At 45.7% G+C, this 57,671-nt stretch carries 48 protein-coding genes (1 of these 48 cut by a window edge); 12 read left to right on the top strand and 36 right to left on the bottom strand.

All coding sequences use genetic code 11. The features are described from left to right. From M1K58_RS19460 to M1K58_RS19445, 4 genes are all read right to left on the bottom strand, one after another. Positions 1–87: the start of a carbohydrate ABC transporter permease gene (locus tag M1K58_RS19460; RefSeq protein ID WP_256760677.1), read on the bottom strand. The gene continues 777 nt to the left of window position 1, outside the view; the window shows 87 of its 864 coding nt (coding positions 1–87); it begins with the start codon at positions 85–87; its stop codon lies off the left edge, out of view. 66 nt (positions 88–153) lie between these two features. Further along, complete coding sequence (locus M1K58_RS19455) at positions 154–1,134, bottom strand: ABC transporter permease (RefSeq protein WP_256760540.1); 981 nt, start codon at positions 1,132–1,134, stop codon at positions 154–156. Between the two features lie 306 nt (positions 1,135–1,440). After that, positions 1,441–2,097, bottom strand: a complete 657-nt coding sequence (locus tag M1K58_RS19450) for a DUF2642 domain-containing protein (protein ID WP_256760539.1) — start codon at positions 2,095–2,097, stop codon at positions 1,441–1,443. A 27-nt stretch (positions 2,098–2,124) separates the two neighbouring features. Next, the gene (locus M1K58_RS19445) at positions 2,125–3,477 is read right to left on the bottom strand and encodes an arsenic transporter (protein ID WP_256760538.1); all 1,353 of its coding nucleotides are present in this window, start codon (positions 3,475–3,477) and stop codon (positions 2,125–2,127) included. A gap of 574 nt (positions 3,478–4,051) precedes the next feature. Between M1K58_RS19445 and M1K58_RS19440 the strand changes: the two genes are divergently transcribed. Continuing rightward, entirely contained in the window at positions 4,052–4,804 is a 753-nt protein-coding gene (locus tag M1K58_RS19440) for an MBL fold metallo-hydrolase (RefSeq protein WP_372339186.1), read from the top strand. Positions 4,805–4,925: 121 nt separating this feature from the next. On the opposite strand, the gene M1K58_RS19435 is transcribed toward M1K58_RS19440, so the two are convergent. From M1K58_RS19435 to M1K58_RS19410, 6 genes are all read right to left on the bottom strand, one after another. Further along, positions 4,926–5,372 carry an OsmC family protein gene (locus tag M1K58_RS19435; protein ID WP_256760537.1) on the bottom strand — a complete coding sequence of 149 codons (447 nt, stop codon included), beginning with the start codon at positions 5,370–5,372 and terminating at the stop codon, positions 4,926–4,928. Positions 5,373–5,480: 108 nt separating this feature from the next. Continuing rightward, on the bottom strand, positions 5,481–6,668 hold the full coding sequence (locus M1K58_RS19430) for a response regulator transcription factor (protein WP_256760536.1): 1,188 nt from the start codon (positions 6,666–6,668) through the stop codon (positions 5,481–5,483). Between the two features lies 1 nt (position 6,669). Then, the gene (locus M1K58_RS19425; RefSeq protein ID WP_256760535.1) at positions 6,670–8,457 is read right to left on the bottom strand and encodes a sensor histidine kinase; all 1,788 of its coding nucleotides are present in this window, start codon (positions 8,455–8,457) and stop codon (positions 6,670–6,672) included. Between the two features lie 10 nt (positions 8,458–8,467). Beyond that, positions 8,468–9,352: a carbohydrate ABC transporter permease gene (locus M1K58_RS19420; protein WP_256760534.1), complete on the bottom strand. Its 885-nt coding sequence runs from the start codon at positions 9,350–9,352 to the stop codon at positions 8,468–8,470. A gap of 17 nt (positions 9,353–9,369) precedes the next feature. After that, positions 9,370–10,263, bottom strand: coding sequence for a carbohydrate ABC transporter permease (locus M1K58_RS19415; RefSeq protein ID WP_256760533.1), 894 nt, complete (start codon positions 10,261–10,263; stop codon positions 9,370–9,372). A gap of 80 nt (positions 10,264–10,343) precedes the next feature. Beyond that, positions 10,344–11,711: an extracellular solute-binding protein gene (locus tag M1K58_RS19410; RefSeq protein ID WP_256760532.1), complete on the bottom strand. Its 1,368-nt coding sequence runs from the start codon at positions 11,709–11,711 to the stop codon at positions 10,344–10,346. Between the two features lie 366 nt (positions 11,712–12,077). On the opposite strand from M1K58_RS19410, the gene M1K58_RS19405 reads away from it, so the two are divergent. The 4 genes from M1K58_RS19405 (at position 12,078) to M1K58_RS19390 (ending at position 15,246) form a co-directional block, all read left to right on the top strand. Then, positions 12,078–12,932 (top strand): amino acid ABC transporter substrate-binding protein, encoded by an 855-nt coding sequence (locus M1K58_RS19405; RefSeq protein ID WP_256760531.1) that lies wholly within the window; start codon positions 12,078–12,080, stop codon positions 12,930–12,932. A gap of 23 nt (positions 12,933–12,955) precedes the next feature. Then, positions 12,956–13,624, top strand: a complete 669-nt coding sequence (locus tag M1K58_RS19400) for an amino acid ABC transporter permease (protein ID WP_256760530.1) — start codon at positions 12,956–12,958, stop codon at positions 13,622–13,624. Positions 13,625–13,638: 14 nt separating this feature from the next. Further along, positions 13,639–14,394: an amino acid ABC transporter ATP-binding protein gene (locus tag M1K58_RS19395; RefSeq protein WP_256760529.1), complete on the top strand. Its 756-nt coding sequence runs from the start codon at positions 13,639–13,641 to the stop codon at positions 14,392–14,394. A 207-nt stretch (positions 14,395–14,601) separates the two neighbouring features. Further along, entirely contained in the window at positions 14,602–15,246 is a 645-nt protein-coding gene (locus M1K58_RS19390) for a DUF2306 domain-containing protein (protein ID WP_256760528.1), read from the top strand. On the opposite strand, the gene M1K58_RS19385 is transcribed toward M1K58_RS19390, so the two are convergent. Together M1K58_RS19385 and M1K58_RS19380 are read right to left on the bottom strand one after the other, a co-directional pair. Beyond that, positions 15,243–15,839 carry an AAA family ATPase gene (locus M1K58_RS19385; protein ID WP_256760527.1) on the bottom strand — a complete coding sequence of 199 codons (597 nt, stop codon included), beginning with the start codon at positions 15,837–15,839 and terminating at the stop codon, positions 15,243–15,245. The two genes, M1K58_RS19390 and M1K58_RS19385, sit on opposite strands and share 4 nt — an antisense overlap. 135 nt (positions 15,840–15,974) lie before the next feature. After that, entirely contained in the window at positions 15,975–16,553 is a 579-nt protein-coding gene (locus tag M1K58_RS19380) for a DoxX family membrane protein (RefSeq protein ID WP_256760526.1), read from the bottom strand. Between the two features lie 208 nt (positions 16,554–16,761). Between M1K58_RS19380 and M1K58_RS19375 the strand changes: the two genes are divergently transcribed. After that, complete coding sequence (locus M1K58_RS19375; RefSeq protein ID WP_256760525.1) at positions 16,762–18,135, top strand: M14 family zinc carboxypeptidase; 1,374 nt, start codon at positions 16,762–16,764, stop codon at positions 18,133–18,135. 20 nt (positions 18,136–18,155) lie between these two features. Here the strand turns inward: M1K58_RS19375 and M1K58_RS19370 are convergent, their stop codons facing one another. The 11 genes from M1K58_RS19370 to M1K58_RS19320 all read right to left on the bottom strand — a co-directional run bounded on the left by M1K58_RS19370 (position 18,156) and on the right by M1K58_RS19320 (position 34,787). After that, on the bottom strand, positions 18,156–19,547 hold the full coding sequence (locus tag M1K58_RS19370) for a CAP domain-containing protein (RefSeq protein WP_256760524.1): 1,392 nt from the start codon (positions 19,545–19,547) through the stop codon (positions 18,156–18,158). A 315-nt stretch (positions 19,548–19,862) separates the two neighbouring features. Beyond that, a complete protein-coding gene (locus tag M1K58_RS19365) occupies positions 19,863–22,385 on the bottom strand; it encodes a leucine-rich repeat protein (RefSeq protein ID WP_256760523.1) in 2,523 nt (840 codons plus the stop codon). Between the two features lie 350 nt (positions 22,386–22,735). After that, positions 22,736–24,586, bottom strand: a complete 1,851-nt coding sequence (locus tag M1K58_RS19360) for an IucA/IucC family protein (RefSeq protein WP_256760522.1) — start codon at positions 24,584–24,586, stop codon at positions 22,736–22,738. A 10-nt stretch (positions 24,587–24,596) separates the two neighbouring features. Then, positions 24,597–25,793: a type III PLP-dependent enzyme gene (locus M1K58_RS19355; protein WP_256760521.1), complete on the bottom strand. Its 1,197-nt coding sequence runs from the start codon at positions 25,791–25,793 to the stop codon at positions 24,597–24,599. Then, positions 25,790–26,569, bottom strand: coding sequence for an HpcH/HpaI aldolase family protein (locus M1K58_RS19350; RefSeq protein ID WP_256760520.1), 780 nt, complete (start codon positions 26,567–26,569; stop codon positions 25,790–25,792). Before M1K58_RS19350 ends, M1K58_RS19355 begins: the two co-directional genes overlap by 4 nt. Continuing rightward, positions 26,566–28,344, bottom strand: coding sequence for an IucA/IucC family protein (locus tag M1K58_RS19345; RefSeq protein WP_256760519.1), 1,779 nt, complete (start codon positions 28,342–28,344; stop codon positions 26,566–26,568). Before M1K58_RS19345 ends, M1K58_RS19350 begins: the two co-directional genes overlap by 4 nt. Beyond that, positions 28,319–30,016: an IucA/IucC family protein gene (locus tag M1K58_RS19340; protein ID WP_256760518.1), complete on the bottom strand. Its 1,698-nt coding sequence runs from the start codon at positions 30,014–30,016 to the stop codon at positions 28,319–28,321. Before M1K58_RS19340 ends, M1K58_RS19345 begins: the two co-directional genes overlap by 26 nt. After that, positions 29,985–31,418, bottom strand: coding sequence for an MFS transporter (locus tag M1K58_RS19335; RefSeq protein ID WP_256760517.1), 1,434 nt, complete (start codon positions 31,416–31,418; stop codon positions 29,985–29,987). Before M1K58_RS19335 ends, M1K58_RS19340 begins: the two co-directional genes overlap by 32 nt. After that, positions 31,415–32,770, bottom strand: a complete 1,356-nt coding sequence (locus tag M1K58_RS19330; protein WP_256760516.1) for a diaminobutyrate--2-oxoglutarate transaminase — start codon at positions 32,768–32,770, stop codon at positions 31,415–31,417. The genes M1K58_RS19335 and M1K58_RS19330 overlap by 4 nt, the downstream gene beginning before the upstream one ends. A 15-nt stretch (positions 32,771–32,785) precedes the next feature. Continuing rightward, complete coding sequence (locus M1K58_RS19325) at positions 32,786–33,781, bottom strand: ATP-grasp domain-containing protein (protein ID WP_256760515.1); 996 nt, start codon at positions 33,779–33,781, stop codon at positions 32,786–32,788. Between the two features lie 220 nt (positions 33,782–34,001). Next, positions 34,002–34,787, bottom strand: coding sequence for an IucA/IucC family C-terminal-domain containing protein (locus M1K58_RS19320; RefSeq protein WP_256760514.1), 786 nt, complete (start codon positions 34,785–34,787; stop codon positions 34,002–34,004). 258 nt (positions 34,788–35,045) lie between these two features. Between M1K58_RS19320 and M1K58_RS19315 the strand changes: the two genes are divergently transcribed. The 4 genes from M1K58_RS19315 to M1K58_RS19300 all read left to right on the top strand — a co-directional run bounded on the left by M1K58_RS19315 (position 35,046) and on the right by M1K58_RS19300 (position 39,261). Beyond that, positions 35,046–35,732, top strand: coding sequence for a hypothetical protein (locus tag M1K58_RS19315; RefSeq protein WP_256760513.1), 687 nt, complete (start codon positions 35,046–35,048; stop codon positions 35,730–35,732). A gap of 122 nt (positions 35,733–35,854) precedes the next feature. Next, positions 35,855–37,129, top strand: coding sequence for an ABC transporter substrate-binding protein (locus tag M1K58_RS19310; RefSeq protein ID WP_256760512.1), 1,275 nt, complete (start codon positions 35,855–35,857; stop codon positions 37,127–37,129). An 81-nt stretch (positions 37,130–37,210) separates the two neighbouring features. Then, on the top strand, positions 37,211–38,224 hold the full coding sequence (locus M1K58_RS19305; RefSeq protein WP_256760511.1) for a FecCD family ABC transporter permease: 1,014 nt from the start codon (positions 37,211–37,213) through the stop codon (positions 38,222–38,224). Then, entirely contained in the window at positions 38,221–39,261 is a 1,041-nt protein-coding gene (locus tag M1K58_RS19300; RefSeq protein WP_256760510.1) for a FecCD family ABC transporter permease, read from the top strand. Before M1K58_RS19305 ends, M1K58_RS19300 begins: the two co-directional genes overlap by 4 nt. 122 nt (positions 39,262–39,383) lie before the next feature. On the opposite strand, the gene M1K58_RS19295 is transcribed toward M1K58_RS19300, so the two are convergent. From M1K58_RS19295 to M1K58_RS19245, 11 genes are all read right to left on the bottom strand, one after another. After that, positions 39,384–41,054: a DUF4091 domain-containing protein gene (locus M1K58_RS19295; protein WP_256760509.1), complete on the bottom strand. Its 1,671-nt coding sequence runs from the start codon at positions 41,052–41,054 to the stop codon at positions 39,384–39,386. A 22-nt stretch (positions 41,055–41,076) separates the two neighbouring features. Further along, positions 41,077–42,327, bottom strand: a complete 1,251-nt coding sequence (locus M1K58_RS19290) for a Gfo/Idh/MocA family protein (protein ID WP_256760508.1) — start codon at positions 42,325–42,327, stop codon at positions 41,077–41,079. A gap of 38 nt (positions 42,328–42,365) precedes the next feature. After that, complete coding sequence (locus M1K58_RS19285; protein WP_256760507.1) at positions 42,366–43,250, bottom strand: carbohydrate ABC transporter permease; 885 nt, start codon at positions 43,248–43,250, stop codon at positions 42,366–42,368. A gap of 17 nt (positions 43,251–43,267) precedes the next feature. Further along, positions 43,268–44,182 carry an ABC transporter permease gene (locus M1K58_RS19280; RefSeq protein ID WP_256760506.1) on the bottom strand — a complete coding sequence of 305 codons (915 nt, stop codon included), beginning with the start codon at positions 44,180–44,182 and terminating at the stop codon, positions 43,268–43,270. An 81-nt stretch (positions 44,183–44,263) separates the two neighbouring features. Continuing rightward, positions 44,264–46,009 carry an extracellular solute-binding protein gene (locus M1K58_RS19275; RefSeq protein ID WP_256760505.1) on the bottom strand — a complete coding sequence of 582 codons (1,746 nt, stop codon included), beginning with the start codon at positions 46,007–46,009 and terminating at the stop codon, positions 44,264–44,266. 262 nt (positions 46,010–46,271) lie between these two features. After that, positions 46,272–47,951, bottom strand: a complete 1,680-nt coding sequence (locus M1K58_RS19270; protein ID WP_256760504.1) for a response regulator transcription factor — start codon at positions 47,949–47,951, stop codon at positions 46,272–46,274. A gap of 12 nt (positions 47,952–47,963) precedes the next feature. Then, positions 47,964–49,691 carry a sensor histidine kinase gene (locus M1K58_RS19265; protein ID WP_256760503.1) on the bottom strand — a complete coding sequence of 576 codons (1,728 nt, stop codon included), beginning with the start codon at positions 49,689–49,691 and terminating at the stop codon, positions 47,964–47,966. Between the two features lie 237 nt (positions 49,692–49,928). After that, positions 49,929–50,768 (bottom strand): CPBP family intramembrane glutamic endopeptidase, encoded by an 840-nt coding sequence (locus M1K58_RS19260; protein WP_256760502.1) that lies wholly within the window; start codon positions 50,766–50,768, stop codon positions 49,929–49,931. A gap of 18 nt (positions 50,769–50,786) precedes the next feature. After that, positions 50,787–51,359 carry a TetR/AcrR family transcriptional regulator gene (locus tag M1K58_RS19255; RefSeq protein WP_256760501.1) on the bottom strand — a complete coding sequence of 191 codons (573 nt, stop codon included), beginning with the start codon at positions 51,357–51,359 and terminating at the stop codon, positions 50,787–50,789. A gap of 201 nt (positions 51,360–51,560) precedes the next feature. Next, a complete protein-coding gene (locus M1K58_RS19250; protein ID WP_256760500.1) occupies positions 51,561–52,178 on the bottom strand; it encodes an HAD family hydrolase in 618 nt (205 codons plus the stop codon). A 32-nt stretch (positions 52,179–52,210) separates the two neighbouring features. Continuing rightward, positions 52,211–52,993, bottom strand: a complete 783-nt coding sequence (locus M1K58_RS19245) for an alpha/beta fold hydrolase (protein WP_256760499.1) — start codon at positions 52,991–52,993, stop codon at positions 52,211–52,213. Between the two features lie 151 nt (positions 52,994–53,144). Between M1K58_RS19245 and M1K58_RS19240 the strand changes: the two genes are divergently transcribed. Both M1K58_RS19240 and M1K58_RS19235 read left to right on the top strand, forming a co-directional pair. After that, positions 53,145–55,268, top strand: coding sequence for a DNA topoisomerase III (locus M1K58_RS19240; RefSeq protein WP_256760498.1), 2,124 nt, complete (start codon positions 53,145–53,147; stop codon positions 55,266–55,268). A gap of 240 nt (positions 55,269–55,508) precedes the next feature. Then, positions 55,509–55,964, top strand: coding sequence for an AraC family transcriptional regulator (locus M1K58_RS19235; RefSeq protein WP_256760497.1), 456 nt, complete (start codon positions 55,509–55,511; stop codon positions 55,962–55,964). Here the strand turns inward: M1K58_RS19235 and M1K58_RS19230 are convergent. Next, entirely contained in the window at positions 55,951–56,841 is an 891-nt protein-coding gene (locus M1K58_RS19230) for a helix-turn-helix transcriptional regulator (protein WP_256760496.1), read from the bottom strand. The two genes, M1K58_RS19235 and M1K58_RS19230, sit on opposite strands and share 14 nt — an antisense overlap. A gap of 58 nt (positions 56,842–56,899) precedes the next feature. Next, the gene (locus M1K58_RS19225) at positions 56,900–57,646 is read right to left on the bottom strand and encodes a phytanoyl-CoA dioxygenase family protein (RefSeq protein WP_306220588.1); all 747 of its coding nucleotides are present in this window, start codon (positions 57,644–57,646) and stop codon (positions 56,900–56,902) included. Between the last annotated feature and the right edge of the window lie 25 nt (positions 57,647–57,671).

The raw sequence follows: 57,671 nt of genomic DNA, 5'->3' as shown, positions 1-57,671 counted from the left end.
ATTGAATGAAATAACTAAACCATTCCAGAAGGGGTATAGCGCAGAAAAGGATAACAGGATAAGGAATACGTATATACTTACTACCATAATTCGATCGCTATAGCTCAACCGCTTGAAACTCAACGTACTTCAACCCCCAGTATGATTTAAGTTTTACCACAGGCTGTTTCCAGATCTTCGAGCCAAGTAGTTTGCCGTCGTCAGAAGCCCAATACTCACGACTGCCTTGAACAATCCAACGGCAACGGCATATGAATATTTCGCGTTCTGCAAGCCAACCCGGTATACATACGTATCGATAACATCGGAAACCGGTCTAAGTGCGGGATTCTGAGCAAGAATCAAAATATCCTCGAATCCGGCATTCAGGAAGTTACCCATCGCAAGAATCATGAAGATCGTGATGACCGGCATAATTGTCGGTATCGTAATTAAGTAGATCTGCTTGAATTTGCTAGCCCCGTCAATGTCCGCCGCTTCGTACATGTGCGGATCTACGGAAGCGATTGCCGCCAGATATACGATGGAGGCAAACCCGATTTCCTTCCATACGTTCGTTGAAACTAGAATCGCCCAGAAATATTCATTAATAGAAAGAAAGTTGATCGGCTCATTAATTGCCCCCACACTCTCCAGCAAAATATTAACGCTTCCATTTTCCGTCGAGAGCAATGACATGACTAAGCCGCCCACGATAACCCAAGACATAAAGTGAGGCAAATAAGTAATCGTTTGCACAAAACGTTTGAAAGCCATATGACGAACTTCATTCAGCATAAGAGCCAAGATGATCGGTGCCGGAAAGCCTATAAGGAATTTCAGTAGGCTAACAATAATCGTATTTCTCATAATCGTATTGAAAGCCGGCGCATTAAAGAAAGCTTCGAAATGCTTGAAACCTACCCATGGGTTTTCGAAGATATGCGCCCCAGAAAACACGTTATAATCCATGAACGCAGTAAGAACGCCGTACATTGGAATGTAGGAAAATACAAAGACCAACAAAATCCCAGGCCAAACCATCAGCTGAATATCCCATTGCTTAGACAGTTTACTGAAGAAGCCTTTCTCCCTAAACTCGCCCTGCTGCGGCGGAATCGCTGCATACTGCCGTTTTGTCGTTGCTTGCGACATGCTCATCCCCCATAATGAAATGTTCTTATATTTCGTTTTAGACTTTTCTTGAAAGTCCCCTAGCTTCGTTACTTTTATATTCTACCCCCCTAAAATTTACGAAACTATATAACAAAAACCCGATTGTTTACACTTCCCCATGAACAATCTGATCTTAGAGCAGAAACAAAAAAAAAGAGGCTTCATTAGCCTCCACGTTGTGTTTTTAACACCCAAACTTTTTACGATCTACTGTCATAACCTATTTATGTGCATTATTGCATACCTCTTCTACTGAACGACCTTCTATTTAGAAGGTCGTCTTTTTTATATCGGAGTAAATAACGTTTTGATATGCTGTATATTCCAGTACACTTTATCCCCAGTGGCATTCAAGAGTTCAACAACAGGGTTATCCACCTTCTGAAGCAAGCCAATTTTATCAGGTTGATCATCCAGATCGATCATAACCATTTTCCCCTCAAGCCTTTTACATTGTGCTTCAAAGGTTTGACCTACTGTACCTGGGTGTACGGGTGGGAACATACTGCCAGGAAAGGGAGGTGTGGAGTCGATACGATACGGGCTCAACCATTTCACATGGCTCATAGAAATATACAACGATTTATAGATGGGGGAATAGAATACAAAGTAATCATTAATTACACTCGTGATATAGCCATGAATGGGTTTATTACCAGCTACATAGATTTCCACAAATCGTCCTGTTGCATTTTCTAGTGCCTTTCGGAATGTCAGACTTACGGGTCGATAGTCCATGTCAATCTCTTCATCTGAGGGGCTATTCGATTGCAGACTTACTTTGACGTTCTTTACATGCAGTAAAGAGACATACAAATACTTTTGTTGAAAAAATAAAACCAGCATGTCGTGTCCCACATCGATTAGTGTTCCTGAAAAAATACAGCTTCTTGCGATTTCTACATCTACTTGCTGACCTACTAATCGTTGAAGATGACTCATATTAGAACCCTCCCTTTCATGACTGACTTAGAAGATCCAATGCACCCAATACGCTAGGAGAACTAATGTAAAGCACAAGCTGATCGGAATGACACGAAAGGTCACCTTCATATAGTCGCCCCAGGTTATTTTCACCTTACCCTTCTTGACAATATGCATCCACATCAAGGTTGCAAGGGTACCGATGGGTAACAGAAGTGAACCTAAGTCGCTACCGATTACACTTGCCAAGTAGGAGATTTTTAAGGTAAGGGGATCAAGCCCCATATTGGTTAAAGTAAGTGTTCCGACCATTAAAGCGGGATGGTTATTGAAAATGTTAGACAAGATGGACAACAAGACTCCCATCGCAACACTAGCTTGAAGCAAGCCGCCCGTGACAATCGGTTGTATTTGATGGATGAGCCACTGCGTTAATCCGATATTGTTCAAGCCGTAAATAATGACATACATCGAGAATGCAAAGATGAGAATATACCATGGTGTTTTCTTGATCATGTCCCTAGGAGAAACCTTCAAGTAATACCAACGCCATGCTAATAAGAGAGTTGAGCCAATAACCGCCATTAAAGGAACCGGAAAGTGTACGAAGGAAGCTGCGAAAAGACTTAATCGGACTGCAAATACGAAAATAAGAATATTTCTCATGAATTTCGTCGTAATCTTCTTAGGAATAAGCTCGGCGTCACCCTTCAACGGGTGATCTCCCTTCTCCGTCATGAGATGCCAATGTCCTTGCTTGAGAGCGGGTAGTTTATGAGGTAGCACTTTGTAGAAATTAGCAAACAACAAGAGAGAAAGTAGCACTAGCCCTAGAGTCGCTGGAACAAACATCATTGCCGTGTGCATATAGAGGTCCATATGAACAATCTTAAGTGCAATGAGATTGACGATATTACTAACTCCAATTGGAGCGCTGGAGGCAGTTGCTATTAAGGCGCCAGACAATAAATAGGGTATTTTCTGATGGTTTTTAAGCCCTAAACGATGAAGTAGCATTAATAGAATAGGTGTTGTAATTAATATACTGCCGTCATTGTTGACAAAGAGGGTCATTAGGAAGCAGAGAAGGTTCGTGTACCAGAATAGTCGGATTCCGGATCCTTTGGCTTTCGCAGCCAGTTTCTCCGCCGCCCAATGAAAGAATCCAAAGCTTTCTAATACAATGGCCATTACGATGGTTGCCATAATGGTCACGGCTGCTCCGCCTATCGTTTCCGTAATATTCCCTAGATCCGTTAATGAAACACTTCCGCTAAAGAGAACAATAATCGCACCAATCGTTGCTGGGATCGCCTCATTCACATGAGGACGCCAGAATATAAAGGCGACGGTGCACAAAAAGGCAGCAATCGTTGTAATAATCATGATGTCATGCATTTGCCCTACCTCTTCTCAAATTACTTTTTCTCTGATCTACCCCTTCATTTGCTAGCCTTACTGAATCAAATTAGCTATACCGTCATTCCTCCCTCCCTCTTATTTGTTTTGTATTTACATTTGCATTGTATGAATTTGAAGCATAGCTAGTACTACGCAATATCCTCATTTCTCATTATTCCAACGAATTGCTCTCCTTTACACTTAGCTATGAATGACGTTTGCCTGTAGAAGATAGCTACCTATTCGTACAATTCTCTATCAATGGCATATTGCTATGAATGACGTTTGCCTAGCTTTTTTACATCAAAAAAAGAAGAGACTGCCTCGGAAGGTACGTGCAGATTTGAGAGAGGAGATTCGACCGCTCGGATCGGCTTAGCGCAGCATTTCGAGTTTCGGCGAAAACTCCCCTTTCTATTTCCCTAATTTTTCACATTTAATGTATTGACAAATAATTATTTTTATGTTATAATATAATATTTTTCTATTTACATTTTTTAAATATTTCTTACAATAAAGAGTAGAGACCCCGGCCGGGAACCCTCCATCATTCCAAGGAGCGTGAACCTAAGTGCTTATTGATCAAGGTATTGCTATGCTTTCTATAACCGCCCCTGTTCTGGGCCGCATGGACACCATCCATCCCGTTCTACTATGGAACGATCAGGACTTGGTACTCATAGATACGGGGTTTCCCCGTCAGACCAAACAACTTCAGGCTGAAGCCGCCTCCTATGGAGTAGACCTCGGACAACTGAATCGAATCATCATCACGCACCAGGACATCGATCATATTGGCAATTTGCAGGATTTAGTGGAGGGCTCACATTCACGGATTGAAGTTTCGGCACATGCCATTGAAAAGCCCTACATTCAAGGGGACAAAAGACTTCTTCGCTTCACGGACGAAGCAATCGCAAGTCTGGATCATCTCCCTGACACTGTGCCAGAATCCTTTCGAGTAGGACTCCGCACTCTTATGCTTAACCCTCCGCGGGCCACAGTCGATCTCGTTATTGCTGACGGTGATCGTCTACCTTGGTGTGGTGGCATCATCATTATTGATACTCCGGGCCATACTCCAGGGCACATCAGTCTCTATCATGAAGCCTCTCGCACATTAATTGCGGGTGATGCCCTTACCGTAAGGGATGGACAGCTATGGGGAACAGACCTCAGCACAACATTAGATCAACCTACTGCTCAAGCTTCTATTGCGAAGCTAACTGCCTTCGATATCAAATCGGTGGTTTGTTACCATGGCGGATTATTTAACGATAATGTGGGGAAAAGACTTGCAGAGCTTGCATGTGAAAAGGAATAACGACTGAACCGATCAAATCGAAAATCGAACAGAAAAACAAACAGGTAATGCAAAAAGAGCTGCAGCAGGTCACAATACCTGTTACAGCTCTCCAATAATTGATCGCAAGCTCGGGTTTAGTCTAATTCTCGATAATGACATTAGCTAGTTTGAGATTAACCGGGTTGGCAATTGTGTCTCCAACAGGGCATTTGCTCTCTAAAAAGTGAACAAATTCTTCAACCTTCTCTTTTGGTGAATCTGTTTTGACATAAAATGTATAACGGATATCGGAGTAGCCTGGACGGACATCCGATTTGTTGAAGAATCCATCGAGATCAAGATCCCCTTCTACCTCCACACGGAAATCATCAAGTTTAACGCCAAACTTAGGTGCATAAACCCTCGCTACGATAGATTGGCAAGCTCCAAGTGAGGCAAGTAGAGCTTCCACTGGATTCATCCCAGTATCCGTTCCACCCAAGCTCTTTGGTTCATCGATGGTTAGCTCGAAGTGTCTACTCGTCGTTTTAACTTTAACTCCATCTAGCAGTTGCGCTGTTGCTTTAAAGGTTTGGACATTAGCCATATTATAATCTCCTTTAATAAGTCCCGATCCCAGCGTATAATACCAACCTGTTTACTGGGTATTAGGTTTATTATAGGTAGATTTAGAGTCACAGTCAATAACCGTTCATCACAAATGCTCTACAGAATGAATCTCGCTCATACATCGACGATACTCCGAGGGTGTGTTGCCGTTCTTCTTACGGAAAATTTGCGAGAAGTGGCGCATGTCTGGGTAGCCCACACGTTCAGAGATGTCGGTGATTTTCAGATCGGATGTCCGAAGTAGCTCCATAGCACGCTCAAGTCGAAGGTGAGTGATATACTCCTTGAACCCACTGCCAGTCTTCTGTTTAAACAATTGACTGAAGTAAACTGGGTTCAAATAAACGATGGCAGCGACCTTCTCCAAGCTCAGCTCTGTATGAAAATGCGTCTTAATATATTGAAACGCGACTTCAATCGACTGACCTCCACCACTTGCATAATGGTCGTATACTGTACTAGCGGAAGCTTTGCGCATGCTTTGCACTTCAGCAGGAACCTTAGCGAAATCTGAAATACGATCCGTATGAAGCACCTGGAACGGTGCTTTCACATATCTCTTCAAGTGGCTGCGCAATTGCTCTACTAACTGGTGCATGCTACTTTCTTCACTCAATGTGACCAAGCCTAGCAAACTCTTCCCATCGATGCTAGCTACGAACCCTCGGCCCATGGATTCAATCAATTCCGTAAGAACATTTTCTACTATAAAATGCTCCACACGCACATCAAGGTCACTTTCCATCTTGATCATGAGGAGTTGAAAATACGGATGATTTTCAATAAAAGGCTTAAGGTCGATTCCCCCCAGATCAAGTCCGGACGCCCAACGGGCAAACACAGCCTCCCGAAGGAACCGTAAATTTCCCTTTAAGAGGTATACATCCTTAGACAATTCATTCTCCCTGGCGATTTCATCCCCTAATTTACTAATCATACTAATCAGAATGTCCTTGCCAATCGGCTTGAGCAAGTATTCCTTAGCCCCCAGATGAACTGCCTCTTTCGCGTAGGCGAACTCAGAGTATGCGGATATCACAACCCATTTGACATGGGCATGGCTTCTACGGGAAATTTCCATTAACTGAAGTCCTGTCATCCCAGGCATGCGCACATCCGTAAGGACAAGATCAATTGCTTCGCTGTTGAGCTGCTGAATGGCCTCTGCCGGATTCGTAGCAAGAAGGATGCGGTGCTCCGGGAAGCTTCGCTTAATCGTCCTTTCAATCCCACTTCTGATGACATCTTCATCGTCGACGACAAGAATATTCATCCTAATACCCTCTTTCGATCGAAATAGGAATCGTCACAATGACAGTCGTTCCAAGCTCCTTCTGGCTTTCGATCTCAATCCCATAGCATTCGCCGAACATTAAGCCAATGCGCCGATGCACGTTCTGCAAGCCGATTCCACGTCTACCAGACGGCTGCGCACCACTCGCATTGCTACTTACATCACGAAGAGAATGAGTAAGCCGCTGGAGTGCTTCCTCCTCCATCCCCACGCCATTGTCCTCCACGATGATTTGCAAATATCCGTCCATTTCCATCGACGAAATACGCAACAAACCTGGACGGTTCAGTGGCTCCAGTCCATATTTCACAGAGTTCTCGATGATAGGCTGCAAAATCATTTTGGGAACCTCAATATCCATCCAACGCTCATCCACCTCGAATGTGGTTTGAACGCGTCCGCCGAGCCGGGTTTCCGCAATAATCAAATAATGGCGCAGCTGGTCGAGCTCACGACGAAGGGTAGCGCGAGAAGCATCCTCCCAATCACTACTGTAACGAAAGATCTGTGACAGGGCTAAAATCACCTTGCCTAGCCGGTCATTCTCTCGTTCGTCAAGCATCCAATAAATCATGTCCAGCGTATTAAATAGAAAATGAGGGTTCACCTGGGATTGTAGCGCCTGAAGCTGTGCGTTCTTCTCACTTAAAGAGGCTATCTTTATACGATCAATCAAATCATCCATTTGATATACCATTCGATTAAAGGAACCCACCAACACGTTAAGCTCCTGGTAGGATTGCACATGAACTTGACCATTAAAGTTACCAAGCTCCACTTGTTTCATCTGGTGGATCAGTCGTTTGAACGGCGATGAGAAGGAACGAGATACAAGTGTCGCTAGTACGGTTGCCGCAATGACTAGCACAATAATGACAGTCAATAGAAACCGTTGCGTCTCCTTGAGTTCAAGCTTGAGATCTCGTTTCGGCGTAATACTGATGACCGTCCAATCCGCCATACCAATCCGAGCCGCGGTGATCAAAGAGTTCTCACGCTCATTAATCATCACTTCGCCGATTCCCAGAGAGCCAGGCCAACCAGACGGAACGATTTCCATTCCATCCTCCACCGGTTTCGTGCGGATGATCTCCTCTCCCTCCGAGCCTTGGATGATTACGCTGCTTCCTGGTCCCAAGCTGGCGTTCGAGAGCGCTGATACGATAGAGTCCACTTCAGTCTCGATCAACACAATACCGACCCTCTTTAATGCAGTAAGCTCGAACAATTGGCGGCCGAATGCGAACACAGGCCGCTCGATCCCTCCGCTCAGGAGTGATTCGGGATACACACCCAGCCACATCATTTTACCGGATGATTGCTTAAGAGCTTCGAACCATTTCGTCTCCGAGTACTCCCGTACAGCAGCGCCTACGGAACGGTCGAAGCTAAACACTTTACCCTGATAGGTTACGATATGGATACCGACAATATCGTTACGCGAATAGAAAATAGCCCCTAGAATGTCGGTAATACGCCGCTCAAGATCAACTCCCTCGGCAGATTGATCCGATGATGGATTCCGTAGCAGCCTCATCAGCTCATTGTTGCTATTCAAAGCTTTGGTTACGCTGTCATATCCTTTGAGCATAAGCTCGAATAAGCCTACCGTCTGCGAAATGTTCTTCTCGGCGACGACGCTCACTTTGTCCCGGATTTGATCCGTCGCCCGCTGATAATAGACCAAGCTGACGATAAGAAGCAACCCAAGCATGGAGAATAGGAATATTAAGAAAAGACGGCCGTGTATCGATCGGAAGTTTATCATAATTCCAATATTACCCTTTTACAGCGCCTGCGACCATGCCCTTTGTGATTTTTTCCGAGAGTAGGAAGTAAATCAGAATAACCGGTAAAGCACCGAGTACGAGAAAGGCACCAATCGCTCCGTAATTGACCGAATATTGGCTGACAAAGCTATACACTCCGAAAGGAAGGGTTTTGAGCTTCTCAGATGAGATGAACGTAGCCGCCAAAATATACTCGTTCCAGACACTAATAAAAGCTAGGATGCACACCGTCATAATCGGCGGAATTGAGACTGGGAGCATAATGTTACCGAAGATTCGGAACACTCCAGCTCCATCCATGACCGCTGATTCTTCGATTTCTTGAGGAAACGTCTTCATAAATCCGCTCATTATAAAAACAGCAATCGGTGTTTGAAAAGCAATATAAGGTAATATCAGGGACAGATGCGTGTTCAAGATATCCATGCCCTTGAATATTTTCATGAGCGGGAGCAATGTTGCTTGAATCGGGATCATCATTCCGAGTAGGAAAACAAGCAGGACGAGCTGACCGTATTTCCAGCGAAATCGAGTTATCGCGAACGCTGTCAGCGAAGCCAATAGGATAACACACGTTAAGGTGACAACCGTTACTAGTAAGCTATTAGATAGATATTTCCAGTAGTTCCCTCCCTCGATAGCTGAGGAATAATTACTCCATTGCCATACTGATGGTAGGGAAAAGAAGCTACCCGATAGGATTTCTTCATTGGTCTTGAGCGAATAGATGAGCAGCCAGATGAGCGGATATAGCTGTGTGATAATGAGTATGCCCAAGAAGATAAATACAAGAGCTTTCGTGATGGAGAAGCGGCTGCGTTGAACATGGACAACAGGCTGCTTAGTAACCGTTACACTTGCAGATTGGCTCATGCGGAGCGCCTCCCTTTTTACGAGAATCGTTTGTCTAATCTGTTAAACAGCAGGTTAACCAGCATTGTAGCCGCGAGGCAAACGACAACTAGAAATGAGGCAATGGCACTACCGTATCCATACTTCATGGATAGGAATGACATGTTGTACATATGGCTGGATATCACGTCAGTTGTGTGTGCGGGCCCCCCACCCGTCATGACCATAATGAGATCAAACGACTGGAGAGAGCCGATAAATGAAAGCACGACGGAAATTTTGAAAATAGGGACGATCATAGGTAACGTAATGTATCGATCAGCTTGGAAGCCTTCTGCACCATCAATCTTGGCGGCTTCGTAAATATCGGCTGGAATGTTCTGAATACCCGTAAATTGAATGAGAATGTGGTAGCCCAAATACTGCCAAAGAGCAACGATTATAATGGAGTAAATGGCCACCTTCGGTTCAGTCAACCAAGAATGAGTCCAGGAATCTAAGCCAAGCTTGATTAAGAGTTGATTAATCATCCCCCCCATGGATGCGGGGTTATAGATGGTCTTCCATAATTGACCGATGACGACTACGGATAGGATGACGGGAAGGAAATAACTCGAAACAAGAAAGCTCGGTCTGCGAACGTACCGGCTGATCAATATCGCTACGAACAACGCAATTGGCAATTGAACTAGCATGGAGAACCCAGCCAGCAGTAGCGTTCGACCAACCGTAGGCCAGAATATGGCATCGTTCGTAAACATTTTATTGTAATTGGCGAAACCGATGAATTTGGAAACACCGATTCCATTCCAATCTAACATTCCGCTGTAAATGGAGACGGTAATCGGAACGAACACTAGACAGACATATAGGAGCAAGCATGGCAGCACGAATGCCGCAATCGTCCAGCGGGATACTTTCAATATGTTCATGGCCTTCGCCTCCTTCACACCTCTCGTCGATGACGAAAAGGGGGCGCCGAGCGTCCCCCTTCGTATCGATTCGACGGATATTATTCCTTGTTCTCTTCGTAACCTTTTTGGTGCTCTTTAGCTACTTCGGCTGCATCCTTCTTCGCCACGAACAAGTTTTGAATGCTGGACAGATGGACCTGTGCTGTACCTGGATTCATCGTGTTATCGAAGGCGAGATCCCCACCTTTAACTCCCTTGAACATTCCCAGAACTTCCATTGCCATATCGGAGTATCCAGCTGCTTTGAAATCGCCATCTACTTTCTGAGCGACGCCAACCGCACCTTTCACTGCGAATGCTTCTTTCGGGTAGTTCAACATGAAGTAGTTCAAGAAGTCTAACGTTTCATCCAGATGCTTGCTATCCTTGGATACCGCGAACGCACTACCTGGTGCAAGCATGAATTCGTCTGGGTTACCTTTGCCACCTACAGTCGGGAACTTGAAGACACCAACCTCGCCTTTCTCACCCACTGACGAAGTCTCGATGCCCCCCGTCGCCCAGCTACCCATGAAATACATGGCCGCTTTGCCTGTCTTGAATAGGTTCTCGCCCGCGTTGTAATCGAAGGAAGTCGCACCTTCCTGGAAGGCTCCCGCTTGAACGAGGGATTGGAACGCGTCAACCGCTTCAGTGAATGCTGGATCCTCGAACGTTTTCTTGCCATCAACCACATCTTTCAGGAAGCCAGGGCCGCCGTTCGTGCGAAGCAGCACGTTCATGAATAAAAATGAACCCGTCCATGAATCCTTCTCACCGATAGCCATCGGTTGGATTCCTTTCGCCTTGAGCTGTTTCACGACTTCGACCATTTCCTCGAATGTCGTCGGCACTTTGACGCCCGCTTGAGCGAACATTGCTTTATTGTAGTAAATAAGAGCGATATTATTGCCATCCGGCAATGCATATACATTATCGTTAAAAGTATAATAGTCGAGAATTCCTTCTTGGAATGTATCCTTAAGTCCGTTCTTGCCGAGCATCTCGTTCAGCGGAGCGAATAGATCAGCGTCTATGAAGGGTTGCATCTGAGCAGCTGGGTTGACGATTGTGATATCTGGAACTTCCTTCGAAGCTGCTTGCGTTTTTAGCTTCAGCTTCTGCTGATCCGTATTCAGAGAATCCAGTTCAATTTTCACATTAGAATGTTCAGCTTCGTATTGGGCAACGATCTTGCGGATCATACCGTATTTCGGGTCCGTCTGATCTGGATAAATGTTCTGGAAAGTGATCGTGATGTTTTCTTTGCTCGCGGCTTTACTAGCAGCTGGAGTTGAAGCCTTTGGTGAAGAAGCCCCTTCCTTACTATTATTGCCGTTATTGCCGGAAGATCCACATGCGGACAAGCTGACTGCGAGTATGCCTGCCATGACGGTACACATTACTTTTCTGCTCATCTTTTTCATTGTTTTATCCCCCTTGAGAATGTGATAACCACATTATGCGTCCAATTGTAAGCGCACACAATAAAGTAACTTAGGAGGAGATGTTTGTTTTTTCAAGATGTTGTCTAACTTTTATCGCCCTGGTTGTTTCATTACTAATAAAAATGGAAAAGCTATCAGCATTCGATAAACGCCGAGGTTTTTTGCTCGATCTACAATTGAAGAAAATGGATCCACAAACCACCATTCACCCTTTTTCGACAACTTTTTTATTAATCCTAGTAATTTTGTCGGAAAAGTGTTGACTCCGCTCCTTTGAGAGTGTACTATTCATTTTACTGGCACATGTCAGAAAATATAAAGTGGATAGAGAGAGGGGTACTCTGTATGAAAAGAACTAGCTTATTCTCATTACTACTCGCATTAACCGTGGTATTCCTAGCAGCTTGCGGTAACAACTCGAACTCTGCATCACCATCCGCATCTGCATCACCTTCAGAGTCAGCAGCAAGTACAGCATCATCTAGCCCTGCTGCTAAAAGCTCGCTTGATGATATTAAAGCTAGTGGCAAATTCAAAATAGGTACAGAAGGAACTTACGCTCCTTTTACTTATCATGATAAAGATGGCAAATTGACTGGGTTTGACGTAGAAATTGCAGAAGAGATTAGCAAACGTCTTGGTGTAGAGCCAGAATTTCTAGAGACACCTTGGGATGGTTTGATTGCTGGACTTGATGCTAAAAGATTTGACGTCGTATTTAATCAAGTATCGATTACAGACGATCGCAAACAAAAATATGATTTCTCCGAGCCTTACATCGTTTCCAAAGCGGTATTACTTGTCCATGAGGACAATACCGAAATCACAAAGCTTGCCGATCTTAAAGGCAAATCCGCTGCTCAGTCGTTAACAAGCAATCTGACTGTTATCGCAAAAGAGAATGGTGCAGAAATCGTAAATACGGATGGCTTTAACCAAGCGATCGATTTGTTACTTACAAAACGTGTAGATGCTACTATTAATGACGGCTTGTCCTACTTGGATCTGAAAAAACAGAAGCCAGATGTAAAAATTAAAGTGGTAGACGAAACGAAAGAAGCTTCCTACAGCGCAGCACTTTTCCGTAAAGAAAACGAAGAATTAATCACAGCCGTCAACGAAGCTCTTGCCGCTATGAAGAGCGATGGCACTTATCTTAAAATTTCCGAGAAATATTTCGGTACTGATGTTTCCAAATAATTAGAACAAAGGATGTCAGAGCGATGAACGATCGTCAAATAGAAATTTTACTCGACTCCTTCTGGCCCCTGCTTAAAGCAGGGGTTCTTTATACAATCCCCCTTACCTTAATTACATTTGCATTGGGCTTAACGCTAGCTATCATTACAGCGCTTGTCCGATTGTCCTCCTGGAAGATCCCCAAGCTGATTGCTAGCTTCTACGTATGGGTCATTCGGGGAACTCCGCTGTTGGTGCAGCTATTTATTATTTTCTACGGACTGCCTAGTGTAGGGATTACGCTTGATGTGTACACGACAGCCGTTATCGGGCTTTCGCTTAGCGTAGGTGCCTATTGCTCTGAAATCGTACGAGCAGCCATTTTGTCCATTCATAAGGGCCAATGGGAAGCGGCTCAATCGCTTGGGATGACCCGTTTGCAGACATTAAGACGTGTTATTTTGCCCCAAGCTGCGCGAGTATCCGTTCCTCCGCTCGGTAATGCCTTCATCAGTCTCGTTAAAGATACATCTCTAGTCGCTATCGTAACCTTTACTGACATGTTCAAGGTAGCACAACAAATTTCTGCCGTTACTTATGAGCCTATGGTTATCTTTTGCGAAGCTGCCGTCATCTACTTGGCGTTCAGCACCATCTTATCCACTTTACAAAATTACTTGGAGAAACGTCTCGAACGTTCCTCAGCCAGCTAAAGGAGACCGTGTAGATGATCGAAGTTCGCGGATTGCATAAATCATACGGTTCTCTGGAAGTGTTGAAGGGTGTCGATCTCACTCTCCAGAAGGGCCAGGTTCTTGTTATTATCGGTCCATCCGGATCAGGAAAAACGACACTCCTCCGATGCCTCAACCTTCTGGAAATGCCCGACAAGGGGTCGCTTAAGCTGGGGGAGAACACCTTCGAGTTCCAACAGCCCACTAAGATATCCCAGAAAGATATTGTCGCTCTTCGCCAAAATACGGGAATGGTGTTTCAATCCTTTAATCTATTCCCGCATATGACGGCTATCGAGAATATTATGGAAGCACAAGTAACCGTACAGAAGAAGCCCAAAGCTGAAGCACACAAACGCGCCGAAGCTCTGCTAGCCAAGGTCGGTCTTGCTGATAAAGCTAACTCCTATCCCCATAAGCTGTCGGGAGGACAACAGCAGCGGGTAGCCATTGCCCGAGCAATGGCTATTGATCCGGAAGTGCTGCTATTCGATGAGCCTACATCTGCACTTGATCCCGAGCTGGTCGGTGAAGTACTGAAGGTCATGAAGCAGCTAGCCGCAGAAGGGATGACAATGGCTATCGTAACTCACGAGATGAAATTCGCTGCAGACGTTGCTGACCAAGTCATCCTGATGGATAATGGTTTCATTATCGAACAAGGCTCACCGAATGAAGTATTTAATCATCCAAAGACCCCACGAGCCATACAATTTCTTAACCGCCTCAGTGGGCAGGTTGACGAATAACATATTAAAACAAAAGGCCGAGATATACTCCAATCGTTGGAGGATCTCGGTCTTTTGTTTAGCCATTGCTGGTCGCGCAAGACTACGATCGACTACAACCCGACCTCCGACGGAGAACCCACCCCATCGGAAGCCGCTGTAAGGATGAAGAGCCGCGATATACATTGTAATTAGCAAAAAATTACAATTGATTGTGGGGTTTGGTTGATGAAATCACGAGGAAGTACTAAGCGTACGTGGGCATTCGGCATTTTGGCTTTTCTGGCTTTAGCGATTGGAGCTTATGCCTTAATTCTCTATGGATCGCCAGACAGCTTACGGGAGCAAGAGTTTGTAACGGAAAAAGGGGAATTACCTGATCTGTGGTACATCGTCCTATGGGTGCATGCGGTCACCGCTGGGATAGCTATCGCTGTCGGCTGGCTTCAGTTTGCTAAGCGGCTTCGCAAAAGGGCTCCGGGCACACATCTCAAGATTGGCTATATTTATACCGCTATGATCATTGTTGGAGGTTTAACGGGTCTGTACTTAGCCTTCTATGCGAGTGGGGGTTGGATCGCCCAAGTCGGCTTCGGAACTCTTTCTGTTGCATCGCTATATACCCTCTTCCGCGGTTTGAGAAGCATCATCGTTATTCGTGATCCGATTGAGCATGGCCGATGGATGATAAGAAACTATGCACTCACTTGTGCGGGCATCACCCTCCGTATCTACACTCCGCTGGCGGGAGCCCTCTTAGGGCTGACAGATACGAACGATACTTTTATGGTTATCGCATGGTTGGCTTGGGTGCCGAATCTATTGCTAGCAGAGCTTATAATTAGAAGAAGATTACGTACAAGGGGCCGCTAATTGAAAAAACGGATATGTTTAACTTGTGTTTTAATACGGTCAACTCTTTTCTTCAGCCATCCTCTATGATCAGGTAATAAACTGATATTTAATATGGATGCTATTGTTTCAGCGACAGCTTCAATCGACATGTTCTCCGTAGCAATACGTTGCTGAAAAACATCATTGGATAATCCACTCAAACATCTATCTATTTGTTGTGCAGCCCACGAGTTTTTTCCTTCGCCCCTGCTTCGCAACCTTTTTTCTAAGACATCCCTTGATGCCCATAATGTAAAATGGTTGACCGTCACTCCACTTTTCCTTAACTCGCCTACAATTTCATCGAAAATGATCGGATCAACTACCGTCATGGGAACAATAATTATTCCGTCATACTTGCTATCTATATATTTCAATAGTGAATAATTAATCTCCCGCCACATAGGAAAGTTTTGAAAATCTCCCTTTGAAAGCTCCTTAGGCATGTTTCTACGAATAAAGTAGCCCGCATTCTCGGGATCATAGACAAAGGAATTTGGGATTCTTCTCTGTAATTCGAATGAAGTCTGTGTTTTTCCAGAACCGAATGCCCCATTGACCCAAATCATCATAGCTCTCTACATCCTTCTCCTAAAAAATCATTTGAAATACAAAAATTCACGTCCTTATCAGTGATGTTCCACTAAACAAGGACGTGAGCAATGATAGCTGCTTATCGGAAAGTATAGTTTGCTAATTTGCTAATTTTAACCGGAAATCGATTGATTTTTCTTATTCCGGCTATTCCAAGGTGTTCCGAGAAACGGAAGTGCCCAGCGGTCTAAACCGTACCATCCAGCTACTTTCCAGCCTAGCACGATCCAAGTTGCAAGGATGAACAGCAACGGATTAGTGCTCAAAGTACCTGCAAACAAGAAGCTCGCATTCATGAATGCACCGAAGAAAGCTGCAACGCCAGTCAATAGACCCAGAATAAGACCCAGACCTACAAGCACCTCACCGAATGCAACGAAATAGGAGAAAACCTTCGCATTAGGAAGCACCATATTTTCTAGGAATGATGCATACCAGCCCGTTACGTCCTTGCCGTCAGCGGCTTTACCTACTGCCCCTTTAACAAACCCTGTAAGCCCAGCCCCTGCATCGCTTCCAACCCATTTGTCACTCGTAACCTTATGTATACCTGCGTTCAGCCAAGCATACCCTAAGTACAGTCGAACAACCAACCATAATAGCCCCGATCTCGTGTTATTAAACAAGAAATTTGACACCGGGTTTTCGGGAATAATGATATTTTTCCCCTTCAATTCTTCTTTGATTGTCATTGATATCATCTCCATCTGATATGATTACGTACTACTCCATCATACAGATATATTAAGAACTGTAAATAGAATTGGGGATATTCGCCAAATAATTGGGTTATTTCGTCATTGTCTTGAGGTTAGGAAGAATTTAGATATAACAAGAAGGGCTTCTGTCGAAGGATGTCGAATATTGTATATTCACTTCGAAATAGACAGGGGAACTCTCATGTTTGGTTTTACGACTCATCCGATGATTTATCGCCCCCGTATTCCCTCCACCATTCTCGTGATTTGTTTTCTCGTTATCGCACTATTTCCAGTATCGTTCAGAGCGGTATGGGCTAAATCCCCCAACGATATCGTAAAGCCTAAGCAAATTTATACTTATGACATTATGACACGGGATATCCAAGCACTCGCGAATAAGTATCCCGATCTCATCCAATATCGTTCAGTCGGTAAAAGTGAATATAATCGCAACCTATGGGTAATCGAGGTCGGTCACGGACCGATAAATGTACTACTGAACGGCTCCCATCATGCACGTGAGTGGATTTCCACCATCCTTCTGATGGAAATGACGGAGCAAATTGCGATCAACGAATATAACGACGCGAAATGGGGGAATTACCAGATTCGTGATCTTCTTGAGCACATCACATTTCAGATCGTCCCCATGGTCAATCCCGATGGTGTGACGTTGCAGCAGAAAGGGCTAGCTGCTTTTCCGAAGCAAGACCATGCTGCGCTACTTAAGATGAACGGGAACAGCAGTAACTTCAAGCGCTGGAAGGCAAATGCCAAAGGGATAGACTTGAATCGACAGTACCCGGCTGACTGGGAAAACATTAAAAATCAAGCTCCTGCTCCCCATTACATGAATTACAAAGGGAAGACGCCGCTCCAGGCCAAGGAAGCAAAAGCCATGTTTGATCTGGCTTTAAGCGTAAAGCCTGCGATAGCCGTTTCCTATCATTCTTCTGGCGAAATTGTCTATTGGAATTACAAGACTCCCGCGGACCATTTGCAACGTGACCTCTCGCTTGCAACCACCTACTCGAACATGACGGGATATCGATTGATCAAGCCCGTGTCTCAACCATCCGGTGGAGGATTTACCGATTGGTTCATCCAAGAGTTTGGGCAGCCTGGCCTGACACCTGAGCTTAGCCCAGCTATTGGGGAACGAGACGTGCCTTATTCGAATTGGGACCGAATCTGGAAGCAGAATGAGGATGCCGCTTGGCTGTTCGGTACAACAGCAGTTATAAACGAAATGGATAAGCTACAGCCCCAAGAAGCAATCGGCTGGATCGAGCTACGGAAGGAAGCAACAGCCTATGAATATCCGGTGCTTAGCGTCAGAACGTTCGGAAAGCTGCCTATTGGAAACTATGAAATCACTCGTTCCAAAGGTGACTGGCTGGAGATCAAATCTGATGAAGGCCATCTCCGTTGGATATCGGATAGAAATAGCCGCAGGTTGTCCGCCGAAGAGATTGTAGTGCTTCTCGAGCTTTCTGTGAAAGAGCCTCAAGAAACAGAGGAACCCGAGCAATCTGCTGATCCGGTTCCTCCATCCGAAGTCGAAGTACGCTAATGACTTCAAGATCTATCCTATTATCTCGGTGTATAGAAGTTTTGAGTATATTGCCCATCGTAAATTCCTACTCCAAGCCGCTGTAAGTTATTGTTCAGCATATTTTTACGGTGTCCTGAGGAATTCAACCAACCGTTATAAACATCGAAAGCATTATCGTAGCCGGACGCAATATTTTCCGCAGCCGAGGAGTAAGATATCCCATTTGCTTTCATTCTGTCGAACGGGGATTGACCCTCAGGATTGGTATGATCGAAATAGTCCCTCTTGCTCATATCCTGACTATGTTTCCTTGCCGTGTCTGCTATTAGATCGTCCCACTCTAGTAAACCAATTCCATTCTTTTGACGAAATACATTGGTTAAATCAAATACTTGACGCTCATACGTGCTCGCTAATTGATTTCCCTTGGAATTATCATTATTATCGTTTGCACCTATGATGCCGGTCTTACTTCTGAGAAGGATCGCATCGACTTTATTATCATTGTAATTATCGAGGAAGTATTCGATCACCTCATTTGAACTGCTGTACCCATATCTCTTGACTTGTCCTATAGTTTCCCCAACTATTGCTGACAATTCGCTAGCTTTGATCCCATCTCTTATTCCAGCAGGAGAGTTCCAAGCTCCCTTCGCATTGGAAAATAGGGCAACTACCTTTCCATTGTGCATACCGATTTGAGCGTATTTTGCATAATTTCCATTGTAGATATACCAAGTGAATCCGTACCCGCTAGCCTCTTTACGTCCGGGTTCACCCATTCTCTCAATGATAGATTTTTCCGTATCTCCCAGGGCTACATCGAAGAGCTTTAATCCACTTTCTGAAAGAGCCCCCAGAGAGGGTAGCTTATCCTTAACGTTCTTAATAAATGTCACAGCTTCTGCACGTGTTAAAGAATCCTTTGCCCCGAAGCCTGTAACCGTATTTGAAGTTTTTCCTTTGGCCAAGCCTCTATCGAGTAAATACTGAATGGCCTCGTCTGCACTGACTTCTTTACCTGCTAAATACGCGATCAGAGTTGCAACCTCACCTCGGCTATACTTGTCTCCTTGTGAGCGATAAACCGGCCAATTTAATTTGTATGCCACCGTATAATAGGGATCGTACCACTTCTCCGATGCATTGAGATCAGGAAGAGTGATATCATCCGAGTAAGCCCGCAGTAGCATGACCAGAAACTCAGTTGAGGTCACTTGATCGTTCGGATGAAAGCTCCCTTTACCATCACCTTGGATGATTCCATTCGTTATAGCCCATTTAATATTATTGTAGCCCCAGTGTTGCGGCGACACATCCACAAATTCATCCTTTTGCATTACCCCTTCTGCTTGTATAACGTTAGTATTCATAGCTGATAGCAATACTGTGAATAGGAGTGCTGTTAGTACCTTATGCAAGTGCTTCATCTGATCATCTACTTTCACTTCTATTTTTACATTCTCTTCGTTTGCTCCCCTATTTATCGGATATCCCCTTTGTGAAGCTTAGTAAATTACGTCTTTTCACACTTAATTAAAATGAACTAAAGAGTTTATATCCGAATCAGGAGGGGATCGATATTCATGGGGAGAGACAGACTTACTTCCTGTTTGGGAGAATACGATACTGGAAGGCGTCAAAATCAGCGGGGAAGCTAATCAAATTCATAAACAGATGATGGAGCACCCTTTGGGTGCCCCATCATCTGTTTATCGTATATAAATCTCCAAAGACTGCTTGTTTCAATCCTTCTTACTCTCTTGAGCTACCATCTTCAGAAGAATCGTTACTGCCTCTGCCCTAGTTGCCTTATCATCGGGAGCAAATTTATTCGTACCTTTACCTGTGATTAGGCTAAGATTCTTCAATGCCGCTACCTGACCCTTCGCCCAGCTTGGAATGTCAGCGTCGTCCACGAAGTCGGTTACAATATTGTCTTCCACCTTCAGTACTAGCGCATTGGCGATCATCACGGCCATCTCTGTTCTTGTAATTTCGGCATTCGGACGGAAGCTACCATCCGAGTAACCTTTAACGACGCTCGATTGAACAGCTTGCTCTATCGCTTTCTGTGCCCATGTTCCAATCGTCGCCGAATCGGTGAACGTAATAAGCTTCGCAGCTTCCTCTTGCGGCTTCAACGCATTCATCAGCATAACCGCGAACTCTGCGCGAGTTACGGTAGCGTTCGGTTTAAACGTTCCGTCCGTATATCCTTTGACTATACCGCTGATTACCGCTTGCTTGATGCTGGCTTCAGCCCAGTGTTTCGCGATATCGCTAAATGTCGTGCTTGAGAATGGCTCTAGTACTGGCAATCCTGTTTGCTCATCTACGACAAGTAAGGCAAACTTCGTAAAGTGCTCAACCTCTGCGCTGATGCGGTTTTTACTAATCTTACCGCCATCCACCTTCACCCACGCTTTCTTCACTTCATCATAGTAGAAGATCGCCACGGTTTGGCCGCTCTTCAATTTCGACGGATCGAACATCATTGTGATCGTGACCATTTTATCGAAGTTTTCCGTGAAGTTTTTCAATACCTCGAATACCGAGCTCGCTAGAATCTCTCTATTGCTCAGTAAACCATGCGTGTTCAATACGTTCTCGATCGTGAGCTCCAGTTGCTTCTTCGAAGCATTGGCCGGAATGGAGATCTCGATTTCATTATTGAGGCTGACTTCACCTGCTCTACCTGCCGGAAGCGTGAGCTTGCCGTCCTTCGATGTAATGATACTCCAACCACCACCGCCACCAACTGAAGGAGTGGGTGCTGCTGCACGAGTGACGGTTGCCGTATAAGTCGTTTCGCTACCGTCCTGCGCGATGACGACAATCTTAATATTATTCATACCTACGTTTAGTGGAATTGGGCTACTGACTTGTCCACTTACCAGGTCGATCGGACCAAACACAAGCGTATTCCCACCATTATAGACGTTCGCGGTCACACTGCGATAGACAGCTTCTTGTACGGTGGCCGTCACAGTGGTGCTCGATACCATGTTAGGCACGCTCGCCCTATACGAATATACGCTTCCGCTCATCGATGGATCTAGCGTAATTCCGCTTAAGCTTAACGCACTCAAGCTCGCAAGTGGTGGTGCAACTGGCGTGACACTTGCCGAAGGCGCTGATGCCGCCGAGTCTCCTACAATATTCGCCGCCACGACAGTGAACGTATACGCCGTGCCATACGTTAAGCCTGTAACTGTGACTGGACTCGCAGTTGCGGAAATTCCCGTGAATCCTCCCGGACTGGATGTGATCTTATACTCCGTGATCGGATACTCGCCATCACTAGCTGGTGCGTCAAAGCCAACCGTCACCGTTCCATTAACTGCGGTCGCTGTTACATTCGTTGGCGCACCCGGCATAACAGACAATATATTGGTGAATTGATACCCCTCATCAGAAGCATGGGTTTTCGCTGGAGAAGGATCATAAGCTATTATTGTCATTGCACCACTACGGTTGAGAAATGCCATATCTCCCACTGTTGTTGAAACCCCTTTAACAATCACTCTCGTTAATGAGTTTTCAAAAAATGCACCTTGATAAAATGCTAAAATCCCAATGTTCATTACACTCTTAGGGATCGTCACACCCGCTAATCGGTTAAGAAAAAATGCACGGTTGCCTATACTTGTTACACCTTCCGATAACGTCACACTTGTTATTGGGTTATATTCGAATGCTCCATCGCCTATGGCACCGTTTGGGATCGTCACATTTGTTAATTGGTTACCACTAAATGAATAATCTCCTATACTCGTTACACTGTTCGGGATTGTCACATTTGTTAATAGGTTACTACGAAATGCATAATCTTCTATTCTTGTTACACTGTCCGGGATCGTCACATTTGTTAATTGGTTACCATAAAATGCATAGTCGTCTATTCTCGTTACGCTGTTCGGGATCTCCACACTTGTTAAATCGTTATCACTAAATGCACCACTGTATATACGCTTTACACCGTTCGGAATCGTCACACTCGTTAATCCCATACCTTTAAATGCATTTGCCCCTATTGAGACTACAGGATATCCATCTAATTCAGCGGGAATATTAACCACACTACTTCCGGTATAACCTGTAATGATCGCCCAACTCACACCATCTAATTTGTACTCAAAATCTCCAAACTTTTGTGCTTGCGCTTCCCGAACACTGCCTCCTGACCATGTACCAAGCGTAATTAAAGCCAGGGTGAGTAGACAAATCATTAACTTCCTATTACCTGGCAAGCTTCTTTGCAGCATATCCCTTCAACCTCCACATTATTTTTAACTTAAGAACCGTAGTTGTTCAGCGAGATGAGCAGAATACCTGAGATCACCACAATGAAGCCCCCGATTTTCGGAAACAGTCCAACAGTCCAGCAGACAGCTAGCTTCATGGATTGTCTCAGTTGTTCTAACCACTTAATTGCCCAGTTTCCTCCATTTTAAAATACTTTAATTTATTAAGCATACCCACTTACTTTTGTGTATTCTATTATCCGAAAGTAGAGAAATAGTCGAATTCAGGTATACTTTCGTTCTCCTCATGGATAAAAAAAGAAGACAAGCTCTCTCCTACGAGAAAACTTGTCTCCTTACGATCATTATGTTTATTTCAAGTGGCTGTTAATCAGCTGCGTTCGATAATAAAAGGGATTAAACCCCACACCTTTTCCTGATGGCATTGCTCCCGGCACACCGTCGGCTTCCAGTAAGGGACGGATAATTAATTTCACTGGCCAAACGTTATTTTCGAATAAAGCATGACGCAATACGTCCCTATCCGCTTCAGGAATATCAATATTTTGCAATGCTTCTCTTAATTTCGTTTGTGTAATGTCCCATAATAGGTTCTCCTCAATTGAATAAGCCTCCGACAAGGCTTCCATAATCGAAGCTAGATTGACTTGCGTGCCGAGGGATTGGATGTAGAAAACGAGTTTTTCCAACGTTTCGTTATATAAGCTATTGGAATATCCCGGTCTGATATGATAACCAGGGTCCTGAATCTGATGCTTATCTAAATACGGCTGGTGTAAGCGCACAGAATCATGATCCCTAAACAATAAACCAACAACCTTGTTGTTCTTCAAAACTAGGCAGCAATTTTGACCATGAATTTCAGGTACAATGCCGACTTTAAGCAATCTCATCGTAATCTCATAGAACATTGCAGTCATTTCGGCATAGAAGTGGACCACGGCCTCTTTTGATAGATTTTCTCCTAAGATTTCTGTTAGAAAATGATTGCCATTCAGCACTCCTCCTAGAGAAGCCATCGGAATAATTTTATAGCCCTCTTCCATAATCTCTTTCGGGTAAATCCGAACCTGCGCGGCCAAATGACGTGGATGATCGTCGAACAGCCCCATGGATGGAGGCATATATCCCCACCAATGCTTCTCTTCACATAAGAAGACTTTGCCGGCAAGCGAGCTATCGCATGCGACTGCCTGACGAAACATTTTCTCTCCTACAATCCCGTTCATTAATTTCACAACTGGCAAATATCTGGCCGCTCCTAATGATTTCACGCTAATTGGCAGCTTTAGCATGAATGTCGAAGCATCGGGCTGTGCTAATGATCGCATCGAAGACGTCGCAAGAAAGTCACCTACCTGAGAATCCAGAATGATAATGGTTTTGTCTGCAATTTCCTTCTTGAAATCTGGCTCTATTTTATTCTTGAGTTGCCACGGATGAACAGGAATTATCGTGTATTTGCGTTTGGAGATTCTCTTATAAGCGAGTTCTATCTCTAGGATCGTCCTTTGCTGATCGTTCAGCACGTCTAGAGCGTCTATCTCCTCTTCTGAGCACCCTTTCATAACCGAATCGTTACGGATGGCCACCCAATGTAAAGCAGTCTTCATCCCAAATTCGGCCATATAATTCTCATAATCCTGCGGTGTAAAACCGATTTTCGCCTTGGACATCGGATGAAATGGTCGGTCGCGCAAAGAGGCAATCCTCTCACCCTTCACGTACCAATCGTAAGCCGTTTTCGGTGTTAAAGTAAGATGGGCTGGCGCCCGTTCCAGACTAAGCTCCATCTGCTGAATCGCTACATCCAGCCCTTCCAGAAAGTCCACCACGCCCGGATGCGCATAGGCCTCATCAGATAAGGCATCACGCAACACAACTTGACTGAGTTCGATGGGTGAACGAACTTCAACCCAGTTATCCTCTACTTTCCTATAGATGGACGAATTGGACACCCATTGATGACCTTGTCTATAGCTTGCTTCAATGAGAAAGCATATCTCACCCACATAAATACTTAAGTCACGATCCTCGCATTCGGGATAAAGATGTTGTGCAAGCCTTGGCTCTGCCGAAAGCTTCCTTGTCGTATGAGCATCGATATTTAGAAGCTGCTCTGCCAGCAATGCATCCATTAAATCCTTCATAATTCGCCATTCGGCGGATCTACTCTGGGGTTTCGTTATTAATCTGTTCATCCTGATCTCCTTACGTTATGTAATAAAATTCCGGATGCGGATGTCCCAAAAAATCATGATGGGAAATGGTCCAGCAATAGGCGCCTGATTTCTCGAAGACAAGAACATCTCCCACACGTAAGCTCTCTAATTCGGCGTCCGTATGAAGTCGGTCTTTGGGTGTGCATAACTCCCCTACAATCGTTACTTTAGCCTTGTCTACTTCCGGTCTTGGAAAAGGATACGGCCATCTAACCGTCGGCACGACACAGAAAGGATGATTATGCCCCCAGGATGCCGGTAATCGATTATGATGCGTACCTCCCCTTAATACGGCGAAGAACTGGTCTTGCGACTGCTTAATATCAACAACTTCGGCCACATAATAACCGTAATCGGCGACGATGAATCTTCCCGGTTCGAAGAAAAGCTGCGTATCCTTTAAAGCCTGCAATGCTTCGCTCTCCGCTAGCATTGAGGTGAAAAGTTGCCAATCGAATTCAGGGGTATCCTCATAGGACACTCCAAACCCGCCGCCTGCATTAATTACCTGAACGTCCAATCCATACGAACGCTTCCATTGTTCCACCTTTTGCAGGTAGAGGTGAACCATGTCCACATGTAGTTCAGCTCGCAGATTGTTGGATAAGGAGTGGAAGTGAAATCCGCTGAAATGAACGTGTTCATTCTCTTCGTCTCTTAGAATGGCTAACGCTTCTTCAATGAAAGGTTCGTCGAGTCCGAATGGGCTAGGACGACCACCCATCGTAATCTTTGTTTGAGGTAACGTGTTCGTCCTTAGATTAATACGTAGCAGCACTTGCGTATGCCGATTCCATTCCTTCGCCAACATCACTAATTTTCTAAGCTCAAGAAGACTTTCTACATGGAGATAAGCAACGCCCTCCTTCATGGCCGCCTCCAGCTCCATGTCCTTCTTCCCTGGCCCTCCAAATAAGATCGGTACGCTCTTAGAAACCTCTCTCACGAGTAACAGTTCCCCTATAGATGCCACTTCAAAGCCTTTCACCAAAGGTAATAAGGCCTCGATAATCCTTTTGTCGGGATTAGCTTTGATCGCATAGAACAAGCTCGTTTGTTCAGGCATCGTTTCTAGCATCTTGTGGACATGGTTTCGAATACCTGCTAAGTCATAAACATAAGCACATATCGGCTCGCTGTTCTGTTCATGCCACTCGTGAATCCATCTCTCAATTTGACGGTTCATTTTCCCCCACCTATCACCTTTCGATAGTCCTCCCGCTTCTGCCGATACGCTCGGAATGCCGTATTCCGATCATCTCCTAGCACGAAAATATGCACGCCTCTTTCCGCCCACTTGGCATGACCATCCAGACTTCTCGATACGACGGCGTAAGGCACTTTGCATCGCTTGGACGCTTCATGCAAAATCTCTAAATTCCTTTGTACTTCTGGATGGTCGGTATCCCAAGGCACGGAGAGCGACTGCGACAGATCTGCTGCCCCCTCTAAGACAAAACCAACTTGTGGCACGGATAAGATCAATTCGCGTTGGTTCACACCCTCTAAGCTTTCGATCATCGGAACAATCATCAGTTGTTCATTGGCTTCAGCAATATAATCCGTTAGTGAAAATTTGGCATAAGCACCCGCTCGGCCACTGTTCAGGCTCCTCATCCCTACCGGATGATAATAAGCATAATGAACGGCCTCTTCGACTTGCTCTCGCCGCTCCACATGTGGGATGACAATTCCTTGGGCCCCGCAATCTAGCACTTTCAATATTTCGATCCGATCCACCTTGGATATTCTCACCAACGGGGTAATGTCTAGCAGCTCCGCGGCGCGAACCATCTCTTCAATCGTCTCCATATTCGTCGATGCATGTTCATAATCGATAATGACAAAGTCGTATTCCGCATAGCCAATCAACTCAATCACAATCGGGTGCGGTATGGACACGAATAGTCCAAAGACAGGCTTGCCGCTCCTTATCTTTTCCTTCAGCTTATTTTTTCTCATGCCAAGGTATCCCTCGCCAGCAAGAGAGGATTGCTTGCTTTGCGGAAGTATAATTCGCTATCCCCATAGATGCGTCGCTTTGTCATCTCTTCGATCAAGGCGTCTTCCGCAAACAGGTCAAACATCTTAAACCTCTCTTTATACTCCGGGTATTCATTCTGATAGCTCATAATCGTTTGTGCACATTTGCGCCAGAAATCCTTCTCGCTTAGTCCGAATCTTTCAAGCGTAAAGCAAATGTCCGTCATGCATATGAAGAAGAACGCGTCATACGTATAATCTCTAACCTCCGACACTGCGTCCGTCTGAATAAACGAGTATCTATTAAATTTTCGATGCGTCTCCGGCTCTGGGTTCAGCTTCGGCGCCCAATCCGGTCGTAATAGCTGGTCAGGCACGTAGCGAACGCCGTCGTGCAAATCTTTGATAATTATTCTTGTCGGCAACCCATTTTCCACAACTAGAATGATGTTCTGCGCGTGGGATTCAAGCGCAATCCCATGCGTGTACATCAGATGGATGATCGGAAGAATCAACGTTCTAATTAACGCATCGCTCCAGTGCTCTACCCCATATTGGTCAATCGCCGCTTGAATGAACGACTCGCCGTTCCTCTGTGTGAGCAACAAAGCGTTTAAAGGCCACGCTTCTTCGTGTTCGCCAAGGTATGTCGACACATTCTCTCGATAGATGGCCCCCAGCATGCCATAGGCTGAACGATATTGAATCGACGGCAGCTTATCGTATCGGAAGGAAACACCCATCACTTCTCTTAAAATATGAAACCGTTCCCGCTTCAACAGGCTATCCTCCTGAATAATGTGGTTGATCCAGTCACTTATTCGCGGTGCATTCTGAGTCGTATGATGCGCCAGAATACGACTCGTCGAAGTATTCGTTATACTTAGCGCTAATTTAATATAGGTTGCCTCCGTGCTATCTCGATGAGCCAATGTCCGAATCGACTGCTGTGCCCTATACGGACGATTCGATGTTCCCAAATACACAATATCTTTATTTATCCTTTGTTGAACGAAGACGGATGGAAGGGAATGCTCCCACTGCCAAGGATGTACGGGTAAGAACACATATTTCTTATCCCCACAGCCATTTTCTCGTAGGGTTTGGTTGAATTTGCTCCGATCTTCCTCTGTGAGATGAAGTTTGTAAATATCATCTAGTGAATTCTCGCTAGAAACAGCCATGTCTGTCAGCTGCTCATTTACCGCAACCCAGTGTAAGGCAACCTCTTGGTTAAATTCAGGTCCGTATGCATAGTTATCCGCTAAGGAAAAACCGATTCTCGACTTATAACTAGGATGATACGGATGCCCATCCGTCATATGACTTTCCAATGCTTCATAATGCCGATCTTCCTCTGGAATCCGGTCCAATTGGAGCTCCTTGAATTGGTTATCCTTCGCCAAGGTTTCCAACAACTCATGGATGAATGAAGCCGTATGCGCTCCTATCAATTGATTCTGAATCACTTCTTCGAGAAAAATATAGAAGTTAGCGCATGGCTCCTCTTCTCTTCTGATCGAGTTTTTTGCAATTTTCACTCTCCCGAATGACCATTTCACATCGGCTTCGCATGAGTAGTGGACGATGTTCTCCTCCGTGGTTTTCCCAATGAAAGACCACCTGCTATCGTTAGGGGTAATGTCGATGATTCCCTCGAAAATAAGGGCTTCCATCGTCTGACGCATCATTCTCTCCGTAACTTCCTCAAAGGCAGTCAGCTTTTCTTTAACCAAGTAGTCTGTTCGTTCCATTGGTTTCACTCCCTACATTGTTCATCCTATTGTTTACCGGAACGTAAGACGGTGTCTCGCTGTTCCCCGCAAGACAGCTCATCATATTTTTCTTCGCATAGAAAACGTTAGCCGTTAGTAAATGAAGCACGTATTCATTTCCGCTCTCTTCATATTCTTGCTTGAGAGCTTCCCGCACCATTCCCCAGAAATACTCTTCACCTACTTGCACGCCTTTAGCTATGGCATGGATCAGAGATCCGAGATGATTCACGATAAAGTAATAGGTCGTGCGCGCCCATGCCTCTTCTTTGGAATAAAAAAGTAGGCCGGTCGTATCCGCATCCTCTACAGCCTTTTCCCTATTCACGCTTACCCCTTCCAAATCTCGAATAATAAAAGCCTGGGGCATACCGTTCTTAAGGGTTAATAAACAATTCTGCAAGTGGGCTTCGAAATGAATGCCCTTCTCTTCCGCTATACGAACGATCGGCAACAGGGAGATATCCAGATATTGCTGAAACCATCGTTCGATATGCCGACGATCCATCAACGCAAATAGGCGAGGCGTCTCATCCTTCATAGGAGCTTCAACTAGACTCGACAACACGAAAGTTGAGGTTTCGTCGAACTCAATTGGACGATAGGCGACTGCTAATAATTTTGTGATGTCATCCTCCTCAAAATGGCACTCACAGACACCCACCTCATACGCGATTTGGGTACTTAACTCTTTGTCAAAACAGCTTCTCTTCACCAAATAGTTGGCAGCATCCAACGTCCTTCGCATTTGTTCTTTGTTGTTGTTTCTCCTCATATTCGTGATTTGGATGTTTAACGGCAGCTTGATATTGCATCTCATCGCTGGAATATACACCGTACGTACCGAAGATGTGGGATAAGCTAGCGGGCCGCAGCTTCCTAGGAGAATGATTTTCTCTTCTTCGATGTAGTCCTTAACGGCTTTAATGGCTTGGACATGCTCATACTGCCAAGGATGAAGAGGTAGAACCCCGTAGTCACCGCTCTTCTCTTGAAGCATGCGTTGGACATACAATTGAACACTTTCATGCAACGCAATGCGGCTTTTCCCCGTAACCCATTCTTCTCGATAAACATCTTTCCTCACAGCCATATAGCACAATTGAAAAGAGGCCTGGAGCTCCGGGCAAAACTTCCTAACGTCATCCTCGGCAAAGCCTAGCGTATTTTTAGGAAAAGGATGTAACGGGTGCCCATAGAGTAACGATTGTTCAGATGACAAATAGTCCAGCATCCGAGCATGAGTCGAATGGATGGAATGCTCTACGAATATGTTGAGATTCCGATAGCTGTTGGCTACCTTGTTAGAAAAATCAATTGCCTTCTCGTTCGTAATAAACGAATGGTGTTGTTGTAGCTCCCTCACAATCCATTGCACCAAGTCGGCATAATCTAGTTCCTGTCCATTATTCACGCGATAATGTTCGTATTCATGCTCGCCAATGGCTGAATAATAGGAAAGCTCACCGGAAAGGATGACGTCACTCGCCGGGAAGTCAAACTCATATGTATTTTCTTGGTGATTGATGGAAAATAGGGAGGAATGTTCATAACAGAACTCCCTAACATAACAATTTAGCAACGTCTTGCACGTATGATAGTTGGCTTGTTCCTGACGGTTAAGCCACTGTTTTTTCCCCGTTCCCAGCAACGACTTCCACCTTCCTCCCGTTTATAAATAGCACAAGGGGTAAAGTGACCAGCATTAACGCACCCAAAGCGATGCACTCTTCCTTTAATGCCGTCCACTTCGCATGCCCAGCAAGCTCTCCCGATTGCACGATCATCTGCCAACGCACCTCATAGTACACACCCAACAGCATCACAGCGAAGGAAGAAGCTAGCCTTTGTATCGTGTTCGACAACGCAGAACCCTCATGCAAGTCTTCTTCTGGTAATGCGTTAAGTCCGATTGCAGTCACCGTCATGTCAGATAACCCATTACCGATGCCTCTCAATGACATGAGGAAAAGCAGAACGAATAAGGAGACTCCCTTCGGAACAAATGCAAATGACAATACCGATACCGCAACGAATCCGATGCCATAAGCGATAAATCTCAAGGACTTGCCAGAATCGATCAAGCTGCCGCCCACCCACACGAACAAGCTCGTAAATATAGCCGTTGGAATAAACATGGCACCTGTCACAGAAGGCGACAGCTGGAGCACCTCTTGGAGGATCAACGGCACAACGAAGATCACACCGAACATCACGGAATCCTGAATCATCGAAATGAGAAGCGACGTCGTATAAATGGGATTGCGACGCAGCAGACTGTAACGAATTAAGGGTTCTTCCTTCCCATTTTCAGTCTGAATAAAGCGAATTAGCGCAACTATACCTAATAGCAGCAATAAGCAAGGGATCCATTTGGGAACAGTAGGATTTGAAACCATTTGAATACCCAGAATTAGCGACGTGAGACTAAAAATGATCAAGGTAATACCCTGAAGATGAATAATCTTCCTATTGGCAGGGGAATAGGGCCTAATTTGTGTGCAGCACAGCACGAACGAAAGCAGTGCAAACGGAACATTGATCCAGAACAAGTACTTCAGCTGCCCGAATTGAATAATTGCCCCGCCCAAGGTTGGTCCGATAGCCGGCGCGATCATTAACAATATCCCCCATGCCCCTACTACTCTTCCTCTTACTTCTTTGCCGTAATAATCAAACAGCAGCACAAGCGACAAAGGAATCATCAAGCCCGCCGCGACGCCATGCATCAGACGCACTAATAAGACAATCTGCACATACTGACTGAATAAGCCGCCCAATATCGAAAACAGACCATAGATTGCGATACCTAGAATATAAGTATTCTTCCTACCGAGACGATCGACGACCAGCGAAGTCAAAGGCATTGTAATCGTCATCGCCAACATATAAAGGATAATAATCCATCCGCCAAATGCAGTGGATATTCCGTACATTTGAACGAAGCTCGGTAGCAAAATATTAAAAGCACTATTCGTCAAAACCAAAGAAAAGGCTCCGATCAAGATGGATAATAGAACTGAATGCTTCTTTACGTTGGCTATGCTTATCATTGGTCTCGCATCTCTTCAATGGCTTGATTGACGGATTTCTCGAAAATGGATAATACCTCTACCGTTTCAAGCACAGTAATCGTAAGTGGCGGCAAAAAACGCAGTACAGCCGAGCGGCGGCCTCCTACTTCGATAATCAGACCGTTCTTAAAGCATCTCTCTTGAATCCTCGAAGCCAAGTCTCCATGAAGAGGATAGTGTCCTAAACGGTCTTTACGACCTTTTGGATTTACAATCTCAACTCCGATCATCAAGCCTCTTCCGCGAACATCACCAATCTCTTCATGTTTATCCCGCAGACGATAGAGTGTCTCAAAAAATTGCGAGCTGCGCTCATTTACTTGATCAAGAACCTTGTTTTCTTTCATATATTTCAACGTTGCGAGCCCCGTAGCCATACCTAATTGATTGCCACGGAATGTACCCGTATGCGCGCCCGGCTGCCATTGATCCAGTTCTTCTTTATAGATGACAACAGACATCGGCAAGCTTCCGCCAATCGCCTTAGAGCAAATAATGACATCTGGAATAATACCAGCATGCTCGAAGGAAAACATTTTACCGGTTCTACCGATGCCGGTTTGCACCTCGTCTATGATAAGAGGAATCCCTCTTTCGGCCGTGATGCGCCGTAATTGTCTCAACCATTCGAGATCCGCTGGAATAGCTCCTCCCTCTCCCTGAACAGTTTCGATAATCAGACCACAGGGTGCGGCGATTCCACTCTCGCAATCATCCAGCAAATTCTCGATATACTGCGCACTAATCTGGGCGGTCATGCCTCCCCCGATGCCGAATGGGCAGCGATATTCATAGGGGAAAGGAAGGAAGTGGACATCCGGTAACAAGCTTTGCAAATGTTGCTTCTTGCTCAGGTTGCCGCTCATGGACATCGTCGCTTGCGTCGAACCATGGTAGCCTCCTTGGAAAGCCAAAATAGATTTACCATTGGTTGCGTTCTTCACTAGCTTGATTGCTGCTTCCACTGCATCCGCGCCCGTCGGTCCACAAAACTGAATTTTGGCAGTGTCTCTTAACTCTTCAGGCAAAATAGAGAAAATTTCCTGCATAAACTCCATCTTTAAGGGCGTTGCCAGGTCTAAGGTATGTAGAGGGATTTGCTTCTCAAGAAAGTCCCTTATCGCTGCGATAACGACGTCATGATTGTGGCCTAGTGCTAAGGTGCCTGCTCCCGAAAGGCAATCGTAATAGGTCTTCCCTTCTGTATCGGTAATGATTAAACCCTTCGCCTTGTCGATGACGAGCGGGAACCGACAAGGATAAGATTTGGCATTGGACTCCTTATCATTCTGCAGCTGTAAATAGGCATCCCCGGCACTTACGGATATCATTATTGAACGCTCCTTTTATTCTTCAAATAAATACTGCAAGTAAGCTTTGAATACATCTATAGATTCCCCTTGAAAAAATAGATGCGGATCGATCATATCCGGTAAGGCGTTTACCTCAAGAATCCCCCCATTGTCATCGTCTAGCGGAACACTTATATCTTTACAACGAATATCAACACCTGCGACGTCAACGTTTAGAGCCTTTGCAGCCTCAATAGCGACGCTCACGTTAAACGGACAAGTCCGTTCGGTTCGATCGGTTACGATTTCGCTTATTCTGTCCGCCAGGATATTCCCGTTCGCAAACAGCTCTAGCCGTTCCCCGATATCCAATAGGTCTTGAACGGTTCTACCTTGTTCCTGCAAATGCATGAGCAATGGCTTCGACTCGACGCTAATGGTTTGGAAAGATCCAGCTTCTCCTATGTTGTTGCGTCTAAGCTGGTCTTCATTCAACTGATAAATCAGTTGCTCAATCGTTGAGCGGCCATCCCCTACGATAAATGCAGGTTGATACTCCAAGACACCTATGGCTTTTCCTGATATGACCAATACGCGATAGTCCGTACCTTCCACATACTTTTGAATCATTACCGTGTCGCTATGAAGACGTGCCGTCTGAATCGCTTGATTCAAATCATCCTCACTTCGAATGCCTATTGTGACTCCCGCACTGCGACTGGCGTCCAAGGGCTTAACGGTCACCAAACGATAGGTATTCAGAAATCGAACAGCCTCTTCACTTGTCTGGGATACCACGATATAGTCAGGCACCGGTAATCCACATCTTCTTAACAAAAGATTGGTAGCTTCTTTGTTTTTGGCTAATAACCCTGCCATTAATGTCATCTTATGAGATCTTGTCTTGTTGATGATGATGTTCTTACCCCTATACGAAAGCTCTAAAAAATCTTCACACCCAACAACTAACGGTTCGCAAGCAATCCCCATTTCCCTCGCTTTATTAACAATGAGCTTGTTATGCGCGTTCTGTACGCAATGTTGGTTCACAGCAACCCCTCCCAATGACCGCACTCAAGTGTGCATTGCCCATTCCCTAATTGATAATGATTTTCAATATCAATAACATCCATCATATGGATTAAAAATTAAACTGTCAATACCAATCATTTTTGTATTTTTGTGTAATAAAAAAGAGCGCCTGTTTCCTAAGGAAACAAAGAGCTCTTCATAATGTTCTTCCCTAACCAGATAGAATTGTCCTTACTCTCTACCCATTAGACACGACTTCATGCTTAATCTTGGGGCAGGTTGGACAATAATCCTCGGGCTCGTCCGAAGCCAAATAATAATAACAGCAAGTTTGTCGAATGCGAATAGGCACATCTGAAGCAAGGGTGGCCTTCTTAGGACTATTGAATCTCGCAAACGGATTTTTGTTCTCTCCAAAAAGATGCGCCGGTGCTTCATTAAGCAGATATTCGAAATCCTCTTGTACACGGGAGTTTTGATCCGCGGAGACTCCCTCACCAAATTTATTTTCATAAAGCCAATAGACATAGATGGCCGTATTTTCCCATAAAACAGCCTTCGAAATAGGGGCCATCTTGGACAGAGAAAGCCACGCTTTGGCAATATTCTCGGCGAAGATGTTGTGAATGATCTGATCGCGCCATTCCTTCCGGTTACCCTCTGTTGGTTGAGAGACCGGCCAGTCTGCCAATCGCACTCTTGGAAGCCATGCCTGACCCTGATAGTAGGACTCAATATGACAGTTGGCAATGGAATAATCTATGCCCTTGTTAAATACGCTCATTGCATAGAGACTTGAGGCAATGATCAAGTAACTATATCTCTTGGCAAATAGCGATACGGTAGCGACATGGGACGAGGATTCAAATATACTCGATACCCCCGCCAAATATTCCAGACTCTTTTCTTTGTTCAGTAAATCAATCGCCGGCATGGAAAACCTTCTGTCGGACGACGGCTCTAGCATTAATCGATAATCTTGAACTAAAACGTCAACTTCTTCCGGTTTAAACATAACTACCATCGCTTTGTCCTCATTTTCTTTATCCGCTTTCCCCTGCGGAATAACGTGTTTAGGATAGGGTCCTCTCCTTGCCGTAAGGCACCCACATCGGCGTTCACGACTCATCACCTTTAATTACCATAAATTTTATCAAACATTGTCAATCTGTCAATAAGAATGATTATTATTATCAATTATATTGAAAAAATTTACCTTTTCCACTAAAATGACTTAGAACTGTCCCAGATTAATTGATTCGCAACCTAGGGGGAAATCCAATTGAAACAAGCATTCGTTATCGTCATTGCGGCGGTACTGTGGCTGACGACGGGCTGTAGCTCATCTACGTCATCCAACCGATACATAGCGGCAGAAGCTCCAGCCATCGAACCGACTCCATCGGTAATCGAACAATCCACCCAGACGGATAATCCGCAATCGAGTGAACTATCCAGCCCAGAGAAAGCTGAACCAACGCTGCAGAACGAGAAGAACGAGGAACCAACACCAGAGAAAACACCAGAGCCCACCAAAAACAGCAAAAAGTTAACGAAATCTCAACAGCTGCAGGAAGCCAAGAAGAACAACGAATCCATAAGCAAAGCCGTCACAGATTCCATTATGGACAAAAATTCGGATCAGGAGGCTAAGAGCGACCAAGAAGTCTCCTCGTTGAAAGAGCCCATCGAACACATTCGATCGCTAGTCAAAGACCTGAAGCAGCATGCCGACAACAACGAAGCAGACAAAATGAAGGACACAAGCACTCAGATCGCCCAAGATTGGGAAGCCATGAAAGGGGATGTACAATCCTCCTATCCAGACATGGTCGACTTCCTCCAAGAGAAAATGACTAAATTAGATGAACTGCAAAGCGCTGATCCGATTGACTCTGCGGCGATATTACAGATCGATTACGAGCTATATCAAGCCTTACGCCAGCTAGCCGAGAAAGCCGGTGTATGATTTCCATATAAGCAGAACTGGAAAATTATTCTTGACACAAACATAAGACTCGCCTTATTGTAGGTGATAATGATAATCGTTATCATAATAATCGATCTTTGAAAGGTGGATTTCTTTTTCCCATGATAAAGTCTACACTCCGCTCCATAGCCTTATGTCTTTCCCTGTTGCTGGCGATCGTTTCCGTTCCGTTCGCTGCGACGGCAGCCGAAGCACCGATCAAAGTCGTGCTCGACGGCCAGACACTCAGCCTGAGTGTTCAGCCGCAAGTGATCAACAGTGTACCAATGATTCCTTACAACTCGATCGCGTCCAAAATCGGCGCCACTGTGAGCTTTGATCAGAAAACGAAAAAAATTAAAACCACAAGAGGCAAAACGACTGCTGAACTTACTCAAGACAGCAACCAGGCTACCGTGAACGGAAAAGCTGTTACTCTCAACGCCAAAGTAATCACGAAAAGTGGAACTTCACTTGTTCCCCTCCAATTCCTTGGCGATGCATTTGGCTTATGGGTGAACTGGAGCGCCGCCACCAAAACGGTAAGCATTGAAACAAAGCGTACAATCACTCACGCTATGGGTACAACAACGCTGACCTCTGTTCCGAAACGCGTCGTCGTCCTATTTAACGGTATGGTAGACATCTCATTAACTTTGGGTGTCAAGCCTGTAGGTGCAGTCGAATCATGGGTTCAAGCTCCTTGGTACCACTACCTGCGCTCCGACATGAGTGGGGTCAAGAACCTCGGCAGCGAGCTCCAGCCGAATATCGAAGCGATCGTTGCGTTAAAGCCCGATTTGATTATCGGGGCAAAGCCACGTCACGAGAAAATTTATAGTCAATTGTCCAAAATTGCTCCCACGCTATTAGCAGACCAATTGTTCGAGTGGAAAGTAAATATGGATATGGCCGCACAAGCCTTGAATAAAGAAGACAAAGCCTCTTCCTTCATGAAGGATTGGAACAAACGGGTAGCAGACTTCAAGTCCAAAGTCAGCAGCCTTGCTAATAACGAAATATCCATCGTCCGCTTCTACGGCGACAATTCTGCACGTATCTACGTAACTGGATTCGCGGGCTCCATCCTGCAAGAGCTCGGCTTGAAACGACCGAAATCGCAGCAATCGCCAGACAAGGTATTCATAGATCTTGCTTCCCAAGAGCAGATTCCGCTCATAGACGGAGACATCATCTTCAATATCACATCCAGTAACGGCGGCGGAGATGAGTTCAAAACCCAGGAGGAGTGGAAGAAGAATCCACTTTGGGAAAATCTCAAAGGCGTTAAGAACGGAAAGTACTATCAAGTCAACGATATTACCTGGAACATGTCAGGCGGGGCGACAGCTGCCAAAATGATGCTTGATGACCTGTTTTTCTACTTCGATCTGTAAAATCTTATAACTAAAGCGATGCATAGAAGAATGGGCTGTCCGGCTCATTCTTTTGTGCGTCATGGAACTGGAGCGGCGATCATGGAAAGGTTGTTTGCTGGAAGTCTATCTAAAGCCTCCGGCCTTGCGTTCGGATTCATCCTATTGCTCGCGTTCATATACGCCAGCATGGCTTACGGAGCGACACCGATCAGCTGGTCTGACGTGTATCATTCATTCACGCAATATGATGCCACTTCGAATGCACACATTATCGTGCAAACCTCGCGCGTGCCAAGGGCGCTCACTGCGGCAGCTATCGGGGCTAGTCTAGCTGTTGCTGGATCACTCATCCAAGGACTAACGAGAAATCCGCTCGCTGATCCGAACATACTCGGGATCAACTTTGGTGCATCGTTCATGATCGTGTTTACCGTAACTGTATTTTCCGTCACCTCGCTGCCGGTTCTAACAGGTGTATCTTTCGTGGGCGCAGCAGTTGCAGCCATCGCGGTTTACTTGTTGGGCTCTCTCGGAAGAGATGGTCTGACGCCCCTTAAGATTATATTGGCGGGAGCCGCGCTGAGCGCCCTCTTCTCCTCCTTCACGCAAGGGATGCTCGTGCTCAACGAGCAGGGTTTGAACGAGGTCATGTTCTGGCTAACCGGATCGGTTGCAGGTCGATCAATCGACATGCTGACGGCTGTGTTGCCGGTTATGGCGGTCGGCTGGATCGCCGCGTTCATCGTCGCGAGACATATGAACGTGCTGACGATGGGCGAGGATACAGCACAAGGACTTGGTCAGCGGACGATTGTCGTGAAGCTGGTCGTCGGCCTCATTGTCATTGCGCTCGCTGGCAGCTCGGTCGCAGTAGCCGGTCCAGTCGGCTTTATCGGATTGATCGTGCCTACGATTGCCCGTCTATTTTCTGGCAACGATTACCGGTGGATCATCCCGTACAGCGCCGTTATCGGTGCAATTCTCGTACTTGCGGCTGATATTGCAGCACGTTTCGTCATCCGACCTGAGGAGCTGCCGGTCGGTATCATGACGGCAATCATCGGCATTCCCGCATTCATAGCGATCGCCAGAAAGGGGATCGTCAAAAAATGAAAGGTTATATGCATGTCCGATTCAAGAAAGTCCCTGTCTCCTTTTTTCTACATAAAAAAACAGTAAAGTTAACGATCGGGCTTGCCTTAGCTAGCGTTGTTGCATTTCTATTGAGCACCTCACTCGGCGATATGCGTATTCATCCGCTAGACGTTGTCAGGGCGATGTTCGGAAGCGGTACCGAAGAGCATCGGCTCGTGGTTCAGACGCTACGCCTACCCAGAATCATTGCCGCGTTCCTCGTCGGTGCTGCTCTGGCAGTAGCTGGCTCGATCCTGCAAGGAATCATTCGTAACCCGCTTGCTTCCCCCGACATTATCGGCATTACGAGCGGCGCTTCTCTTGCTGCGGTTGCGTTTATCAGCTATTTGGCAGGATCGGTTAGCATCGTATGGCTTCCAGTAGCGGCGATGGTCGGGGCTGGTGTCACATCTATTCTCATTTATTGGCTTGCGTGGAAGAAAGGCGTGACACCCATCCGCCTCGTACTAGTCGGGATCGGCATGAACTTCCTACTCGGCTCAATAACCAAGGTGATGCTGGTTAAGAATCCGATCTTTACGTCGTCGCAAGCTTATGTCTGGCTAACAGGCACGGTGTATGGAACGGATTGGAGCATCGTATGGATGATCGTCCCATGGGTCGCCGTCTTTATTCCGCTCGCTTTCGTGCTTGCTAGGAACGTGAATGTGCTTCAACTCGGAGATGATATCGCGGCAGGTGCGGGAAGCTCCGTCCAACGGCAACGATTCACACTGCTTATGATTAGCGTGGCCCTTGCGGGTGCCGCCGTAGCGGTCGGTGGGGCTATTTCATTCATTGGTCTTATCGCGCCCCATATGACTCGTAAGCTGGTCGGTCCTTCGTTTGGTGGTGTACTCCCCGTGTCAGCCTTGATCGGCGGATTAATCGTTGTGCTCTCGGACACGGTAGCTCGTACGGCCTTCTTACCTTACGATGTCCCGGTTGGGGTATTTACCGCCGGCGTTGGCGCCCCTTTCTTCATCTATTTGCTGTATCGTAATCGAAATTCATAAGGAATTCATAAATTCGAACATAGTGATAGTGTGGCGTCTACACTCTCACTAGTGACGAATGGGGTTGCTCCTAAGATCATTTCTGATCCTAAAGGCAACCCCATGCTTCGTTTTAAATACGATTACGATTTACCGACACTACACTGATCTTTTATCGCTTGATTGATCTCCTGCCTCTTCTTCAACAGCCAGAGATCACTTCGCGGGAAATTGCTGAACGTTATTGGCTCGGCTAGATCACTTTCTAGTAAACTCAATACTTGCTCTCTACCGATTAAGCTTTCAAGCAGCTCAAGCGCGCGCAGATCCTGAAGTGCTTCGTATAGAATCTCCAACCGAATCGATTCCATTGGGCCTTGTTCCCCCGGATAGACCAGGTAAGCGTCCCCTGATGCAAAGGCGGCTCCTGCATCTGTAATCTGGAAGGGATTAAGTCTCTTAATCGAATATTGCGAATACCAGAAATTATAGCCCCAATGCAGGAAGCCTGCGATTTGAAACTTATACAGCTGCATGCCTATGATTCGATTCCGGTATGAGGGAAACGTAAAGAACCGATTGGACACTTCCTTGTATTGCACGCAGCAGTAGTAGGTCCAGAGATTGCTTACGTCGTGATCCAAGAAGGGCTCAATGTGATTGTTTGCGCATACGGGATGCCCGATTAACCCCTGCTCATAGAACGAATAGTCCGAAATACAATCCAAGACAGGCAAATCACCGAGTAAAGACCGCACAAGCTCACTCGACTTCCGATACGTTTCAAGATGAGCTAAGCTAGGTTCGTCCGAAACATGGAAGAAGCAGCGCTTGGACAAATCGTTATCTTGAATAAACGAGACAAGCTTCGTAAGCAGCTGGGTTATGAAATACTGGTAGGCTTCTCCGACCGCATCGGTCTCCCAACCAAATAGCTGCCGATACTCTCCATTTACCCTCGCCATAATCTTTGGTGCGTGACTCGCTCCCCATTGCGTATACAGGTGGGAAAACTCGTAATAATGTATTCCCCGGCTACTGCACAGATCAATCCAACGTTGTAGCTTCTTCAGATCGAAGCGGTAATTTTCGCCCTCCTTAAAGACATCTACAAGCTGTACGGTCGGCCTCTCTCCACCTACCTTCGTATCGAGGGGAGGTGTGAATAGAGGGGTCAATATCATATTGATCCCATGCTTCGCCGCCGTCTGTACATAGCTGTCGATAAGCTGCCAATGCTCCTCACTCCATATTTCGACTCCATACTGCGTGGCGAGACAATCGGTATGGAACCATTCTGTATGGATAAGCTTCTGCTCCGGTAGCAGGGCAGGTAGCACTTCCAATTCAAAGGTTTCTTCCCCTAGCTTCTCTCCGTCCACCGATTCAACAACAATCCCGATCGGATATAACTGGGCTGGTATCCGCTCATTAAGGTCTACGGAAACCCATAACGAGCGCCACTGCTCGGAATACGCAACGATTCCATCGTCTTCCTCTATTGGATATAGCGGATCAGGATATAAGCCTGGAGTTGAACGAAGAATATCGTCGTCATGGCCTTCGTATATGGGTAATTCGGAAGGAACAAGCCCAATCTGCCGAATCGTGATCACATGAGATAGCTCGGACTCTACTCGAGTGCGAATTCCCTTCATTCCTCTATCGGATCGGTAAGCAATCTGGAAAGCATAGGTTTCATTCCCTAATGCTGCAGCTTTGGTGAATGGCAGATCGTTAAGCTCCGTATCTGCGAATACTTTAATGAGAGAGCTAAGGCATCTCGTCTCGAACTGTATTTTGTCCTGATTCATCTTTTCACCCCCAACTCTGACCTCAGACCATAAACGCCTTCATCTCGATGACCCGCTTCTCTACTCTGGACTGTTCCGCGGCAAATGCCATAAGATGGCTCTGTACGGAGTGCTCTGCGGAAGAAAGTGCGGCTCCGCTGCCACCCACCTTCAATAAGTTTACAAAGTCTCTCATCAATCCTGCATCTCCACCACCGTGGCCAGCATGTCCTCCTAGATCATCTAGAACAATGAATTCCGATTCCGCTTTATCGAAGCGGATGAGCTCGATTTCATTTTTCTCCATTGCGCCACGAATTTCACCCTTCGTCCCCATTAATTTAAGGGTGCGCGAGCACTCTTTCGTAAAGGCTGACATCGTGAAAGCCGCGGTCACTCCACCTTCAAACTCAATGTTCACGACCTGATGGTCAACGACATCATTGTCGCAATGATAGACGCAGCGACCATACGGTCCCTCCTTGAGAGCCTTCAATCGTGCTTCCTCGCTTTGGTCATCACTTATCGCCAGGGCCATCCAGCCCGCATCCTCGGCCAAGTACACTTTAGGAGCGTAATAGAGACATTCATCAGCTATTGGGCAGCCGTCCATACACCTTTTGGGCGCACCTACTGGCGCATTCACCGCATTGAAATAGGATAAGTCCCCGAATGAAGATATTCTTACGCAATTCGTCCCGGCAAGCCACAGTAGCGCATCCATATCATGGCATGATTTGGCCAGAATCATCGGACTCGACTTTACGCTATTCCCCCAATTGCCTCGTACGAAGCTATGCGCTTGATGCCAGTAGCCAACGTTCTCATTGTGTTGGATCGACATGAGCTGACCGATTGCACCTTCATCTAGCAGTCGTTTAAGCATTCCGAAGAAATTCGTATAACGCAGCACATGACAGATCGTTAAAGTTAAACCCGAGCTTCGTGCCTTCTGTTCCATCTCAATGCATTGAAGCGGATCTGGAGACATCGGCTTCTCCAGTAATACATGATATCCCACATCCAACGCCTTCATCGTCGGCTCGTAGTGCAGCTTGTCTTGGGTGCAAATAAGGATCGCATCCGCCAGCTTCGGCAAGGCAAGCAGATCTTCCCCCGTCTCAAAGCACATTGCGTCCTCAATGCCATGTAGCTCTTTGAACTTTTCCCTGCGCTCACGGTTTGGATCGGCTACAGCGACTAATTGCATTTCATCTGGATGGCTAAGCGCATATTCGGTATAAATATGTCCTCTCAGCCCTGCACCGATTAGAGCTACTTTAACTTTGCTCATGGTGTAGACCTCTCCCCTTGTCTAATTACTAGCATTTTCTATTCTTTAACGCTACCTACAGTCATTCCTTTTACGAAGTATTTTTGCAGGAAAGGATACACGAGCATAATCGGAAGAGCGCCAAGAAAGATTTGGGCAGTCCTCAGTGTTTTCTCACTTAAATTTTGCAGCGTTGAAATATCGTCCGAAGTAATCATTTTTAAATTTATAGACGTTACTAACGTGAACAGATAAGATTGCAGTGGATATTTATCCGGTGAATTCATATAGATAATCCCATCAAACCAAGAGTTCCAGTGCCACACGATTGTAAAAAGGCCAATTGTCGCGATTGAAGGCAACGAGACGGGTAAATAGATTTTCCATAACACAGTCCAATGCCCCGCACCGTCTATTAAGGCAGCTTCTTCCATTTCCTTCGGTATGCCTCTGAAGAAGTTAAGCATCATAATCATGTTCCAGACGTTAAGTGCTCCCGGGATAATCAAAGCCCAGATTGTATTCATCAACATCGTTTCTTTGACCACGATATACGTAGGAATAAGGCCGCCTCCGAAAAACATGGTAATGGCAAAAAACCAAACGTACCACGTCCTAAATCGGAATTGCGAGTTCGCCTTGGAAAGCGGATAGGCTGTAATAAATATAAAAAACATGCTAATGATTGTACCCAGCACTACCCTCTGTAGGGAAACACCTAGCGATCTAATAAACTCTACCTTCTGACCGAGAAAATGATAGGCTTCAAACGTAAAGCCGATCGGCAATAGCTTTACCTCCCCAGCGGAAGCAGCTACATTGGAGCTTAATGACACCGCAAGTAGATGAATGAAGGGTACGATACAAAGAAAAGTAATAAACGTTAAGAAGAACACATTGCCAATCGTAAAAATCCTCCTACTCAACGGAACACGATAGAACATACGAATCCACCTGCCTTCTAGAATATTCGATATTTGCTGAATCTATAGGCAAGATAATAGGAGATCGATACCATTGCGACGGAGATGACTGATTTGAATAGTCCTACTGCTGCTGCAGGCGCATATTGCTGATCGAACAATCCAAGCCTGTAAACAAAGGTGTCTATAATATCGCTACTTTCATATACAACCGGATTGTATAGAACAAGGATTTGATCAAATCCGGCATTGAGTACGCTCCCCAAGCTTAATGTGCACAGCAGGATAATGATGGGGGCCATACCCGGTAGCGTAATGTTCAGCATCTGCTTCCATCTTCCAGCTCCGTCTACCTCAGCAGCCTCGTAAAGACTAGCGTTAATCCCTACAATCGCCGCTAGGAAAATAATCATGTTATAGCCCATCCCCTTCCACACATCGGAACCGATGATAATGGAGACGAACCAGTTGTTCTTGGCCATAAACATAATCGGCTCTAACCCTAATCCGGAAATGATGGAGTTAACAGGACCATTCAGGGAGAACACTTCGATCATTACACCGCCCAATACTGCCCAGGATAGAAAGAAAGGCATGAATATACTCGTCTGTACGATTCGCTGGAACCAGCCTCTTACGATCTCATTCAGTAATAAAGCCAACAATAGGGGAATGGCTAACCCTAGACTGATTTTCATGACTGCGATGAAAAAGGTATTCCAGATCACTTGAGTAAAATCTGGTAGGTTGAAAATATATTCGAAATTCCTCCATCCCACAAACTTTGAATGGAAAAACCCCGAAGCTGGTTGAAACTTCTGAAAGGCCATCACGATACCGAATATCGGACCGTAGGCGTAAATTAATGTAACTATGACCCCAGGAATGAGCATCAGATGCAGCGGCAGTTCAACTTTTGCCTTTTTCGAACCTAGATATGAGTGCTTAATCATGGTGCAAGCCTCCCGATGTGAAATAAACGAGCAATCTGATTGTTTAAGAAAGGAGGGGGAGCGCTCTCCCCCTCCTTTCCTTTAACCTTGGTTTTTCGCATACCACTCGTTGACTTCTTCCGTAATATCGTCACCGCCAAGCTTCTTCCAGCTCGAAACAAAGCTATCATAATCGTCGAGAGGTGCACCCATGATGATCTTCGTAAAGGTTTCCGCGATCAGCTTATTCAGAGAAGCTCCCCGCTCAACCTGTGTTGGTGTTTGTACTCCGAAAAATTCATTTTCGACAAAAGTATTACTGTCCAGCACCTTCTTGGAAAGTCCGAACCCGCCATCCTTAGCTACCCGGCTGAAATAAATTCCCCATGCCACATTATCCCTCGGATTGGCCAAATATTTCTTGGATTCCGTGAAAAATAGAGCTGCATCCCCTGCTGCAAGGAAATCATCCGGTATATCTAGCTTCTCTTGTTTAGCATCTAGTGCAGTGTTAACCGCATTGAATGCATCGTTAAGGAAGTTCCGATAAATGAGCCGTGGCATAAACCAAAGGTATACATATCCTTTGTTTGGACCTCTGTAATCTGGAGAGCTCTTGTCAATATACTTTGGCTTCTGCATTTCCAGATAAAAGTTGGCTAGTTTGATAGCCGCTTCTGGATTTTTGTACTTTTTGTTGACGACCATGATTTCATTCAACGTTTGACTGATTAATGTTTTAGTAGGTTCTCCATTCACCGTAGGTAACGGTATTGCGATCCAATCTGCTTTCGGATCTTTGTCTTTATTTAGATTGAGCGGCCAGTTCGGTACCCACCACTCCCCTAGCGTAATGCCTACTTTACCGGCTACAATGTCTTCGCTTGCTTTATTTTCGTCTTTCAGCGCGAATTCCTTATCCAAGATGCCCTTCGAGTACCAAGATTGTAATTTTGCCAGCGCATCTTTGGTGCCCGGCTGTATGTCGCCGGCTAAGAGTTTTCCATCGTCTCCCTTGAGCCATCCGCCGGGATAAGAATCATAAGCGTAGAAAATCCCTCTAGCATCGAACCCCCATGCATTGATCAGGAAGTTCTTATTCATGGAGATTCCGTAAGTATCGTTTTTGCCGTTCTTATCCGGATCGTTCTTCACGAAGGCTTCGGCGACTTGCTCGAACTCTTCCATCGTTGTTGGAACTTGAAGATTCAAGTTTTTTAACCAGTCTGCACGAATATACCCCATTTGAACGGGACTTTGGTAACTCGTCGTTACCCCCATGAGTTTGCCATCGGAAGTCGTCGCTTGTAACGCCAGCCCTCCATCCGACTCCACGACCTTTTTCATTGTAGGTGAAGCATACTTCTCATAGACGTCGGTAAGATCAGCAATGAGATCCTGTTCTTTGAACTTCTCGAACGTCTGTTGATCCACCATCATGACATCCGGCAAGTCACCCGAAGCAATCGCTAAGCTAAACTTCTGTTGGAATTGGTCTTGTGGTACTGACCACAAGTATTTAACGTCAATGTTCGTCATTTCCTTCAAATCTTTCAAATATCCGTTTGTTTCCGGCGTTACGCCCTTCAGCGTATCCGGATCCTCCGGCGGACGATAAGAAAGCACCTGGGTTATCGTTAAAGGCTCTTCATACTTGCCAAGAGGATCATAATTCGTGGAATCAACCGGCTCCGCCGATGGCTGAGAGGAGGCTGGAGCTGAAGCCGGGGCCGATGCACTCGGAGATTCTGACCCTTGCTTGTTGTCATTGCCGTTCGAACATGCTGCTAACACCATTGAGAGTGTTAAGACTGTCCCTACTACTAAGTTAACCGATTTTCTAGCCATATTCCGCCCCCGTATGTCAATTTATATTACGTATGAGGTTATAAAATATAACTAACTCCTCACAAATTAAGTATAGGGCTTCAAGGATGACGTCAACAATATAAAGATCTTTACAACGTGTTCTTTTGTTTACCCTCTAGAAAGCGATTACATTTAGAACCTTAAAGGAAGCTATCTCGTGGATAGCTTCCTTTATCATAGAACCATGTAAGACACTCCTACAATATAAAGATCTTTACAAGCTAACGTTCCGTTTACTTTCTCATGCTTTTGCTTCCCTAAATTCCTGAGGCGTCGTTCCGATCATTTTCCGAAAGAAAGAGGTAAAGTAGGATGGCGATTCAAAGCCCAGCTTCAGAGCGATTTCATTTACCTTCATCTGTGTTCCCGTAAGTAAAGCAACTGCTTCACCAGCTTTGGCTTCGTTAATGAAATCGGACAAATTACGACCGGTCATCTGCTTGTAGAAACGCGAGAGATACGAGGGGTTAAAATAAACAACCTCCGCAATCCGCGCTAGGGAAAGATCGCCCCCCAGATTTTCCTCAACAAAACGATGGATTCGCTCCACGAGCAGATGCTCGCCCCGCTCCACCTGATCTCGTTTCCACTGACAAACCGATTCCCCCAGCTTCGTTAGTCTTTGTTCGACAATTCCCCACTCTTGCGGGGCTTCCAGCATCGGAAGACTCGCTATTCGAATTTCGTTCACCTGCTTGTCATTCGAATGTATGCCATTCAAATAAGTTAAATAGGTGATATGAAGCCTATAATAGCGCTCTAGCCCCAGCGAATAATTCGAAGCCATGTCATTACGCAGTCCCGACAGCAGCTCTAGCGTAATCTCACTTGTCCCTTCAGAGTCGCCCGTTTCCAAACACTTCTCCAGCTTCATTAGCTTTTTGTTGAACTCGGTAGACTGAGGAAAGGTCGAGGATGGTTTCCCCGTATCTTCCTGAAACCACACATCAGGCATCCGCAGGTCAATGATAGCCATGGATTGTCCGATTGCAGCGCGTTTCTTGAATGCCACTCTCATCATCTCGAATTGGGTTCCGATTTCATCGCCTTTGATAGCCCCCGCACTGAGCACGAAGGAAACGGGTATACCAAGCTCATTCCGACAGCCAGTCTGAATCGGCTCCAGCATGCCCTTCAAATAATCAAGTAACGAATCCCAGTTTGTCTCATCATTGACCCCCGCAAAGAGTCCTGCCTCCTGCGACGGCTGAATGAACCAGACAAGCTCAGAACGATCGTGGACGATGGATTCCGCTTTGATGGATAAGGGAAGGTGATCTACAAACAGACTTTGTATCGAAGAATAAGCCTCCATCTTCCCCGTATGTGTGACCCTTTCTTCCCAGAAGTCCACTTTACCCGTGATCATGAGATAGGGTTTCTTCCCATTTATCTGCAAGGAAAGACCTTCATATCTACTTTCCCGCCAGACGTCTGCTGCATTTTCTCCAACGAGCAAAGCCTCGAACAATTCCCTCTTTAATAGAGGCTCTGCAGCGGTGAGCCGAAATTCCGCGTGCTCCAAACGATGGAGATTACGCTTCTCTTCCTCTATTTTTCCCAAAATAGCTGATACGGCCTTCTGAATCGCTTCGATGCCTTCTGTCTTTAGAATATAATTGTCCACCTGTTTACGTATCGCCTTATGGGCATATTCAAATTCGCTATGCCCTGTAAGTAAAATGATGCGGCAAGAAGGCCAATAGGATAATACATCATCAACAAGCTGCATCCCACTTCTTCCAGGCATACGAATATCACTTATGAGAAGGTCTAGCTTCGTTTTTTTAACAGTTTCAAGAGCTTCATTCGCAGAATAAGCTTTACACAAATCAAATTCGAACTCATCGCTCTCACGGAAATACTGTTCAAGTCCGTCCACGATTGCCGGTTCATCATCCACGATCATTAATCGATACATGTTAGCCTCACCTCAGTCATTATAGTAAATGATGATTTCTGCTTTAAGTCCACCTAATGAGCTTCTAGAGACGACAACCCCACTTTGTTCTCCGAACTTAAGCCGAACTCGCCGACTAACGTTAACTAAACCCGTCTTTTCGGAATGAGGAGAATCCATGGTCAGCTTCGTTTGAAGTTCAAGAATTAGCTCTTCCGTTACGTCCTGCCCATCGTCCTCCACAACAATCGACAACCGCTTGTCTAGAAGGGTAGTGTACACTCGAACGACTCCTGCACGCCTAACACTTGTAAAAGCATATTCGAAAGCATTTTCCACGAGCGGTTGAATAATAATCCTTGGGACCTCCCATGCCTCGCAGGCTTCAGAGATATCCGATGCCTCCACCGTAATCCGGTTCGAGAACCTGATGCTTTGAATTTCACAATAATCCAGAGCATGCTGGTATTCCGCTTTGAGCGGAACTTCATCCTTACCGCTTCTTGTTATGAATTGATAGTAGCTACCCAGCTTCTGAGCCAATGTTGTAGCGGCCTCCAAATCACCACTGCGGCAAATCATATATAAATTAAAGAAGCTATTATACAAAAAATGAGGATTAATCTGAGATTGTAGCTGTTTCAGCTCTGAATGCTGTAGGGCTATCTTCTGCTCATAGTTTTCTTCAATAGATTGGCCAAGCTTCTCCACCATTCGGTCGAAGTTTCGATACAAATACCCAAATTCATTATCACTTTGATTGCGCAGGGATGTAATCAGGTTATCCGTTTCTAGCCTTTTAAAGGCTTGTATTAATTTTTTCAAAGGTTTATGTATCATCAGATTAACAGAAAAGGAAAACAGAATGACCACGGTTAGGGAGATAACCGATAGAATCACGTACCAAGTATTGAATTTTTTTAGCGGGCCCGTAACCTCATCCTGATTCATGTAGGCAAACAGCGTCAATCCTAACGAGCTAACTGGTGTATGAGTGATTAAATAGCTTTGTTTATCCGTCTTTAAGAGATAGCTTTCTACTGCTTGATCGGAATAACCCTGATCATCATGTACATTCAAATGATCCAGCACTTGCTGCCGAGCATTGACCGAAACGACGTTACCGTACTTCTCATTGACGAGCAGGACACCGGAATCCTTGTACAAGCCAACAAGACGATTTAATGTCGCACTCAGATTGGGAATAGACAACTCCAAAAAGGCGATGATATTTCCATTGTTGGAGGTTTCAATGAAGAACAACCTTCCATCATCATAATATAAGGGCTGTCCGGGGTTATTATCGCTATATCGGGCAATGAGCTCGGACTCCGGATTCGGCATTGAAGTGATGCGGTTCTGGGTTGAGATCGTCTTCCCTATCGATTTAATCGATATGCCCACGTTGAGTAAATAGTCACTTGAATTACGTATGGTAGCCACACGTTCAGCCACTCTATTTACCAACAAAATATCTTCCGACTCACTCAGCTGCTCTCCAAGAAAACCCAGCCTTTGTACATCAGGATCGTTCAATAATTGCAATTGCTGCATGCGCACAAAAGCGATCTGATCATTCAGTTGAGAGGAATAAAAATTAACATTGGACAAGATCGAATTTGCATAGCCTTCCTTCATGAAGGACATACCCGATTTATTCATCCATAGATTCGTTAAGAAGACAGGGGCCATCAACACTACAAAAACAATAATGACCTTCTGATAGACATGCAATTCGGCTAGCTTCCGATATTTCCTCATCTTTACTCTCCTTGTTGTCTATCATAACGGCAGGTTGACTTGGAGGAACTTAAGCGGGATTTGGGATGATATGTTATTCGACTTCAATTATTGGAGTCCTCTATTAGAGGCGATAAACTTCAACGATGATGTGGACTCCAGTTGAAGTTCAACACAAAAAAACAGAGCAAGGGAGATCACCTCTCACCCTGCACTGCTTTCCAAATCCATTCACCGCTTTGGCTACTATCAGACATTTCAAACCTTGATCGCGGCATTCCTCAACCTTATCGTACGGAGCGCAAGCCCAACCCCCACATACAGCAAAGTCGTCAGTATGCCTGCAATGGGAGATACTAGCCATTCCTTTCCTGAAGCAATGTCGATATATCCGTCAATCACCAAAGGATTGATCAGCGCATCCTCCACCGAGTGCATCAGAATACATGGCCAGATGGAGCCTGTCGCTCTGAACAGTTCAACAAACATAATGGACCAGCCAACCATGTTCACAATCGCAACGGCGGTAAAAGCTAGCTTATCGACGGGCAGGACACTGTACATATCTGCAGTCGGCAGAAAAACCAAATAATAAGGGATATGCCAAGCGCCCCAAATGATACCGGCAATCCCGTAAACATACCAATCCTTCAGCTTTAGCTGCAGAAGCTTTGAAGTTAGATACCCCCGCCACACAGCTTCCTCGAATATGTTCTTGATGAATTGGCCTAACAGCAAGCCCAGAAATACACCTCCGAAAGAGGGCATTGCTTGAAAGTTGGACATATCTATCCAGCCCAACAAAGTACCCACTAAGAGCACGATCCCTGTAATAAGCGGAAAGACAAGCAGGGCAATAAAATACCACATGAGGTTGCCTTTAAACCGAGGACGAAATCCGGTGTCCTTCCAGCCATCCCCAGCAAAGGAGCGCAGCAACAGGACCGTCACCAACGGCATCACAAGCCATAAGCCCATGCCAAGCGTATTCCCTTCTGGCTGATCCTTTAGCACACGATCCACAAGTACACCGATCCACCCACTAGCTATTACGAAGAAACCGAATAGGACCAGATTTCGTTTTGTTACCTGATTCATGGTTCTCCTCCTCTATGTTTATTTTTTGATAATGTCGATGATCCAAGCTGGATTGGGCAGCGGCACACCTGGATGCAAAGCCACTTCTTGTGCAATACCCTGGATAGCGCAATAAAAAGCCATTGATAGCGCCTGGGGATTGCCTTGCTTGATTTGCCCCATCTCCTGCCCTTTCACAATCAGCGCCACGCTCTGTTCAATAATGTGATGCTGCGCTAGTAACACATTGGCTTTCTCCGATATATCCAAATGAAAATAAGCGTTATTCATCAATACAAACATTCTGGCTGAGAACGGGTTCTGCTCTATCATCTGAAAAATCTCACTAGCAAAGCCGGACAAGAAACCAAGCGGATTTGCGAGTGCGAGCTCAAAATCGACATTCATTTTTTCACAGCCGATGGCGATTAGCTCTTCATATACATGCTCCTTGGAGTCGAAATAGTGAAACATCAAGCCCGAGCTTATACCTGCTGCTTTCGAGATTTCGCGGGTAGACGTGCCATAGAATCCTCGCCTAACAAACAGTTCAAGGGAAACCATTAATATTTGCTGGCGTCGATACTCCTGTTGCTCCTTTTTCGTTGGCATAACTACTCTCCTTCATAATATTAAGCATATGCTTAATATTATGATTAAGACACCCCTTCGTCAACCAGTATTTAACAAAGCCGTGAATTGGCGAGCGTTTTCCAAAGCATGACTCCTTGTGGACTTTGATGCAGCAAAAAAAACATCGCTATGGGCATAACCCAAATTGCGATGTTTTCCAAATCCACCTATGTCTTCGGCCTAAAGCAATTTCAAGATATCGACCGGCTCATTAAATTTGTAGCGTGCCTCGATCTCGTCCGGTGAATGCGCTCCCCATGCTGCCAAAGCGAAGTCCACACCAGCAGCCGCTGCACAATCCCTATCGTAAACCGTGTCTCCGATATAGATGGCCTCGGATTTATTCGCGCCGGATAGTTCAAGAAATTTCAGTATTGGCTCCGGATTTGGCTTATGCTTCAGCGTATCATCAGCGGTAACCCGAAATGGCAAAAGATCCATTAGACCAAAAGGAACGAAATCCTCCTCTAGCTCCTGATTCGTTTTGGAGGTGACAATACCCGTCATCATCTTCGCCTCGTTTAACGTCTTCAGAACGGAGTCGATTCCCTCATAAATGTGAATATCCCCATAATATTCTTTCATATAACCATTCCATTTGTCATTTATCTCGTCCACATTATGAATGCCCAGCATAGGGAGCGCGGTCGATCCGGGTACACCTAACACGAAGGTGAGCTCGTCATGTCCATATTCCCGGCCAGTCACTTCTTTCAGTGTTTTTTGCAGAGAGCCTATGACTGCTTTTTCCGTGTTAATAATTGTTCCGTCTACGTCGAATATGATGCATGTATACAAAAGAAAGAATCCCTCCCTTTTCGAACTCGGACTCAGCCACTAAATTGTACCAGTAGCTGGTTAAGCTTGTCACGCTCTTCCCAGAAAGGACCATGACCACTATATTGAAAGGGAACTAGCTGTGAATTTGGGATTAGCTTATGGGTTTCCTGAGCTTTGGCAAACGGAACAATCTGATCATGAATTCCGTGAATGATGAGTGTAGGCACGTGTATTTTGCCAAGATCGTTGTAAACATTCTCATCCCTTAGTGAAACCATAATGGCCGCAGTAGACCAGCTAGCAGCTTGTAAGCCTAGCTGAAAGAACCAGTCCGAGAAGGGCTCCGTAATATGCTGGAAGAAGAAGAGATCCGTTACTCCCTGCAACATTTTTGGACGATCATTAAGTGTCCCTGTGATGAACATATTTGCAGTTTCTGCTGGAACACTAGACGGAGAAGCGGCATCAATAAGGACAAGTCTGGATACACCTAGCCCCTGATGTCGGCCCATATATCGAATCGAGATCGCTCCTCCTGTCGAGTGTCCTGCTAGTGTGAAGTTTTTCAACTGTAAAGCCTCTACTACTGCACGGATATCATCCGCCAATCTGTCAAAGCTGTAGCCACTAAAGGGTTTATCTGAATTACCATAGCCCCTCCAGTCAATGCCTATACATCTGTATCCCATCGCCGGTAGAACATTAAATTGATATTCAAACTGCTTATGGTTTAATGGCCAGCCATGTATAAATAAGATTGTTTTAGTTCCCTCCGGATTTATATCCTCTACATATATTTTCACACCTTGTTCCACTGTTACAAAGTATCCCACGCCGATTCCTCCGTTTAAATAGAATGCTACTCACAATAAGATACTCACCGAGGGGAACATAGGTGATTGCCTATTCATTGTTTGTACAATCGGATTCCGTTGCATTTCATGTTAGTATAATTAGTAGAGAAAGGAGTGTTCTAATACGCTCATGAAAACATTAATCTTGGCAGAAAAGCCATCAGTAGCACGGGAAATTGCACGCGTGATGGGGAGCCACAATAAGAATAAAAGCTTCATCGAAGGGCCTAAGTATGTCGTCACCTGGGCTCTGGGTCATCTCGTAGGGTTGGCCGAGCCTGAAGATTACGATGCGAAGCTTGGGTCGTGGTCGCTTGAGGATTTACCGATTCTACCCGGACAGATGAAACTCAAAGTATTACGGGAAAGCAGCCACCAGTTTAAAGCCGTACAAGCCCTTATGCAGCGGCAGGATATCGGCGAATTAATTGTGGCGACTGACGCTGCCCGTGAAGGCGAACTACTAGCCAGATGGATTATCGACAAAGTGAAATGGAAGAAATCGTTTCAGCGGCTGTGGATTTCCTCCCAGACCGACAAAGCGATTAAGGAAGGCTTCGCTTCACTGAAGCCGGGTAGCCAATTCGACCGCCTGTACCAATCGGCTCGCTGTCGCGCTGAAGCAGACTGGATGATCGGACTCAATGTAACGCGTGCCCTAACCTGCAAATTCGGATCTCCGTTATCCGCCGGACGCGTCCAGACACCAAGCCTTGGCATGATCATGACGCGAGAAAATGAAATTATCTCGTTCCGCTCCGAGGAATACAGCGTCCTACGTATCGATATGGGTAAATTCGAAGCGATATGGAGAGGTACGAATGGGGATTCGAGGATATTCGATGCGACGAAGGCGAAGGAGCTGCAAGAGAAGCTTACTGGACGTACCGGTAATATTACTAAACTCAAGAAAAGCGAGAAAACTGTACCGCATCCTCTCGCTTACGATCTAACCGAGCTCCAACGGGATGCTAACCGCCAGCTCGGATTTTCGGCAAAACAGACCTCCAATGTACTACAGAAGCTCTATGAACAGCATAAGCTGGTCACTTATCCGCGGACGGATTCCCGCTATTTGACTTCGGATATGACAGACACATTGAAGGAACGGCTATCAAGTATAGCGGTTGGCCCCTATGCTCCGCTCGCAAGACCTCTACTGCGAGGAGCATTGCCACTAAGTAAGCGAATTGTCGACGATAGCAAAGTAACCGACCACCATGCGATTATCCCAACAGAGCAAGCCGTGCATCTGAACCTACTCAGCACGGAAGAACGCAAGTTATATGACTTAATTGTAAGACGGTTCATAAGCTTGTTCTATGCTCCAGCTCGGTTTGATCAGGTTGACGTTACCGTAAGCATGGCTGGTGAATCCTTATTCGCCAAAGGCACGACGATCAAAGATAGCGGCTGGCGTGTTGTCTATGATGCACAATCTATGGAGGATGACGAGAACGAGGACGATGCAGAGGGGAGCTCAGCAGTATTGCCCGAGCTACGCGAAGGTGAATCCCTCACTGTGAAGCATTGCCGAATTCAAGGAGGACGAACACTACCTCCAAAAAGATACACCGAAGCCGCTCTTCTAACACAAATGGAGAAGCACGGACTCGGGACACCGGCGACTCGCGCAGACATCATCGAGAAGCTCGTTAATTCGGATACAATTGAGCGGCAGGGAAATCTGCTTCACCCAACAGGCAAAGGTAAACAGCTGATCGAGCTTGCTCCCGCAGACTTACGATCACCAGAGCTAACGGCTCGTTGGGAAGCGGAATTGGAACGAATCGCACGCGGTCAAGGCAAGCCAGAGCCCTTCCTAAATGGGATTCGCGAGATGACTCAGGGACTTGTTTCCGGCGTCAAGAAGAGCGATGCTTCCTATGTTCCTCATAACGTATCCAGCAGTCATTGCCCAGACTGCGGCACACGATTACTGGAGAAAAAGTCTAAGCGTGGACTCATGCTTATCTGTCCAAGTGAGGATTGTGGCTACCGTCGTTCCGACGAGAAGCAGCTTTCCAATCGTCGTTGTGCCCAGTGTCATAAGAAAATGGAGATGAAAGAAGGCAAGGCTGGAAAGTACGTGCAATGTTTACCCTGCGGCATCACGGAGATGGTGAATAAGGATAACAAACACATTAATAAGCGCGAACAACAGAAGCTTGTCCAACAATACGGCAAGACGCAAGAATCCGTTGGCTCCAATCTTGGAGATTTACTCAAGGCCGCTATGGAGAAGAAAAAATAGTTAAGGTAAAGCTTAGGCTACCTCCTCCTATTCTGCGGAGTTCATCCACAAACATAAAAGTGCTAGTACAGAGGATTTTCCTGTACTAGCACTTTTCTTGTTTTTCGCATCTCATCCCAGGTGTAGTAATCAAGATGATCTGGGAAAACTTATAAATTTTAAAGAAATATAGTGAATATATTTTTATACCCTGATAACATTCCAGATGAATACAATTCTATTAGAGAAAGGAATAAAACTATGGATATTAAAGTTGAAGCTATACCAGATTATCGCATTGCATACGTGCGACAAGTCGGTCCGTATGGTCCTAACAACTCTCGCGCAATGGAGATGTTAAAGAAATGGGCTGCGGGGGAAAATCTACTTACTGAATCGGCGATTCTACTCGGAGTTCCACAAGACAACCCTGAAACAACTCTGCCAGAGAACTGTAGATATGATGCATGTATCGTCATTCCAAAGGATTATTTAGTTAATGATTCCATGTGCCAAAGTGAGCTTCTTGGTGGATTGTATGTGGTTTGCAAGATCAAACATACTGCCGAAGAAATTCAAAAAACATGGAGCGAGATTTTTCCATACTTACAGTCCAGCGGATACCAAATTGACCGCAAACCGATTTTAGAACGATACATTGGTGAAATGATTAACAATGATTTGTGTGAAATATGTGTTCCTATTAAACCGTTATAATTTTACCAGGATCTTTGGCGTGCAAACGACCCGCTGAATTGGCCTCCAAGCGCCTGAAATTTCCGGGGGAGACCCGATAACGGGCTTTAAATGCCCTCTCGAAATAGGCTAATGTGTTAAACCCTGACGCGTAGCAGATTTCCGTGACCGGAAGATCGGTTGCGCTAACCAGCGATTTGGCGAACTGCAGCCTCATGTCACGCACGTAGGCTTGGAATGTGAGCCCGGTCTGTTTACCGAAGCTCTCGCTAAAATAATTAGCGGATAATCCGGCTAGACGAGCAACGTCTTCTAATAAGAGAGGGTTGCGGAAATGATGCTGCAAATAAACGAGTGCCTTACGGATAGACGGATGAACAGGGAGTACCGCTACTTCCTTCTCCGTTGGCGGACAACTGCGGGACAGATCGACCAGCAATCGCTCGATGCAGCCTTGAACGATAATGTCGCCGTTCTCCCGCCAGTCCGCGGACTCGCTTAGAATACGTTCGAATTCCCGCTCGGCCTCCGCGTATTCCCTCTGTTCATACTGGTAGAGATACGCGTTGCCTCGTTCGAACAGATGTCCGGCAAGCTTATCGGAGATCATTCTTTCCGTGAAGATTAGATTATATAGCCGCAATGTCTGTCCCGGATCGGGAGCGATCTGATGAAAGTCGGCAGGGGTTAACAGAAAAACGTGCCCACGCTCCATCCGGAGCGGAGCTCCGTTTATCCTATGAATTCCCGTTCCGGAAACGACGAGCGCCAACTCGTAAAATTGATGCCAGTGCGTACCGATCGGCCGGTCCAAGGAATGCTGATACATCCGAAAGGAGGACAATGGATCCATATACTGGTCATTAAACAGCCTTTCGGGTATGTCTTGGTTTTTCAAGCACGTATTCCCCTTCCCACTATACCAATCTATCGCTTTGGCGTTCTCGACAAGAAATCTATGCGTTCACGAAAGTATTGCCCGCCAAGTCCTTACCTCTTGCCAACCAAATCTTAAAGCCTTGATTGTTCTCCGGGATTACCTTGGCCTCCGTGGAGAAATACCGCATCGTATAACCGCATCGGCGATGAGGGCTCTCGTTCGGCGGCGCGCCGTGGATAATCCGCGAGTCGTGCAGCGAGCATTCGCCGGGTTCAAGCTCGAAGTAGACCGCCTTCGATTCATCGATCTTGCTTCTTTTGATTTCCGTCGGAAAAATATTTCGACCCTCGTCCACACTCTCGTATTCCGAGAAGCCGTTCAGGTGGGTGCCGGGAATGACCCGCATGCAGCCGTTCTCCTTGTTGCTTCTATCGATCGCCAGCCACACCGTTACAATTTTGTCGTAGCGAGACAGTCGCCCCTCCCAATAGGCGGAATCCTCGTGCCAAGGCGTCTGCTTTCCCGTCAGGGGCTCCTTGCTGATGAAATGGCTGGACCACAGCCCAATATTCGGGCCGATGATTGGCTCTACCAGATCGAGCACTTCGTCAGCTAGCAGGAACTCCAGTAGCCTTTCGTCGCGAAAATGCGGCGTATCTAGCTCGCTGTTCAGCTTGCGGCCGACCATTGCCCATTGTTCCTCGAAAATATCCGTTAATTTTTGCATTTTGTCCGAGCTGAATAACGGATTCCGATAGAGCGCATACCCATTCTCTTTGTATCCTTGAATCTGCTCGCTTGTCAATGTCTCATTTCCGGCCATACCCGCATCTCTCTCCTTTTTCATA

Origin of the sequence: Cohnella sp. WQ 127256, from assembly GCF_024519285.1 — a bacterium.
Classification (GTDB): Bacteria; Bacillota; Bacilli; order Paenibacillales; family Paenibacillaceae; genus Cohnella.
This window is presented reverse-complemented; position numbering and strand designations above follow the sequence as displayed.

Bases quoted from the DNA above. Each gene is read 5' to 3' on its own strand.
- M1K58_RS19455 (WP_256760540.1), bottom strand. From the start codon at position 1,134: ATGTCGCAAGCAACGACAAAACGGCAGTATGCAGCGATTCCGCCGCAG.
- M1K58_RS19450 (WP_256760539.1), bottom strand. From the start codon at position 2,097: ATGAGTCATCTTCAACGATTAGTAGGTCAGCAAGTAGATGTAGAAATC.
- M1K58_RS19445 (WP_256760538.1), bottom strand. From the start codon at position 3,477: ATGCATGACATCATGATTATTACAACGATTGCTGCCTTTTTGTGCACC.
- M1K58_RS19435 (WP_256760537.1), bottom strand. From the start codon at position 5,372: ATGGCTAATGTCCAAACCTTTAAAGCAACAGCGCAACTGCTAGATGGA.
- M1K58_RS19430 (WP_256760536.1), bottom strand. From the start codon at position 6,668: ATGAATATTCTTGTCGTCGACGATGAAGATGTCATCAGAAGTGGGATT.
- M1K58_RS19425 (WP_256760535.1), bottom strand. From the start codon at position 8,457: ATGATAAACTTCCGATCGATACACGGCCGTCTTTTCTTAATATTCCTA.
- M1K58_RS19420 (WP_256760534.1), bottom strand. From the start codon at position 9,352: ATGAGCCAATCTGCAAGTGTAACGGTTACTAAGCAGCCTGTTGTCCAT.
- M1K58_RS19415 (WP_256760533.1), bottom strand. From the start codon at position 10,263: ATGAACATATTGAAAGTATCCCGCTGGACGATTGCGGCATTCGTGCTG.
- M1K58_RS19410 (WP_256760532.1), bottom strand. From the start codon at position 11,711: ATGAAAAAGATGAGCAGAAAAGTAATGTGTACCGTCATGGCAGGCATA.
- M1K58_RS19405 (WP_256760531.1), top strand. From the start codon at position 12,078: ATGAAAAGAACTAGCTTATTCTCATTACTACTCGCATTAACCGTGGTA.
- M1K58_RS19400 (WP_256760530.1), top strand. From the start codon at position 12,956: ATGAACGATCGTCAAATAGAAATTTTACTCGACTCCTTCTGGCCCCTG.
- M1K58_RS19395 (WP_256760529.1), top strand. From the start codon at position 13,639: ATGATCGAAGTTCGCGGATTGCATAAATCATACGGTTCTCTGGAAGTG.
- M1K58_RS19390 (WP_256760528.1), top strand. From the start codon at position 14,602: ATGAAATCACGAGGAAGTACTAAGCGTACGTGGGCATTCGGCATTTTG.
- M1K58_RS19385 (WP_256760527.1), bottom strand. From the start codon at position 15,839: ATGATGATTTGGGTCAATGGGGCATTCGGTTCTGGAAAAACACAGACT.
- M1K58_RS19380 (WP_256760526.1), bottom strand. From the start codon at position 16,553: ATGACAATCAAAGAAGAATTGAAGGGGAAAAATATCATTATTCCCGAA.
- M1K58_RS19375 (WP_256760525.1), top strand. From the start codon at position 16,762: ATGTTTGGTTTTACGACTCATCCGATGATTTATCGCCCCCGTATTCCC.
- M1K58_RS19370 (WP_256760524.1), bottom strand. From the start codon at position 19,547: ATGAAGCACTTGCATAAGGTACTAACAGCACTCCTATTCACAGTATTG.
- M1K58_RS19365 (WP_256760523.1), bottom strand. From the start codon at position 22,385: ATGCTGCAAAGAAGCTTGCCAGGTAATAGGAAGTTAATGATTTGTCTA.
- M1K58_RS19360 (WP_256760522.1), bottom strand. From the start codon at position 24,586: ATGAACAGATTAATAACGAAACCCCAGAGTAGATCCGCCGAATGGCGA.
- M1K58_RS19355 (WP_256760521.1), bottom strand. From the start codon at position 25,793: ATGAACCGTCAAATTGAGAGATGGATTCACGAGTGGCATGAACAGAAC.
- M1K58_RS19350 (WP_256760520.1), bottom strand. From the start codon at position 26,569: ATGAGAAAAAATAAGCTGAAGGAAAAGATAAGGAGCGGCAAGCCTGTC.
- M1K58_RS19345 (WP_256760519.1), bottom strand. From the start codon at position 28,344: ATGGAACGAACAGACTACTTGGTTAAAGAAAAGCTGACTGCCTTTGAG.
- M1K58_RS19335 (WP_256760517.1), bottom strand. From the start codon at position 31,418: ATGATAAGCATAGCCAACGTAAAGAAGCATTCAGTTCTATTATCCATC.
- M1K58_RS19330 (WP_256760516.1), bottom strand. From the start codon at position 32,770: ATGATATCCGTAAGTGCCGGGGATGCCTATTTACAGCTGCAGAATGAT.
- M1K58_RS19320 (WP_256760514.1), bottom strand. From the start codon at position 34,787: ATGGTAGTTATGTTTAAACCGGAAGAAGTTGACGTTTTAGTTCAAGAT.
- M1K58_RS19310 (WP_256760512.1), top strand. From the start codon at position 35,855: ATGATAAAGTCTACACTCCGCTCCATAGCCTTATGTCTTTCCCTGTTG.
- M1K58_RS19305 (WP_256760511.1), top strand. From the start codon at position 37,211: ATGGAAAGGTTGTTTGCTGGAAGTCTATCTAAAGCCTCCGGCCTTGCG.
- M1K58_RS19300 (WP_256760510.1), top strand. From the start codon at position 38,221: ATGAAAGGTTATATGCATGTCCGATTCAAGAAAGTCCCTGTCTCCTTT.
- M1K58_RS19295 (WP_256760509.1), bottom strand. From the start codon at position 41,054: ATGAATCAGGACAAAATACAGTTCGAGACGAGATGCCTTAGCTCTCTC.
- M1K58_RS19290 (WP_256760508.1), bottom strand. From the start codon at position 42,327: ATGAGCAAAGTTAAAGTAGCTCTAATCGGTGCAGGGCTGAGAGGACAT.
- M1K58_RS19285 (WP_256760507.1), bottom strand. From the start codon at position 43,250: ATGTTCTATCGTGTTCCGTTGAGTAGGAGGATTTTTACGATTGGCAAT.
- M1K58_RS19280 (WP_256760506.1), bottom strand. From the start codon at position 44,182: ATGATTAAGCACTCATATCTAGGTTCGAAAAAGGCAAAAGTTGAACTG.
- M1K58_RS19275 (WP_256760505.1), bottom strand. From the start codon at position 46,009: ATGGCTAGAAAATCGGTTAACTTAGTAGTAGGGACAGTCTTAACACTC.
- M1K58_RS19270 (WP_256760504.1), bottom strand. From the start codon at position 47,951: ATGTATCGATTAATGATCGTGGATGATGAACCGGCAATCGTGGACGGA.
- M1K58_RS19265 (WP_256760503.1), bottom strand. From the start codon at position 49,691: ATGAGGAAATATCGGAAGCTAGCCGAATTGCATGTCTATCAGAAGGTC.
- M1K58_RS19260 (WP_256760502.1), bottom strand. From the start codon at position 50,768: ATGAATCAGGTAACAAAACGAAATCTGGTCCTATTCGGTTTCTTCGTA.
- M1K58_RS19255 (WP_256760501.1), bottom strand. From the start codon at position 51,359: ATGCCAACGAAAAAGGAGCAACAGGAGTATCGACGCCAGCAAATATTA.
- M1K58_RS19240 (WP_256760498.1), top strand. From the start codon at position 53,145: ATGAAAACATTAATCTTGGCAGAAAAGCCATCAGTAGCACGGGAAATT.
- M1K58_RS19235 (WP_256760497.1), top strand. From the start codon at position 55,509: ATGGATATTAAAGTTGAAGCTATACCAGATTATCGCATTGCATACGTG.
- M1K58_RS19225 (WP_306220588.1), bottom strand. From the start codon at position 57,646: ATGGCCGGAAATGAGACATTGACAAGCGAGCAGATTCAAGGATACAAA.